Below are 57,671 nucleotides of genomic sequence, written 5' to 3' on the forward strand. Positions count from 1 at the left end.
CAACCAAAGCCGGAATGATAAAGAAGAAAACAATGAACAGGGTGAAGAATGGAAATCTTCCACCGCCATCACCAGTTCTTCCGCTTGCTACATCATCTGAAGTATATTCACCAGAAGCCAGTTTGAAAATAACCGTAGTGGCATCGTCCAAGCCTTTATAGAAATTACCTTCCTTAAAACGTGGATTCATGTAATCCTCTCGAATGGTATAGGTTGCAGCATCGGTAATGGAACCCTCCATACCGTAACCCGTTACGATGGCCGCTTTTCTATCATTAATGGATACAACTATAAAGATCCCATTATCTTTATTCGCTTGGCCAACACCCCATTTTTCGGCTGTTTGCTGTGCGAAATCTACTACCTCATATCCATCAAGTGATTCTACAATAAGAATTGACACTTGGGTCGAAGTAGTATCCTCATAATTCAACAGTTTTTGCTCAAGCGTATTCGCTTCAGCAGGCGATAAGGTTGTGCCTGTAAAGTCATTCACCAATCGCTTTTGGCTAGGCTTTTCTGGAATTCCCTGCGCAAAAGCAAGTGCTTGGCTGAAGATTAAGGCTATGGTAAGTAAGTATCGCATATTAGTTTTTTCCGAATGAGATGTCGTCTGACAGTTCGTTTTTGTCGTCCTTTTGGTAAGGGAAATACTCTTTTAGCTTTTCTCCCGCACAGAGGATTCCTTCTACCAAACCTGTAGTAAGATTCCCGTTTTTGAAATGGGCCAACATTTTATCCTTGGTGGTATCCCAAAAATCATCACCCACTTTTTGGTTAATGCCGGCATCACCAATAATGGCAAAGCGGTGATCTTTCACCGCCATGTAAATCAATACGCCATTTCTAGCATCCGTTTTATGCATTTCCAATTTGGAAAACATTTGTGATGCCCTATCGAGTACATTCTCTGTTTTACAGTGGTTTTCCAAATGTACCCGAACCTCTCCGCTGGTGTTCAATTCAGCTTCCTGAATTGCTGCTTTGATTCGTTTTTTCTGGTCGCTACTGAATAAATCCTCGGCCATTAGTCAAAAGTTACTTCTGGTGCTACATCAGACCCTGGGTTCGCTTCAAAGTATCCTTTATTCTCAAAACCGAACATACCCGCAATGATGTTTTTAGGGAAGGTTTTGATAAAGGTATTGTATCCTTGAACCGCAGTGTTGAAATTTCTTCTTTCTACAGAAATTCTATTTTCTGTGCCTTCCAACTGAACTTGAAGTTGGCTAAACTGTGTGCTGGCCTTTAAGTCAGGGTAGCGTTCTACAGTCACCAAAAGTCTGCTCAAAGCTGAACTCACGCCTTGTTGTGCTTGCTCAAATTGGGCAATAGCATCAGGGCTTAAGTTTTCTGGGTTGATACTTACCGAAGTAGCTTTGGCCCTCGCTTCAATAACACCTGTTAAGGTTTCTTGCTCAAAATCGGCATAGCCTTTTACAGTGTTTACTAAGTTGGGGATAAGGTCCGATCTTCTTTGGTATTGGTTTTCAACTTGCGCCCAAGCACCACTGATGCTTTCTTCGCGTTGAACCATTCCGTTGTAAGATCCTTTAAAAGTAGAGTAACCGATGATAACCACAAGGGCAACCACGATTAAAACAATCCATTTCGTTTTCATAATTTTTAGTGCTTTAGATTAAAGTACGTTCTTAGGCCTACAAGATATATGCTAACTTTGTTTTCGGACAATATGGCTGATAAACGTAACTAAATGGACAATGAATCTTTCAGGCGACACGCCCACAGCCTTGTGGACTGGATGGCCGATTACCTACAAAACGTAGAAGAATATCCTGTTTTACCAGATGTAAAGCCGGGCGATATAAAAAAGCAGTTTCCAAAACTCCCTCCTGAGCAGTCGGAGCAGTTTGAGGCCATTTTTGCCGATTTCAAGCAACAAATTGTGCCAGGAATGACCCACTGGGAGAGCCCCAACTTTATGGCTTACTTCCCTGGCAATAAAAGTATGCCTTCCATTTTAGGCGAAATGCTCACTGCTACTTTGGGTGCGCAATGCATGATTTGGCTTACCTCGCCAGCGGCAGCCGAGCTAGAAGAACAAATGATGGAGTGGATGAAAGAAATGCTGGCCTTGCCAAAGCATTTTACGGGTGTAATTCAAGATACCGCTTCTACTGCCACGCTTTGCGCCATACTAACTGCGCGCGAAAAATCTTCAGGTTATAAAGTGAATGAAGAGGGTTTCTCTGGAACGGAGAAATATATAGTGTACGCCTCAAACCAAATCCATTCTTCCATTGATAAGGCAGTCAAAATTGCAGGCATAGGCTCGAATAACCTTCGCAAAGTGAACGTAGATGAGGCCTTTGCTTTAGACCCTGCGCATTTAGAAGCGTTGATCAAGAAAGATATTGCTGAAGGAAGAAAGCCACTTTGTGTAGTATCTGCCATAGGCACCACCAGCACAACCGCCATCGACCCAATTATGGCCATTAGCAAAATTTGCCAGAAATATGATATTTGGCATCATGTAGATGCGGCTTATGCGGGCACTGCGTTAGTCTTGCCCGAAATGCGCTGGATGGCAGAGGGTGTTGAATTGGCCGATTCCTTCGTTTTCAACCCACATAAATGGATGTTCACCAATTTTGACTGCACGGCTTATTACGTCAAAGATCCACGTGCTTTAATCAACACGTTCTCCATTTCGCCCGATTACTTAAAAACTTCGGTTGACGATGAAGTGAAAAATTACCGCGATTGGGGCGTGCCTTTAGGTAGAAGATTCAGGGCACTTAAACTCTGGTTTGTGATTCGTGAAATGGGTGTTGAAGGTATTCAAGCCAAAATCAGAAAACACATTGCACTTGGTCAATGGCTGAAAGCTGAAATTGAAAAACATCCAGATTTTGAGCTTTTAGCGCCAGTTCCACTGAATACGCTTTGCTTTAGATTCGCTCCAAATATTAGCGAGGACAAACTGGATGGCTTGAATGAAGAAATAATGAATAGAGTGAATGCTACTGGAAAGCTCTTCTTTGCTCAAACCAAGTTGAACAACAAGTTTTCGCTAAGGTTGGCTTTTGGAAATACAAATCTAGAAGCCAAACACGTTGAAAACGCTTGGGCTTTAATTCAAGAAAAAGCAAAAGAGGTGTTGGCTAGTTACAACTAGCCAAAAGCATGTGATTAAGAATCAATCAAAAGATTGACTGATCAAATAAAAGAAAAGGGAGGAGGAAAAGCTTAGTGCTCTTCTTCTTTCTTCTTCTTTCCTTTAAAAATCGCATCGTGCTGGCTTAAAGCAGCAACAAAGCCAATAAGAATTACAACAATCCAAATAAAGGTGTTTGCGCCAGATGCAATTGGTGGGTCGAATAACATAGTTTCTTCTTTTATTTCGGAGGGCAAAGATAAATCAAAATGCCAATGTTAAGAAACTGTTCACGAATTTTTAACAGCCTTGTAACATTCTCTTCGTTTTTGAGATAAAAATGTAATATAAACTTAACTAAATAAAGGACCGTTCAAAGGGCTGATCGTTCTAGTTTTACGTAAGAATTGGAATCAAAATGAAAAACACACTCCGCGAAGAGCGAAAGCGAAAAAAGATAACTCAGGAACAACTGGCCGGCCTTGCGGGAGTATCTCGACAAAGCATTAACGCCATAGAGCGAGGTAAGTACACTCCTTCGACCACGCTCGCCCTTAAAATTTCTGAGATTTTCAATACTACGGTAAACCGTTTGTTCGAACTTGAACCGATGGATTACCAAGCGAAATAGTTAGACCATACTGTCTTGGGTCATTTTTTCAGAGGCCTCAGCCATTCTTAGTCGCTCTACAAACTCTCCAATTTCTCCATCCATTACTGTGGGTAAATTGTGCTGAGAATAACCAATTCGGTGATCTGTTACACGACCCTGAGGATAATTATAGGTTCTAATTTTATCAGATCTATCTGCACTTCCTACCAAAGACTTACGCTTTCCAGCTTGTTCCGCTTCCTGCTTCTTCAGCTCAATATCATACATCCGAGAACGCAAAACACTCAATGCTTTGTCGAAGTTTTTATGTTGTGAACGCCCATCTTGACACTCCACCACAATTCCAGTTGGAAGGTGTGTTAATCGAACTGCCGATTCCGTTTTGTTTACGTGCTGACCACCAGCGCCTGAAGAACGGTAAGTATCCTTTCGAACATCCTTCATATCGAGGTTGACATCGATATCTTCTACTTCAGGCAAAACTGCCACCGAAGCGGCTGAGGTATGTACTCGTCCTTGAGATTCGGTTACAGGAACTCGCTGCACACGGTGAACACCCGATTCAAATTTTAATGCTCCGTAAACATCTTCGCCCGAAACCCCGAAAGTAATTTCTTTAAAACCACCCGATGAAGCCTCGTTGATATTGATCAAATCCTTCTTCCAGCCTTTATTTTCAATATAGCGATCATACATACGGTATAAATCGCCTGCAAAAATTGCCGCTTCATCTCCACCAGCTCCTGCTCTAATTTCTACAATTACATCTTTAGAATCATCTGGATCTTTCGGGATAAGCATTACTTTCAGCTCTTCTTCAATCTCCTCTTTTCGTTCGGCCAGTTCATTAATTTCCATTTTGGCCATCTCACGAAACTCCTCGTCCTTTTCGGTTTTCAGAAGTTCTTTAGACGATTCTATATTTTCAGTCACGTTGACATATTCGTCATAGACAATCACAATCTTCTCTAGGTCCTTGTATTCCTTGTTCAGCTTAGAGTAATGCTTCATGTCTGTCATGGCATCAGGCTGTAAAAGGAGCTGACCTACTTCTTCGAATCTTGCTTTAAGTGTCTCTAGCTTGTCAATCATATTATGCGAATTAATACACAAAATTAACAAACAATTGACAAGGCTGTTAATTTTACACCCAACTGAGTAAATATTTTATTTTATGAAAAAGCTAAGCATCGTAATTCTCGCTCTTTTCGCTTTCAATTGTTCCAACCAGAAGGTGGATACCAAAAAAGCACTTCAAGATATGAAAAGCCAAGAGATTCAGATCGTTTCTGATGCTGAAATTATTGAAACCGCAATGGCCATGGGCGATAGTCTTTCCGCCACCTTAAGCTTTACGATGGACGGTGAAAAAATAATCTTAACCTCCATAGAAAATAAAATTGCTGAAGTAGTTGGCTTAGCTTTTAACAAAGAAAACACGTTAAAAGGGAAAGAAAAGGCCATTTACGAAGCCTATCAATACAACAGTCAAAACGACATTAAATCACCTGCGAACGTACAGTTTTTAGAAGACACTCACTTTGTGCTTTACACTTCTTCCATGGTGGCGGAAGGCCAAGAAGTTGGAATGTGGTTGATAAAAATTCCGAGGAAAACCATTGTCTTGGGTGTGGCCAAATAGCTTCTACTTCCCAGATAAAGCCTCATATCGAAAGCAATCTTGGGTGTGATCCATTACCAAACCGCAGGCCTGCATGTAAGCGTACATAATTGTGCTGCCGACAAATTTAAAGCCTCGCTTCTTTAAATCTTTGCTCAGCGCATCCGACTCAGGAGTAGTGGCAGGCACTTGCTTCATGCTTTCCCTAGCATTCACAATGGGCCTTCCACCCACAAAGGACCAAATGTATTTGTCGAAAGAGCCGAACTCCCTTTGTACCTCTATAAATTTCTGCGCGTTGATTATTGCCCCAGCCACCTTCATCCGGTTGCGAACAATAGCAGGATTCTGAAGCATAATTTCAACCTCGTCTGGGGCAAACTGCGCAACGGCCTCCACATTAAAATCGGCAAACAGCTGACGATACCCCTCTCGTTTCTTAAGAATGGTTGACCAACTTAAACCCGCTTGTGCGCCTTCTAGAATCAAAAATTCGAAATGGGTTTTATCGTCATGCACAGGCACGCCCCATTCCTCATCGTGGTATGTCTCATAAAGTTCGAAGGTGTTTTCGCACCAAGTGCAGCGTTTTTTCATGCTATGAAATTAAGGAATATTAATCTGAATTTAAGCTAGTTTTAATACGAGTGTTATAGGTTCGAAGAAATTTAAGATCATGACAGCACGATTCATAATTTCATCTTTCATCATGTTTCTAGTGATTTTTCCAATGAAAAGTCAAACAGTACCTAAAGAACAAGTTGAGCAACTCAAAAGATTAGGGAGAACAAATGATCATATAGAAAAAGTATACAAAGGTGAAATCATCAAATTACTCTTTGGAAAATTTGAATATGGAGGATCTTTCGATGGAGTTGTTTTTAGAACACAAAACGGGAAAGTAATCCTTGCTCGTTTATCACCCATATTTGGTACTGATATAAAGCCTTACTTGGTACTGAATGAAACTGTGGAGATGACCATCATAGGTGACGAATTATTACTGGAAGAAATGATCTATAAGGATGACTACATCAAAAAATTAGAAAAAGAATTGAAAGGCCCAATCCAAGGGTTAGGAAACATTAAGCGCTTAACTAGCTCAAATGGCACCTTTGAACTAGGTAAAATTGATAAGGAATATGTCAATGATTTATACGGCTCTCCGATGACTACAGTAATTAATGTGAATGTCCTAGACAGAAAAAAACTTGACAAGAATAAAGGAATGCTGATCTTAGAAAATGGAGACACTTTAGTTCTTGCCATTGACTCTAAGGATGATGAGCCGCTAAATTCAAAGAAAATATCTTACCTCAAATTTGAAAAAGGCGGTGAAAACGGCAGATATTATAAAGGTAAGAGCACATATAAACTTTATCATGGAGAGATTAATTCTCATGATATTTTGATTTACACTCCCTTTGCATTCAACTCTTCATTATTAGAAACCCTAAAGGTCAAACCTGTTGAGTTTGTCTCTGACGACTCTGGATTGGTTACAGGAATCGAAGCAAAGTCGAAAAAATACGGACTTCAGGTTTATTCCTTTAACTCTAAGGATGCACGCAAAATCTCTCAAAGCTTTAATGTAAAAGATGGAGATAGTTTGAATTTTCATTTCAGCGTACTTGGCAAAAACTACCATTTAAAAGCTATAGAAAGGAATGAAAATGAACTGATTTTAACCAGTCGTTTTGAAACAAGAACCGAAGAGGATTATATTCAGCAAAACGAACCTATTGAAGGAACTGTGAATAAAATATTCTATGCCAAAAAGAATGTTAAGTCCTCATTCAGGGGGCTATTAATGAACGACAGTATTTATGTTAAAGTGAACAGCTCGATGGCCATTTCAATAGCCAAATTGATAAAAGAGGGAAAGCCCGTTAAAATTGAAGGCTGGAAAAGAAAAGAACTAGATTCCGAAATCAACATGTTAGGCTATACCATTTTTATCCCTTCAAAAATCACTGTAAATGGAAAAACCTTCACTACCAAAGTAAACCTTACTCGCTCATTATGAAAATTCTCTTAATAGAAGACGAAGTTAAGCTGGGTAATTTTTTAGTAAAAGGCTTAGAAGAAGAAGGCTATTCTGTTGCGCATGAAACCAATGGAAGCGAAGCATTAGAAACGGCAGCCACCAACGATTTCGACCTGATTCTTTTAGACATTATGCTGCCTGGGCAAAGTGGTTTTGAAGTATTGAAAAACATGCGTGAATTTTCTATTCATACGCCCATCATTTTTATGAGTGCTTTAAATGAAAGTGAACACGTAATCAAGGGGCTTGATTTAGGCGCCATTGACTACATCAAAAAACCCTTCGATTTTGAAGAGTTAAAAGCCAGGGTAAGAAATGTGCAAAGGAAATTCGGCTCAACACGGGCTTCAATTCTTCAGGTAAAAGACCTTAAAGTAGATTTGATCAAGCGCGAAGTAACCCGGGCCGATCAATTAATAGAGTTAAGTAAGCGAGAGTTCTCTATCTTAGAACTGCTGTTGAGCAACACCAATCGCGTGCTCTCCAAATCAGAGATTACCCAGAAAATCTGGAACATTAATTTCGATCGAGGAAGCAATGTAGTTGAAGTGCATATGCATCAGCTCAGAAAAAAAATAGATTTTGAATTTGAGCCCAAGTTGATTGAAACCCAAGTAGGTTACGGCTATAAAATTCAAGGTGAACTCGTAAAAAGTTAAGCTTGCCGCAGATTCAGTTTTTTAAAAGTATTCGATTTAAGATTGCTGCGGCCTTCTTCGTGGTCTTTTTAGGCATTTCACTCGCGTTTAACTATTCCCTTTTCCAATCCATCCGAAACAGCCTCATCAACGCTTTTCAGAATGGCGGAAAAATTGAAGCCTTGAGTATTCTAAATGGAGTAGATGATGAGCTGACGCAAATCCCCGTTACGCAAGAAGATCAACCCATCCAACTATGGTTTGGCAACATGTTCGAAAGCCAAATGGTGTATGAGCGGCCCGATTTCCCAGAAATATTCTCTTCCGTTTTTGTGGAAATAGAACAACCTACTTCAGACGAGCGGGTTTCCCTGATGGAATTCATCAAGATTGATTCGTTTACTTATTGCATTGCCCGAAGGCCTTTGGATGAAAGCACTGGCGCGCAAATCAGTTTGGTATTGGCTAAAAACAACCAAGTCGTCTATAATGAAATTTCAGCCTTAAAGTCCAGATTGATCTTTGCCAATTTGGGTGCTGCGCTGATCGCATTTATCGCTGCCGTTTTAATTGCTCATTTTACTTTAGCGCCACTTCATAAGTTAATTGCCAAGGCCCAAAGTGTAAAGGCCTCGCCTCAAATGGATCGTTTACCAGTTTCTTCTGCCAATGACGAAATCACTCAGCTTTCGGCTACGATGAACGAAATGATTTCAAGAATTGAAACTTCCATTCGCAGTCAGAATCAGTTTTTTGCCATGGCCGCCCATGAACTGCGAACGCCTTTGGCCAATATGCAGTCGGAATTGGAGTACAGGATGGGCTCGTCTGAAAAAGAACTAAGTCAGGATATACTCACCAGCTTACGCGAAGAAGTGATTAGGCTAAAAAACATTGTCCAAGATTTTCTGCTCATGAGTCAGCTCAAATCTGAAACGTTAGTGCTACGTAAATCCGATTTCAGATTAGACGATTTGATTTATGATATGTTGGAAAGAATGCGCCCGACTTTATCCACCAAGAATTTAGACATCAAGCTTTCCATCAATGCCAACCCTGAAGAGCTTACGATAAATGCAGATAGAGAAAAGCTAGAAGGAGTATTGGTTAACCTCTTCGATAACATCCGAAAATATGGAGCAAGTAAACAGCCCGTTTCGGTTGAAATCTCTGAACAAAACGAGGTGCTTTCCTTACATATCCAAAACGGAATAGCCGAAAATATCGATTCGCTCCAGAAAGGAATGGGGCTTGGTTTACAGATTGCGAAGCAGGTGATAGAAAAGCACAACTACCAGTTTTTACTATCAAAAAGTAAAACAAACTTTACTATTGAAATAGTATTCACTCGTTAATGCACATAACTGGCGGCATTCACATCAATCGTACAGCCTGTTGCATGGTCCATTAATCCGCTGGCCATCAACGTAACCAAGGGTGCCAAATCCTTCGGCTCGGTCAATTGATTTAAAGCAATATCATTAAGGGCAAAACCCTCTCCGTATTGGTCCATAAAATCTTGCGCCATGTCGGTTCTTACAAATCCAGGCGCAATGGTAAATGCTTTGATTTCATTTTTTCCGTAAGCCCGAGATATGGAACGTGTCAGTGCCACCACTCCACCTTTCGAAGCCGCATAGGCCAAGTAATCAGAAGTGTCTCCACGAAAAGCAGCCCGTGATGAAATATTGATAATTCTTCCTCCACCATTATCCAAGAAATGCTCAATGCCCTTTTTGCACAGAAGTCCAGTTGCTCTTAGGTTCACGTCCATTGTAAACTGCCAGTCGTTTAGCCAATCTTCATCTGCTTTCACTAAGTCCGAAGAAATGGCAACTCCAGCATTGTTAATCAACACGTCTAAACCATTCATTTTTTCAATTACTTGTTTAAACAAGTTTATGGTTTCCGATACGTTTGAAAGGTCGGCCTGAAAAAGCTGACAATCGGAATTCAACTCTTTCAGAATGGACTGCGCTTGTTCTTCATTTGAATTATAGTGAACCGCCACTGCAGCGCCAGAGTCTGAAAGCTGTTTGGAAAACGCCCGGCCAATGCCCCTAGAACCACCTGTGACCAATATTACCTTGCCTTTTAATGAAATCTCCATGATTCAATCTGTTTATATCTCTTCAAATTAATTGAAAAACTCGCCTTCTTTCTTACCGTCAAAATCATTTCTTGGTGTAGAAAAGGGTGAATCATTCTATCTTAAGCACTTGCTTAGATTTTGATCACAAGCACAAAACCTTTAATATTCTACTTCGATTAAGCTAAAAACTATCTTAAGCCATGAAAATCAAATTGATTGCCTGCTCCATTGGTCTATTTTTCGGGACAACAATAGCCGCCCAAACAATGGATTTTGAAGGATATAATCCGCCATCATCACTCGTTGTTCCTGAGCATCCCTTAACGCGTTCTAAATTTCCTTTTATCGATATCCACAGTCATCAGAGACGAATGGGCCAACAGGATTTAGGTGCACTTGCGGCTGAAATGGATGGAATCAACATGGGACTCATGGTAAACCTGAGTGGCGGAAGTGGCCAATCAATTGCAGACGCTACAAAAAACATCAAGGCCAATCAACCAAAACGCTTTATTGTTTTTGCGAATGTAACCTTCGATAAGGTGGGTGAGAAAGGTTGGGGTGAAAAGGCTGCCGCGCTACTAGAGCAAGATTACAATGCCGGAGCCCGTGGTTTGAAAATATTCAAAAGCTTAGGCTTCTCAGTAAAAGATATTAATGGAAACCGCGTAGCGGTTGACGATCCAAGGCTTGATCCGATTTGGGCTAAATGTGGTGAACTGGGCATTCCAGTGCTTATCCATACCGCAGATCCAAAACAGTTTTGGGAACCCTTTGATGCTGAGAATGAAAGATGGTTGGAGTTGAAAACACACCCTGGCAGAAAGAGAGAAAACAATGATCCTGAGCCTTGGGAAACCCTAATTCAAGAACAACACAACGTTTTCAAAAAACATAAGAATACGCAATTCATTGCAGCGCACTTAGGTTGGTATGGCAACGACTTAGCCCATTTAGGAAAACTCTTGGACGAAATGCCAAATATGAATGTAGAAATCGGAGCGGTAATCGCTGAGTTGGGTCGCCAACCTCGTGCAGCAAATGCTTTCCTCACCAAATACCAAGACCGTGTGCTGTTTGGAAAAGATGCCTACAACCCAGAGGAATACGCCACCTATTTTAGAGTGCTGGAAACTCAAGATGAGTATTTTCCCTACTACAAAAAGTACCATGCCTATTGGAAAATGTACGGCCTAGGCTTGTCAGATGAAGTGCTGAAAAAGATCTATTACAAGAATGCAATTCGTTTGGTACCGGGTATTGACGCTTCTGCTTTTCCGAGATAGAAATTATTTGAAGTAGTGCTTTTCCCGATTCAGGGTTTGAATATGCTAGTACAGTCTGGAAACGTTTTTTCTACCAACAATTCAAATTACGTTTGTTGCATGGGTAGTCTGCAACATGGCGTTGAGAGAAGGGTAAGGAAGCTGATGCTTTGCATCGGCATTGCGGTGGGCTTGTTGATTATTGTTTCAGAAGCGAAGTCGCAGGAAAAGAACATTTACCTCTACGGAAGGGTAACCACGATTAATGGCGATAAATACCAAGGCGCTTTGCGCTGGGGAGGCGATGAGGCCTATTGGGTCGACCTTTTTAATGCACAAAAAACCTCAAGCGATTTTTTAAAATTCCTTTCAAAAAAAGAAATACAACAGATTTCAGATCAAGAAGGTGGAAGCTCATGGCTGGGTATTGACCTCGGTGTATTGAGCATTTGGGACGACAAATATAGCCGCACGGCTCACCAATTCGATTCCCGCTTTGGAGATATCAAAAGCATTAAACCTACGGGAAGAAGTCGGGCGCAAGTGGCGTTAAAAAATGGTGTAATCGTAGAAGTGAGTGGTAGTGGTTTTTCAGATGTAGGTGCTAGCGTGAGTGTGTACGATGAAGAATTAGGCATTGTAAAGCTGGACTGGGCGAGAATAGAAAAGGTTGAGTTTTTAGAAAGTGGTAAAAAGCTGAAATCACTCTTTGGCGAAGCCATTTATGGAAAAGTAAAAGCCGGCAGAAGAGGCGTTTTTGAAGGTACCATTCAGTGGGACCAAGGCACAAGCGAAAACAACCACAATGAGCGTTTTTTAGAAGACATTCTGAATGGCGAAGACCGTGATGGAGATAAAAATATTCCCTTTAGGTCGATTACTAAAATTGTAAAAAATCGCAATGGAGTAGATGTAACCCTAAAATCGGGAAGAGAATTCTACTTAACGGGAACGAATGATGTGAACAATGAGAATTCTGGTATTGTCATTAACGACCGAGAAATTGGGAAAATCATAGTGTCATGGCGCGATTTCGAAGAGCTGGAAATTATAGAAAGCAAGAATCAAGGGCCTTCCTATAGTGAATTCCCATCCTCCACTGGACTGAGAGCTACAGTGATTAACAGAGATGGCGAAAAAATAAGCGGTCTTATTGCCTATGACTTAGACGAGGCTTGGGAATATGAAACTTTAGATGGCCAAGATGACCGAGTGGTTTACAAAATCCCCTTCCGAAATATCAAAAACATAATTCCTAAGAACTTCAGTTACTCAATGGTCATTCTGAGAAATGGCAAAGAGCTATTACTTGGTGAAAGTCGCGATGTATCAGAAGACAATGATGGAGTGCTTATATTTACTTCGAAAGACGCCAAACCAACTTATATACGTTGGTCACAAATTGACGAAATCATCTTTGATTGAGTAAAACACATTGAAATTCAGTCGTAGTCAAATCATCCAAAATAGTATTGCCATCAGTTTGGTGGTGGGCGTTTTTGTTTTTCTCTACGCCACTTCAGCACCCCGAGAACTTTACTTGACTGCAGGGCTCGTTGTTGCGGTTTTACTATTGATTCTCCTGGCCAACCGCGCCTTAACAATTTCATTAGATAGAAAGCTTCCTTGGTTAACCCATGGTAACAAGCGCTTTTACTCTCAATTGAGCATTGGCGTGTTGGTTTCTTTAATCATTATCAACCTAAGTTATTTTCTGTTCAAGATTACCCTCACGGAAGACCCTCCCGTTGGAAGTCAAATTGCGACCATCAACGCATTATCAATTTTGATTCTGTTGCCTATCATTTCAATCAATTTTGGAATTCAGTTTTTAAAACGTTGGAAAAACGCCCAGTTGGCTTCGGAAGAATTTCAGAAAGAATCGATCAAAGCAGAGCTTAACGCTTTAAAAAATCACTTAGATCCGCATTTTCTTTTCAACAACCTCAACATTCTTTCTTCGCTGATTTCTAAAGACCAAAAGCAATCGCAGGCCTACCTTGAAAAATTTGCCGAAGTCTATCGCATTATTCTTCAAAGTAGTTCCGAAGAATTGGTGGAGTTGAAACAGGAGCTCAGTTTTGTAAGTGCTTATATGTACTTGTTAGAAATTCGGTTCGAAGACACCATTCAGCTGAGCATGGCCATAGATAAAAAAGACGAAGCTTTATACTTGCCTCCTCTCACCCTGCAAATGCTCATTGAGAATGCCATTAAGCACAATACTGTCTCGGAATTACGCCCATTAAAAATTCATGTTGAAAGTCAGAACGGCTATATCTCTATAAAAAATAACCTGCAGGAAAAGAAAGTTGAATTGCCGAACAGTGGGCAAACTGGTTTAGAAAACATTAAGCGTAGGTATTCCTACTTTACTACAAAGCCGGTTGAAGTTATTAAGAATCCAAACTCATTCATCGTGCGTGTTCCTCTCATCAATATTTCTGAAATTTAACCTTAAAAGCTAAGCGAATGAAAGTACTGATTATTGAAGACGAAAGGCTGGCATCGGAAAGGTTAATTGAACTGCTGAAAGAACTCAAACCTAAACTGGAAATCGTAGGTACCATCAGGTCAGTTGAAGCTGGTTTACTTTGGTTCGAAAATAATCAGCCTCCCAACTTCATTGTCAGCGACATCCAGTTGCTTGACGGAACGAGTTTTGAAATTTTCGAACAGCACAAACCAAAATGTAAAGTAATCTTTACAACGGCATACAATCAATATGCGATCAAAGCATTTGAAGTAAATAGTGTGGATTACTTGCTTAAACCCATTCAGCGCGAAAAGTTGGCCGCTGCGCTAGAAAAAATTGAAGAACAACCCGCCATTTCCACTTCTCCAGCCTTCGACCTTAGCCAAATCAAAGCACTGATTAACGAACAGAACAAAGAATATAAATCACGGTTCCTCACCAAAATTGGCCAGCGAATTCGTGCTATTCCTACAGAAAAAATCGCCTATTTCTATACCCACGACAAGCTTACTTATATTGTGACTTTTGAAAAGCAAAAGTACATCATCGATAACACGCTGGAAGAAGTAGATCAAATGCTAAACCCAAAACAGTTCTTCAGAGTAAACCGTAAATTTTTAGTGCATTTCGATGCCGTTAGTGACATTCACCCTTACTTCAAAGGCAGAGTAAAATTGAGCCTTAGCCCAGAAATTGATGAAGACATTGTAGTGAGTTCGGAAAAGACACCGCTCTTCAAGCACTGGTTAGACAATTAAAAATAGTACTAGCAAAACGAGAAGAACCTCTCTTCTAGAAAACCACCCCTTAGTTTTCAATAATCAATTCCAGTTCAGTAGGGTCTCCTCCCGTTTCGGTTAAAAAATAACTAGGTAGAGCCAATCCGTATTTCTTGGTAAAGTGTCATTCTGCATCTTTGATTCGTCAAAAGAATCAAACTCAAACAACACAACCATGATTAGATCAATTATTTTAAAATCTGCCCTTTTTCTCGGGCTCATTGCAGCCCCATTTCTTACGGCCAATGCACAAGATGAAGGATTCATCTACGGAAAACTTACAACCATTGATGGCAAGAGCTACACAGGTCAAATGCGCTGGGGCGATCGCGGAGAAGGCTATTGGACAGACCATTTTAATGGAAACAAGGAAGAAAACGATAATTATCGTCACCTGACGAGAGAAGAAAAAAACGATTTAAGGGACGAACAAAGAAGAAGAAATAGCAGCTGGGGTAGCTTCACAATTAGTTGGGGCAATAGCAGCTGGGAAACTACGCACGAATTCAGAACGGAATTTGGCAACATTTCCAGAATAGATATTAACAGACGTTCCGAGGTAGAGCTAACGCTTCGCAATGGGGATAGGATTTTTGTAAAAGACGGCTCAGACGATATGGGGGGAACAATCACCATTCTTGATCAAGAGTTGGGAAGCATGAAATTCAACTGGAACAGAATTGAAACCATAGAGTTTATGGATACGCCAAGCAAGCTCACCAGCAGAATTGGTGATGCGCTTTACGGAACTGTTGAATATTACGGAGGTTCAATCACTGGATTTGTTCAGTGGGACCACGATGAGCGCTTTAGCACGAACGTACTCGATGGCGATACCCGCGATGGTGACATGAAAATCGAATTCGGTAATATTAAATCCATTGAAAGAGATCGCTCTGGAAGTAATGTGGTGACCAAGTCTGGCAGAGAGCTTTATTTGAGAGGTTCGAATGATGTAGACAATTCGAATGGTGGAATTATCGTGAGTACCGATTTCGGGAGAGTAGATATTCCATGGAAAGAATTTAAGCGTGTTGAATTCACAAATGCTCCCAACTCTGGAAAAGCATATTCTGATTACGAAGTGAAGAAAATCTCAGGAACCGTAGAAACTACCAAAGGAGAAACCCTTTCAGGCGAGATCATTTTCGACCTAGATGAAGAATACAACTTCGAGATAATTCAAGGAGAGGACGATAACATTGAATACTTTATTCCAATTGAAAACATCAAATCCTTCAGCCCAAGAAATTACGATAATGCAAGAATTGTGTTGAAAAACGGAAAAGAATTAACCCTTGGTTCGGGTAGGGATGTAAGCGATGAAAATGAAGGTGTTTTGGTTTTCAATTCAAGCGGAAAGCCAACTTACGTGAAATATGAAAACATTAAACAGATTAGTTTTAACTAAGCCCAAAAGTCAGAAACATATACAGGTCAATTGGAAGGCTGCAACTACGTTGTGGCCTTTTTTTTAAAAACTAAACAACAAATAGAAGAAGAGCAAAATCCAAAGCACATCTACAAAGTGCCAGAAGTCTGTGAGCATTTTGAACCTGATTTTCTGGTAGGGATTGGTGCAGTAAATCAAGCTTTGCACCGCATCGAGCGAAACTTTATTACACTTTACCAGCAATCGAACCGCGTAAAGTAAAATGGCTAACACATGTACTACATGCAAACCCGTAATTACATAGAGATAAGCGCCAGAGCGTACTCCGCTAAAAAGAATCTGATTTTCTTGTAGTTCGCGCCAGCCTAAAAACTGAGAAGTGGCAAAAGCCAAACCCAGTAAAAAAGTAATTCCCAGCCATTTTTTCAGTTCTTCTAGCTCGTCCTTTTCATAAGCCGGAATAATTTTGGACACCGAAAAACTAGAAAGAAGCATTAGCACTGTGCTGACCACAAAAAATTTAGGGAATTCAATTTTAAGGAAATTGCTATTCTCAGGTTGGCTGGCGGTAAAAGCAACCACCAAAAAGAGGAAAAGCACTGAACTGCCAATCAAGGCAACATAGAGCATTATTTGATGCGGATGCATCTGCTCCATTTTATTAAAGGCTTCGCGCCTCAAGCCGATTCTAACTTTTTCTTTTTTCACTACAAATGCGCTAACAATAAAAGCAATTAAAGAGTTGGGTTAAATGTCGGTTAATTTATTGATTGCTTACACTGTTTTGCCACGAATGGCTTCAGAATTATTTACATTTGCCCCCTCTTTTTAGCAAAAACCTTGAAAGTAAAAGACTTCATAAAAATTTATAGGGAAGACCCTATCATTCAAACCATTGCCGAGCGAATCAAGCCCAATGAGGGAAATAGTATTCAGCTTAAGGGCTTGGTGGGTAGTTTGGACGCTGTTGTAGCAGCTGCCGTCTATCAGCACAATAAGCAAACTTCCCTTTTTGTAATGCACGACAAAGAAGAAGCTGCTTATTTTCATAACGATATGCAGAATTTGATAGGTGAAAAAGAGGTTTTGCTTTTCCCTACTTCATACAAAAGGCCTTACCAGTTTGACGAAACCGAGAATGCCAACATTCTCATGCGTGCCGAAATCCTCAACAGGATTAACCATAAAGCCTCTACAGGCGAAATCATTGTTACTTACCCAGAGGCACTAACCGAAAAGGTAATCAACAAAAAGGCCCTGGCCACCAATACCTTTTCAACCAAAGTGGGGGAAGAAATTGATGTAGAATTTTTGGCAGAACTGCTGATGACTTACGATTTCGAGAAAACGGACTTTGTATACGAAGCAGGCCAGTTTTCGGTGCGTGGTGGTATAGTAGATGTCTATTCTTACGCTCACGATTTACCTTACAGAATTGAGCTTTTTGGCAATGAAGTAGAGAGTATTAGAACTTTCGATCCGGTTTCTCAACTCAGTCAGGAAAGTGTAAAACACATTAACATCATTCCGAATATTCAAACCCGATTGTTGCAAGAAGTGAGGCAATCGTTTTTAGATTTTATTCCGAACAACACCAAAATCTGGTTTAAGGATTACCAACAAACCTTAGACACGATCGAAAAATACTTCGAAAAGGCTTCGGCTAATTTTGACGAAGTGCTTTCCGTTACTGATGCGCAAATAGTACTCAGCCCAGATGCGCTTTTCGAAACTCAAAAGTCCTTTAAAAAGGGAATCGAGAGTTTGGCCCAAATCGAATTTGGAAATCGCTTTACCAAAAAATCCGGTTTCGAATTTAGGTTTGATGCCGAAGTACAGCAATCCTTCAACAAAAATTTCGACCTCATTGCTGATAACCTTGGTGGTTGGCAAATGAAAAATTATACGCTTTTAATCTCTGCGGAATCTGACACTCAAATCGGGCGACTAGAAAAAATATTCACTGAGCTGAACCCTATCATTAAGATTCAACCCCTTAATATTGGCCTCAGACAAGGATTTATCGATAAAACACTCCAGATGCTCTGCTATACAGATCATCAGCTTTTCGATAGGTTTCACAAATACAAAAGCCGAACACAGCACAGTAAATCAAAGGCTTTAACGCTCAAAGAATTGCGCTCTTTGCACCCAGGCGATTACGTTACCCACATTGATTATGGCGTGGGGCGTTTTGCGGGAATGGAAAAAGTGGAAGTGAATGGAAACAAGCAAGAGTCCATCCGTTTGGTGTATCGCGATGACGATTTGCTCTATGTAAGTCTCCATGCTCTTCATAAAATTTCAAAATATTCTGGTAAAGAAGGCGCTCCACCAACCATGAGCAAATTGGGTTCTCCTGAATGGGAAACCAAGAAATCTAAGGTCAAGAAAAAGGTAAAAGACATTGCCAAAGACCTGATTGCACTTTATGCCAAAAGGAAAAGCGCCAGCGGTTTTGCTTTTGAGCCTGACAGTTTTATGCAGGCCGAATTGGAATCATCTTTCATTTATGAAGATACTCCAGACCAAGCCAAGGCCACCGAAGACGTTAAAGCTGATATGGAATTGGCACACCCTATGGACCGATTGGTATGTGGTGATGTAGGTTTTGGCAAAACGGAAGTGGCCATTCGCGCGGCTTTCAAGGCTTGCGCCAATGGAAAACAGGTAGCGGTTTTAGTGCCTACCACCATTTTGGCCATGCAGCACTACCGTACTTTTGCTGAAAGGCTAGAAAACTTTCCGGTTAATGTGGAATACATCAATCGATTTAAAACCAGTAAAGAAATTAAGGAAACCCTTCAACGGGTGAAAGAAGGCAAAACCGAAATCCTTATCGGCACGCACAGAATTGTGAACAAGGATGTAGAGTTTAAAGATCTTGGGCTTCTTATTATTGATGAAGAGCAAAAATTTGGAGTGCGGGTTAAAGACAAACTCAAGGAATTTAAACTGGATGTAGATGTGCTTACCCTGACTGCTACACCAATTCCAAGAACCTTGCACTTTTCGTTAATGGGTGCGAGGGATTTGAGCGTAATCGCTACGCCTCCTCCCAACCGACAGCCTGTAACCACAGAAATACACACTTTTGACGAAACCATAATTCGCGATGCCATCAGTTTTGAGCTGAGGCGTGGTGGTCAAGTTTTCTTTGTGCACAACCGAATCAAAGACATTGTTCAGGTAGGAAATATTATCCTGAAGTTGGTGCCCGATGCCCGAATTGGCGTGGCACACGGCCAAATGGAAGGAAGTGTGCTTGAAAAACGCATGATGAAGTTTATCGAGGGCGAATACGATGTGTTGATTTCTACCAACATCATTGAATCTGGACTTGATATTCCGAATGCAAATACCATTATCATTAATCACGCACATATGTTTGGGCTTTCGGATTTGCACCAAATGCGTGGACGAGTGGGGCGCTCTAACCGAAAAGCCTTCTGTTACTTATTAACACCTCCGTCTATCGGACTTAGTTCCGATTCCAGAAAACGTTTGAGCGCTTTGGAAGAGTTCTCTGATTTAGGCGATGGCTTTAAAGTGGCCATGCGCGATTTAGATATCCGCGGAGCAGGTAATTTATTAGGAGCCGAACAAACAGGTTTCATCACCGATTTAGGTTTTGAGATGTACCATAAAATTCTGGACGAAGCTGTTCAAGAATTGAAGGAAACCGAATTTAAAGACCTCTTCTACAAGGATTTGGTCAAAGAAGCAGCCGAAGCGGTAAAGGTGGATACTTCGATCGAAACAGATTTAGAAATTCTAATTCCAGAGACTTACGTTTCAAATATTTCCGAACGACTTGGGCTTTATTCTAAAATCGATAACATCAAGAATGAAGAAGGCTTAGCCAAATTCACAACCAGTATAAAAGACCGCTTTGGACCTATCCCTGTGCCTGTTTTGGATTTGATGGAAACGGTGAGGCTTCGTTGGTTGGCTGAAAACCTAGGTTTTGAAAAAGTGGTAATCAAAAACGAGTCGATGAAATGCTACTTCTTACCATCTGACAATGAGCGCTATTTCCAATCACCTGCCTTCGGAAAAGTAATTGCCTATGTTCAATCGCATCCAAAAAGCTGCCACATGAAAGAACATAAAACTCGCTTGATTTTACGAATTGATGAGGTGCTTTCTATTGGGAAAGCAATTGAGGTTTTACAAAACATGACTGCATAACCTGAAAAGGAAAAGCGCTCCAAAATTGAATTTTGGAGCGCTTTTTTCTAATTTCAGCTTAAAATTAGAAGCTCATAATATCTTTAAACTTAAGGGTTTGTCTACGTGAAACATCAATTTCTTCGCCACCCTTCATATAGATTCTTAAGCTACCGCTGAACCAAGGTTCAATTCTTTCAATCCACTTTAGATTGATGATCTGTTGGCGATTTGCCCTAAAGAACGTTTTATCGTCTAATCTCGATTCCAGATAATTCAAAGTACGTGTAATCATGGGTTTCGATTTATCGAAATACACCGTGGTGTAGTTTCCGCTTACTTCGAAAAGGCGAATATCTGCCAACTGAACAAACCAGCATTTTTCTCCATCCTTTACAAAAACCTGATCGTGAATAGTGAGTTTATCACTTCCATTTTCTTGATCACGTTCTTTTTTCTCTACCTTTTCAATCACCTTAGAAATGGCCCCAGCCAAACGGTCTTTCTGAACCGGTTTTACCAAATAATCCAGCGCATTGTATTCAAAAGCCTTTAGTGCGTATTCGTCATAAGCCGTTGAAAAGATTACTTCTGGAACGATTTCAAGCTCTTCAAGCAAATCAAAGCCTGTTTTACCTGGCATTTGAATGTCCAAGAAAATTAGGTCGGGCTTTAATTCAGCAATTTTTTCGATTGCTTCATCCACACTCGCAGCCTCGCCCACAATTTGAACATTGTCAAATTCTTTGAGCAGCCTTTTCAGCTCGTTTCTGGCAAGTCTTGAATCGTCTATTACTAAAGTTTTCATATGGCTTAATTTTGAGGTTTTTAATTAATTGGGATTTTGACCGTAGCACAGACCATGTGCTCATTCATATTCTCTATACTTAATGAGGCTTTGTCTCCATAAAGCAACCGAAGCCTTTCACGTGCATTTCCTATTCCAATTCCTTTTCTTTTTGAACCATTTGGCCCTTTTAGTTGCCCCGTATTCTTTACAAAGATATTTAAGAAGCTATCTGTCTTTTTTGACTCCACTATTATTTCCCCTCCTTGTATTAAGTTATTAATGCAGTGCTTAATGGCGTTTTCCACCAAGGTTTGAATAATCATGGGCGGAACAACAAAATCTTTGCTTTCACTATCAATCAGAAATTGATACCTAAGTCGGTCTTCTAACTGAATGGACTCAAGGTTTAAATAGTGAGCAACCACCTCCATTTCCTTCTCGAGACTCACTTTTTCGTAATGATCGAATTGAATGGAAAACCTCAAAAGATCTGACAGGTGAGTGATTGAGTCTCTGGCCTTTTCGGCATCTTCTACCACCAAAGACCGAATATTGTTGAGGCTATTGAATATAAAGTGCGGGTTGATCTGAGATTTCAATGCACTGAGTTCAGCATCTTTTACCGTAGCCTGAAGCTTCCATTTTTCAATTTCCACTTCCCTATTTTTTTGTAGAAACTGGTAGGCAAAATAAATCGATGACCAACTGACGAAGTAAACCGAATAGCTTCCAATAAAACTCATGGCCATGATGATCAATGTGCTAGGCGTAAATATACCACGATTCACTTCTCTTAATTTTTCAAGGGTGGCTTCATCAACCCCCTCCATTTTAGAAAGCCCGGTAAAATGATCCATCAAGTTGGGGTCTAGCTTAATCAATAGCATAACAGAGCTAATGGCTACTAAAAAGGTAAGAATGGCCAAGAGTGCACCTTGAAGAATACTACTGAAAAAAACCCTAGGAATAAGCTTGACAATTTTTAAGTCCTTCCACTTTCTCTTTTTCGCATAAAGCCTGTACAAATGGCTAATAAGAATAGCGCAAAGAACACTTACCAATGAAGATATGACAGAGGCCCAGAAAGGCAAGATAAAAGCAATCGCCAGAAAGCTGGTAATGTGGAGTCCGCCCCAACCCCCAATTTGGAGCATCCAATACAGCTGATTCTTTTTCATAACCTAAAGCAAATACATTTATTCAACACCTCTTTCATCAATTTACTGAAAGGTTTAATAGTCGGATTAACCATAAAATAAGCCCGATCAGAAAACAAATGACTCAATAGTAACCCTATCTCAAGTTAAAAAATGATTAACACCATAGCTCTTTTCTATCCCTTACTTTTCTTAATGCATAGATTTTGATGATCGATTTTAAAATATGTGCTTGAAAGTATCGTTTTTGCATAACAATGAGTGAATTACACCTTTGTTAAACATAAGGGATAAGCGTATATTAGCCCCCTTAATTCACCTAAAAGGTCTGATTAAAGCACTAACATGAAAAACACAGCTGGGTTTTTGAAGGTTTCAGTATTCATTTTACTGTCTTCCTCATTATTATCTTCTTGCTTCCTTTTTAATAAAAATAAAGGAAGAGTGAGTTCTACAACGGGTATGGCTTATGGTAACTCAAAAGACACACTCAATTTTACTCCATTTGATACAAAAAATTTACCCAACCCTCCGGGAATGGTGTTTATTCAAGGCGGTAGAACTGTTTTAGGCTCTTTTGAGGAAGATTTATTGGGCAGCAGGGACAACATAGAAAGAACCGTTACAGTAAACTCTTTCTACATGGACGAAACGGAAGTTACTAACGAAAACTGGAAGGAGTATGTTTTTTATCAATTTAATCCAATACCAATTAGCTTGGGGAGGGAGGTAAATATTGTTGACGATCCATCGAACCCATTTCTTCCTGCCACCACTTCTCACAACGGACAGACCCTTAAAGATTTAATCCCTAACGACAGTGTTTGGTCAAGCGACTTTTCTTTCAATGATGTATATAGTGAGAATTACTATAACAACCCAGGTTACAACAACCGCCCAGTTGTTGGAGTGACTTGGAGACAAGCTGTAGACTTTTGTAAGTGGAGAACTGATTTTGTTAACTACCTAACCATAAGTCAACTACCACTTGAAGATCTTCCTGATGCTTATAAATTTGAGTTTTTTAACCCAGATGGTACTCTACAAATTCTTGGTAGTAGTGGCGTTGGTCTGACAGGAGCTATAGAAGTAACCCCACAAGAGCTGGATGACCTTCAACAGGATCAAATTGCTTTTATAAATGCAAACAAAAAGCTCTTTATAGAAAGAGGTATATATCTACCTGAGTTCAGACTACCAAATGAGGCTGAATGGGAATATGCTGCAAAAGCAACCATTGGAACTCAATATTTAGATGAAAACGAAGAATACGGAAGAATTTATCCTTGGGATGGAAGAGGCGTTAGAAATCCATACCGAAAAAGAAGAGGAGAACTTTTAGCCAATTTCAAAAGAGGTAGAGGTGACTACGCAGGTATCGCAGGAAATATCAATAATGATGGTGACGTAATTCCAGCTGAGGTTGGAGGATACGAACCAAATGATTTCGGTTTATTCAACATGGGTGGCAACGTAAGTGAGTGGGTAAACGATACCTACAGACCCCTTTCTTATCAAGCGGTTGATGATTTAAATCCCGTGAGGAAGGATGGAACTGCAGATTCCGAACAACTTTATGGTTGGGATGGTGATAGAACAGATTTCAGGTCATTGATTAATGACAGAGCAAAAGTATACAAAGGAGGTTCGTGGAAAGATGTTGCCTACTGGATGTCACCGGGCACAAGAAGGTTTTTGGATCAAGATAAGGCGACTAATACTATTGGCTTTAGATGTGCCATGATTTCTATCGGTGTTGAATCTAAAAGAAGATAATAATTAAAAAGAGATTATGAAAAGGTCGTTTCCTAATTAAACGGCCTTTTCATTTATATCATCAATAAGTAGAGGCTAAGACACCAAAACTAAGTTCTTTCACTCCAGCCGCTATCAATACATTTCCGCAAGCCAACAAGGTTGCCCCAGTTGTGATTACATCATCCACTAAAAGCACACGTTTCTCTTGAACTTCAGAAGCGTTAATTACTTCAAAAATTGCTTCAACATTATCCAACCTTTCAGCTCTACTCTTTCTAGTTTGAGTTTCATTTGCAGTAACCCGCTTAAGCCCAATGTAAACATCCGTTTTCAATACCTCAGAAAGGCCGTTTGCAAAAGCTTCACTCTGGTTATAGCCTCTTTTTCTCTGTTTTGAAGGATGTAATGGAACAGGAATAATAAAGTCAAACTCAGTGGCAAAGCCACCTAGTAACAAATCGTGACCATACCACCTGCCCATCATAACTCCAACATCTTCTTTATGATTATACTTTAACTCGTGTAAAATATGCTGAACGATTCCCTTTTTCTGAAAATGTAAGTAGGCCAACATATGATTAAATGGAATTGAACCCGCCAATTTTTGGTAAATATGTGGAACCTCTTGCTTATAGTTATTTGTTTTCGGCAACTCGTACTGACAAGTGGGGCAGATATGCTTCATCCCATTGGGCAATGGCCCTTTGCACCCAATACATATATTTGGGAAAAAGAGCGCGACAAAGTCGTTTAAGATTAAGCTTATCTTGCTGGGCATTCGCGAAACGAAACTATATTTGACGAAAATATTAAGGTAATGACTATTGTAGAAGAATTCAATGATTATCGAGCCAAGATGAACGGAAAAATCTTGGAAGAGAACAATACCGTGTTGAAAAGATTATTCAATCTTGACACTAATGCCTTTGCACCTGGTGCATTGGACGGAAAAGTGAAAGAACTTATTGGGCTTTCAAGTTCAATGGTATTAAGGTGTGACGATTGCATTAAGTATCATTTAGGAAAATGTCATGAGTTGGGAGTTACCACCCAAGAAGTATTCGAAGTATTTTCAATCGCTAACTTGATTGGGGGAACCATTGTAATTCCTCACCTTAGAAGGGCCGTAGAATTCTGGGAAGAGCTTAATAAGTAATGTATAAAAAGGATTTAGAACTTCAGAGAAACTGGGTAAAGTTGCTTACCCACTTAGAGCAACTTTTAGGAAAAAGACCCAAAGACCTTAATGGGGTTCTATTTCTTATTGGGGTACAAGAATTAGGCAACGGAAAACAGAATTTCACTAAGGAAGAAAAGCAAGACTTAATGCACATTGCCATTTGCAAGGTATTGAGTCTCTCTGGCTTTTATGAACTCGAGGGAATTGATGCTGAAGGTTGGCCGCATTGGAAAAAAGCGGAAACCGCTCTTCCTCACTTCGACCTGATGGACCAAGAAAAGCTTCTCAAAATACATGTAATTGAATATTTTGAGACGGAATTAAAAATTGAGTTATGAAGATTATCAGTTACAACGTAAACGGAATTAGGGCTGCCATGAAGAAAGACTTTGTGGGCTGGCTAAAAGCTGAAAACCCTGATATTCTCTGTTTACAAGAACTTAAAGCACTACCTGAACAAGTCGAAACTTCTGAATTTGAGGACTTGGGTTATCATTTATATTGGGAGGCTGCTCAAAAAAAAGGGTACAGCGGTGTAGCAATTTTCAGTAAAGTCAAGCCGCTTCACGTGGAACATGGTTGCGGAAACCCTTTATATGATTTTGAAGGAAGAGTGATCAGAGCTGATTATGAGGATTTTTCCATAATGAGTGTTTACATGCCGAGCGGAACCAGTGGTGATATTCGTCAAGATTTTAAATATGAATGGCTCGATTTCTTCTTTGAGTATGCCAATTCGCTGAGAAAAATCATTCCTAACTTAATTATCAGCGGAGATTATAACATTGCTCACAAGGCAATTGACATTCATAACCCTGTCTCAAATAAGAATTCTTCTGGCTTTTTACCTGAAGAAAGGGAGTGGTTCACAAAGTATATGGATGCTGGGTTTATTGACTCCTTCCGTGTTTTTAACCAAAATCCAGACAAATATTCATGGTGGAGCTACAGGGCCAACTCAAGGGCGAATAACAAAGGTTGGAGGATAGATTATCACATGACTACTGAAGAAATGAAAGAGCGATTGGTAGGTGCTTCTATCTTGAACGATGCCATCCATTCCGATCACTGCCCGATACTCCTAGAAATTCGATGATTTAAATCGTATATTTCTCCTTTAGTCAATTGTTTTACAATCAAATACGGCTCGTTCACGTATTAATGTTTACAAGTTTAAATTCAGGAGATGGGTTCTAACCAATTACTAAAGCAGCAGATTCAGGCATATAAGAAAAAGTTCTACACTAACCGGTTGATCAAAGGCACTATTCTCTTTTTAGCCTTTTTCCTCAGCCTTTTTATTGTAGCCAATGCTTTTGAGTTTTCTGTACGCCTAAGTGGTGGTGGTAGAGCAATTCTTTTCTTTTCATTTGTCTTTGGAAGTCTATTGGCTTTCGTCTGGTTTATTGGAAAAAACCTATTCCATTTAAGAAATGCGCAGCAACACCTTTCAAACGAAGAGGCCTCTAAACAAATTGGAGCTCATTTTCCGGCAATTTCAGACAAGCTTTTAAATATAATTCAGTTAGAAAAGCTCAATACAGCTCAAAATGAGTTATTGCTGGCCAGCATAGAGCAAAAAAGTAACGAAGTTGGTAAAATTTCATTTGTCAACGCCATTGATTATAAAGGCAACCGAAAATACCTTCGTTATATAATCGGACCAGGTGCAATTATTGTTGTTCTGCTTCTCTTTATTCCACAGTTTCTTACAGAGAGCTCAACTAGAATTATCAACTACAATACTGAGTTTCTTCCAGAGGCTCCCTTTTCATTTTCAATCAAAAACCTCAATTTTCAAGCGTTTAAAGGTGAAAACTTCACATTAGAAGTAAACACCGAAGGAAGATCAACCCCTCAAAACCTTTATGTTTGGGCCAATAACCGAAAGGTAAAAGCCAATAAAACGGGTCCCGATAACTTTGAATATACCTTCACAAGAATTCAAGCAGGCACCAAGTTTTCTTTGGAAGCAGAAAGTATTACTTCTCCTGAATATGAAATCGAAGTCGTTTCTCGACCCTCACTCTCATTATTCAAACTTGAACTCGACTTTCCAAAATATTTGAAACGTGAGAAAGAAGTATTAGAAAACTCTGGAAACGTTTCCATTCCTGAAGGCACTAAAGTGACATGGAAATTCAATACCGATAATACCGATGAGGTGAAGCTTAATTTCCCAGAACTAAATGTATTCGGAAAAGCAAAAAAAAACTCAAATGGCGCTTTTACCTACGAACAAACGATCAACAAGTCGAGCCGTTATTCCATTCAACTTAAAAACGAATATAGCCTTAACCGCGACTCACTGGTTTTTGCTCTGGAGTCTGTGAAAGACCGTTATCCAGAAATTACCTTAGATCAATATCAAGACACCGTCTTATTTAAGTCTTTGGTTCTCGGTGGAAATATTACCGATGATCATGGATTTTCTCGACTCTCTCTATTCTACCAATATCAGAATGAGCAAAGCTTCGAAGAACTTCCCTTAGAGCTTAATAGGGACTTGAGCAGCCAGAGTTATTATAAGATTTTCAAACTCGATTCAGCAAAAATCACGGCTGGTGCAGAAATCAAATATTACGTACAAGTTTCTGATAATGATGGAGTTAATGGTTCTAAATCTATGAAAACCAGCACTTATTCTTTCAAAATACCTTCTAAGGAAGAGATTGAAAAAGAAATAGATCGTTCCTCTGAAAAGGTTCAAAACGACATTGACAAAACCTTAAAAGAAGCTCAGGAATTAAATGAGAAGTTAGGTGAGGTAGATGAACGCCTGAAGACAAAGAAAGAATTGGATTGGCAAGATGAAAAGCTGATGCAAGATATTCTTAAGCAGAAAGAGCAACTGGCAGAAAAGTTAGAGGAGTTAAAGAAGGAAAATCAGCTCAATAACATGAAGAAAGAGCAATTCTCTCCTCAGAACGATAAGATTCAGGAAAAAATGAATCAGCTCCAAGAGTTGATGAATAACATTCTAGATGATGAAACAAAAAAACTCTATGATGAATTGAGAAAGCTGCTGGAAGATCAAGGGGAGATTTCTGAGTTCAGAGATAAAATAGAGGAGATGAAAAATAAAGGAGGTGATCTTGAAAAGGAATTGGAAAGAACCCTAGAGCTGTTCAAAAAGCTCCAGTTCGACATGAAGCTCGAGGAGAGCATCAAGGAATTAGAAGAAGGAATAAAAGACCAAGAGCAGCTTATTGAAGATACTCAGAATGAAGAGGTAAATACGGATTCACTCAGTCAAAAACAAGCGCAGGAAAAAGAAGACCTAGAAAAGCTTCAAGAGAAAATGGACAAGTTGGAGGAGTTAAATCAGGAACGAAAAACTCCAGATGACCTGCCTAGCGACATAAAAGAGCAATTCGAAGAAATAAAAGAAGAGCAAGAAAAAGCAAAAGAAGAGCTACAAAAAGACGCTAAGCAAGAGAATAGCGAAGAGAAATCTGAAGGAGAGCAGGAAGAAGAAAACGAGAAGAGCGAAGAGGAACAACAAAAGGGTAAACCTTCACAGCAAAGACAAAACGCAACCAAAGCTCAGCAAAAAGCGGCTGAGAAAATGAAGGAGATGAAAAAGGACCTTGAGTCTATGCAAGGCGGTATGGAAATGGAACAACAGCAGGAAAATCTAGAGTTCTTAAAAGAACTAGTAGACAACCTTGTGACGCTTTCATTCAATCAGGAAGACCTTATGAATTCTTTCCGTGAAATACGCGAGAGCGACCCTCGTTTCATTGATCTCACGCAGAAACAGCTCAAGCTTAAAGACGACTCTAAGATTGTTCAGGATAGCCTAATTTCGCTTTCTCAAAGAGTTTTCCAAATCTCATCCTTTGTAATGAGGGAAGTAAGTGAAATGAACCGCCAAATGGATGGCGCATTAGACGAGTTGAAAGAAAAGAGAATAAATCAAGCCACTGGTAAACAGCAGTTTACGATGACTTCTATCAATAATTTGGCCTTGTTATTAGATGATATCGTTCAGCAAATGCAAAACCAAATGGCCAGCTCATCTAATAAAGGCAATAAAAAAAATAAGCCAATGCCTGGTGGCTTAAGTGAACTTCAAAAACAACTCAGTGAACAAATAAGCGAGTTAAAACAAAGCGGAAAATCAGGAAGACAACTTTCTGAGCAATTAGCGAAACTAGCAGCCGAACAGCAACGTTTGAGAAATGCCCTTGAAAATTTTGAAACCGGAGTTGATGGAGATAATTTAGGCGAGAAAATTGATAAGCTGATCGACCAAATGGAAAAGAATGAGGAAGATCTTATCAATAAAAACCTGACGGAGGAAACAGTAGAAAGACAGCAAGAAATTCTTACTCGCTTGTTAGAAGCTGAAAACGCCATGAACGAAAGGGGTGAAGATGAAGAACGAAAGGCGCAAACTGCATCGGACTATGACATCTCGGTTCCTGAATCTATAAACGAATACCTTAAGGCTAAGGAAAAGGAAATAGAATTATTAAAAACTATCCCTGCAATCCTTAACCCATACTATAAGCAGGAGACGAACAAGTACTTCAAAAAAATAAAGCAGAAGAATTAATTCTCTACATGAACACTATTAGCATTGAAATTCCATCTCTCGTTGAGAACATTCGTATTGTCGAAAGTTTTATAGACAACGCTAAAGACAAATATCAGTTAGACGATGATCTCTACGGAAACATCATGATAGCCGTTCTTGAATCGGTGAACAATGCCATTATTCATGGTAATAAGTTAGAGAAAAGTAAGTTCGTACAGCTCTCCATGATTCTAGAAGAAACTTCGGTGACTTTTTTGATCAAAGATGAGGGTAATGGCTTCGTTATCAATGACTTACCTGATCCAACATCGCCTGAAAATCTCACAAAACCAGGGGGGAGGGGTATCTTCTTAATGAAGCATTTGGCTGATGAAGTTTCCTTTAAAGACAATGGCCAAGAAGTTAAACTTACCTTCTACCTCAATTAATGGATAAGATTAACTTCTTCTCTGAAGACATAAACTTTAGCCTAACACAGGAAGAAAAGACTAGTCTTTGGCTTGAACGTATTGCAGAATCAGAAAATACATTAATCGAAGAAATCAGTTACATCTTCTGCACAGACGATTATCTTCTAAAAATCAATCAAGAATATCTAGATCACGACTATTACACAGACATTATCACCTTCGATAATCGTGATAGCCCAGAAGACCCAATAGAGTCCGATATTTTCGTTTCTATTGACAGAGTGACTGAAAACGCTTCAGACCAAAATGTCTCATTCGAACATGAACTTAAAAGGGTCCTTGCTCATGGCTTACTTCACCTTATTGGCTACAACGACAAGACGGAAGAAGAGCAGCTGCTCATGAGAGAAAAAGAAGAAGCTTATCTATCTTTGTAAATCAATTAGTAAATCAACTGTTCCACGTGAAACATAAAGGGTGTTCAACCAGAACTGTTCCACGTGAAACATCAAGTAGAAAAATCATATGTTCAATCAATACGATGTCATAGTTGTTGGTGCCGGTCACGCTGGATGCGAAGCTGCAAATGCTGCCGCGACTATGGGTTCAAAGGTTCTGTTAGTAACCATGAACATGAATACCATAGCCCAAATGTCATGTAACCCAGCAATGGGAGGTGTGGCCAAAGGTCAAATCGTTAGGGAAATTGATGCGCTTGGAGGCATGTCGGGAATTGTTACCGATAAATCCATGATCCAATTCAGGATGCTCAACAAGTCAAAAGGCCCAGCCATGTGGAGTCCGCGTACTCAAAGTGACCGAATGAGGTTTGCTGAAGAGTGGCGATTGGCACTAGAGAGTAATCCTAATGTTGATTTTTGGCAAGAAATGGTCACTGGCATTATTGTCGAAAACAATACTGCAGTGGGTATTACCACGGGAATGGGGATAGAAATTAGATCAAAATCTGTAATCCTTACCAATGGTACTTTCCTAAATGGCCTGATTCATATTGGAGAAAAGCAGTTTGGTGGCGGAAGAACAGGAGAAGGAGCATCCAAAGGAATCACCGAACAACTCGTTCAGCTTGGCTTTGAGTCCGGGAGAATGAAGACAGGAACTCCTCCCAGAGTAGATGGTAGATCTTTAGACTATTCAAAAATGGAAGAACAGAAGGGGGATGAAGTGCCCGGAAAGTTCTCTTTTTCGCCATCAACAACTCCATTGGCACAACAAAGAAGTTGCTACATTACCTATACGAACCCGGAAGTACACGCAATATTAGAGACTGGTTTCGACAGGTCACCAATGTTCAATGGTAGAATTCAAGGTTTAGGCCCACGCTATTGTCCATCTATTGAAGACAAAATCAATCGTTTTGCTGAGAGAACGAGGCATCAGGTTTTTGTTGAGCCTGAAGGTTGGGATACCGTTGAGATCTATGTCAATGGATTTTCAACATCTCTTCCTGAAGACGTACAGTTCAAAGCTATTCGTAAAATAGCTGGTTTCGAAAATGCTAAAATGTTCAGGCCAGGTTATGCCATCGAATATGATTATTTCCCCCCAACTCAGTTGAGCACAACACTCGAAACCAACCTTATTCAGAATCTATATTTCGCTGGCCAAATTAATGGAACCACTGGATATGAGGAAGCGGCCTGTCAAGGGTTAATGGCAGGAATCAATGCGCACAATAAAACACACGATAAAGAGCCTTTTGTTTTAGGAAGGTCGGAAGCATATATCGGAGTATTGATTGATGACTTAATCAACAAAGGCACTGACGAACCTTATAGAATGTTCACGTCTAGAGCTGAATACAGAATACTATTACGGCAAGATAATGCTGACATTCGTCTCACTGCAAAAGGTCATAAGCTAGGTTTGGCTTCGGACGAAAGACTCAAAATTGTAGAAGAGAAAAAGAAGTCTGTGTCGAAGTTATTGAACGATATTAGACAAAAGAAGATTGATCCTGATAAGGCCAATCCTGCACTTACTGCACTTGGGACTGCAACAATAGAGCACCGAACCAATTATGCAAAACTGTTAAAGCGACCTCAAATAAACATCTACGACCTGCCTGCCTTTGATGAAGAAATGGCTGACTACTTAGCAAAGTATGATCCTGAGATTCTAGAGCAAGTTGATATTCTTATCAAATATGAAGACTACATAGACAAAGAGGAAAAGCTCGCAGACAAGATCAGTAGCTTGGAAAATCATGCTATTCAGAATGACTTTGATTTTGATTCCATCAGCGCTCTATCTGCAGAAGCACGTGAGAAGTTCAAAAAAATAAAGCCATCTACCATCGGTCAAGCTTCCAGAATTAGTGGTGTTTCTCCAGCAGATATTTCAGTACTTATGGTATACATGGCGCAATAAAGAATGGAGAACTTAGAACAATGTCCACTTTGCGGCAATTCTCATTTTGAACATCATTCAACAGTCAGTGATCACTTTTTAAGTCATGAAGTATTCGAACTGATGGAGTGTTCTTCATGCCATTTGGTCTTTACTAATCCACGACCAATGCATACAGCAATTGGCCCTTATTATAAGTCAACCGATTATATATCTCATTCGAATAAAATAAAAAGCATCTCCAGTATTCTATACAAGCTGGTGCGGTCATATACGCTTCGTAAAAAATATAGACTCATTCAATCCTTAATTGGCCAGACCTCAGAGATACATCATTTGGACTATGGTTCCGGCACCGGCCATTTCATAGATTATACTACAAAGAGGGGATGGGTTTCTAAAGGGTACGAACCGGACCAAAATGCATTAGAGCATAATAATAAATCAATTCAAAAATTAATTCTACATAATTTAGAATCAATTCAACTTAATACTTACGATGTAATCACATTATTTCATGTTTTAGAGCACGTACATGATCTCAATTCGGTACTAGCCTTACTCACCAAGCAACTCAAACCAAAGGGAATCTTATTACTCGCCCTTCCCAACCACAAATCCTTTGATGCTGAACATTACCAGCAGCATTGGGCAGGTTATGATGTACCCAGACATCTATACCATTTCGATCGAAACTCCGTGAAACACTTAGCACAAGAACATGGCCTAAAAATTGATAAAATCGAACCAATGGTATTCGATTCCTTTTACGTAAGTATGCTTTCAGAAAAATATGCGGGTAATTCTATGACACTAGTTCGTGGATTATTGAATGGATTCAAATCTAACCGGAAAGCAACAAGCAATGGCGAATACAGTAGCTTAATTTATATTCTCAGAAAATGACCAGAATACAGACCCTTTTCATTCTCATACTATTATCACTATTGGGTTGTGCTCGCGTGTCATCACCAACTGGTGGACCGGAAGATAAAGACCCACCTGTACTAATAAATTCTAGTCCAAAAGATGGTCAAACGCTATTCAATGAAAAGACCATTACCCTTGTATTTGATGAAGCTGTAACCACTAAATCCATTGATAATAATCTGATTATAACACCTTCCATTGAAGGCAATTTCAAAACTCGAATTAAGCGTAATACTGTTTATCTCCTATTCGATAGTACTTGGAGAGAGAACACAACTTATTCCTTCAACTTCGGAAATACTATTCAGGACCTTAACGAAGGAAATGTTCCATCCAATCTTTACCTCAGCTTTTCTACAGGAGCAACTATTGATTCCTTAACCCTTTCAGGAAAAATAACAAACCTCTATACTGCAGAACCTGTGAAGGAAGCGTTGGTTTCATTATATCCTTCGTCTGATACATTGAACATAACTTCTGGCGCAGCGCTATACTTGACAAAAACAGATACCGCTGGTAACTATAAATTTCAAAATCTTCCCACGGGAAATTTCTTTGTTTATGCTGCTTTAGATAAAAACAACAACTCAAAAGCAGATACTGATAAAGAGTTATATGGCTTTTTGAAAGATACAGTTAAGCTCAACGAAAACACTTCGCAGCTTTCATTCTCACTACAGCGACTCAATGCCCTTCCTTTATCAATAAAGACAAACCGTCATTTCGGAAAATATTACGATATCACTTTCAACAAACCCATCACATCTTATCAATTGGAATCTCATAATGATACTCCTTTGGTTCATCATCTCTATGCTCCTGATAAGATCAGAATTTATAATACCAAAGCCACCTACGGTGATTCAACAAAAGTTGTAGTACACGCAAATGATTCCATCAACAGTAATTTAAAGCAAAACATAAAAGTCTACTTTAATGAGTCTGATTTAGATGGAGATAAACTCAACCAAGAAATTACTCCATCTTCATCATACGTTACAAATAATTTTGAATTGAAAGCAACTTTCAACAAACCCATTGCTACTTATCAAGCTGAAAAAGTCATTTTACAAAAGGACAGTCTAAATAAGTTTTCTTTACCCGATTCAATCCTCACATGGAACAGTTCCAAAACAGAAATTTCATGGTCACTAAATGCGAGCAATTTCATTAAACCTGGAGAACAGTTCAAAGCCATCTTCGAATCAGGAGCATTCATTAGCATTGAATCGGATACATCATCAGTTATTCAAAAAACATTTCAAGTAGCCAAATCTGAAGACTCTGGTATTATAGAAGGAACCATCGCAACTGATGCTCCCAACTTTATACTTCAGTTATTAAACAATCAAGGAAAAGTAATTCGTGAGCTGTACAATATCAAAAAGTACACCTTCAACAACCTTGATGCTGGTAATTATAAAGTAAGAATGATAGTAGATACTAACAACAATAAAAGGCTAGATGTCGGAAATATCCTGACAAGAACATCTTCAGAAACAATTATTTTCTACACAGATCCATCTTCGAAAAGCAAAAATATAAGCGTTAAAAAGAACTGGGAAATAGGCGATATTAATATTTCACACACTGTGAATAACAACTATTAACTGTGAATAAGAAAGAGGGTAGAGACACTACCATCCACACTCATCCACATTCCTCCCTAACAACATCAGGCCAAGTGGATAAAACCTCAACCTTTCACGTAATTTTCAAAACCTCATCCACATTTTAAAAGTCATTAATCATTATCCACAAAATGACGGACTTTTTATTCAAATTTCTTAAGTACTTATTAATCAATATATTGAAAGTTAATAAGATGTTTATAACCTTAAATAAGTATACAAGTTGTTCACAGATCTAAATACAAAATGTGAGTAATGAAGTTATACACATATCCACAGTCTTAATAGAGAGTAATTATCTTTAATCAATTAACTATCTTTAATTACTACCGTGTTGAAAATGTTGACAACTATGAGGAAAACAGCTCTTTTACTTTTTATGATACTCATGAGTACTATTGCTTTTTCGCAAGTCGATGCGATAGCACTTGCCAATGAATACTATGAACAAGGAGAATTTGAGAAAGCACTTAAGGAATATAAAAGATTAGCGAAGGACAACTCAAATATTTCTCGAATACATGAAAATTACCTGAAGTTACTTCTAAGTGAAGAAGAATTTAATGAAGCTGAAAAATATCTAAAGGGTACGATTAAGGATAACCCAGATAACTTCTTCTATAAAGTTGACTTAGGTATGTTGTACAAAAGTCAAAAGGACGAAGAGAAAGCTGAGAAGGTATTCAATGATATAATTGCCGAACAGGCGAAAGACGCTGGAGAAAACAATAAAACGAATGGCATAAGGTTTTTAGCACAGGTGTTCTTCGAGAAGAACTTAAGGCAAAAAGCACTGGAAACTTATCAAGAAGGAAGAAAGGCAATGAACCGTCCCGATATGTTTTCATTAGAACTTGCGAATGCTTACCAACTGATGAACCAAAAGCAAGAGATGGTTTTGGAATACCTCGTTTTTTCAAAATCTCAGCCGCAAAACCTCAGCTATGTTAAAAACTCATTTCAAAGAGCGCTTACCGAACCAGAAGATTTAGATACACTTGAGACTACGCTCTATGATTTCATTCAGAAAGACGCGGGTAACCCCATCTACAACGATCTATTGGTATGGACACACCTACAACAGAAAAATTTTTCCGCTGCCTTACGGCAGGCTAGAGCGCTTGATAGAAGACTTCAGAACAATGCCGAGAACATTATTAACGTTGGTCTCATCGCTTTTAGAAATCAAGAATATAAAACTGCGCAAAAGGCCTTCGATTATGTTTTGAATGAGTTTCCAGAGAGCCCCAGTCGGAGTTTAGCATCACGTTATGTTCTATTGGCGGATGAAGAGGTGGTAAAAGAAACTTATCCGGTAGATACTACAGCTATTAAAAGTCTGATTGTTAAATATCAGGACTATAAAGAAAGCTTGCGTGATGTCTTTAATATCATTGACGCCAATCGAAGGGTTGCTCATCTGTATGCCTTTTACTTAAATGAAATTCCGAAAGCCATTGAAATTCTTACGGAAAATGTGAACCAACCGGTTGGTAAGCACAGAGTAATTGCTGAGTCTAAAATGGACTTGGCAGATATATATCTGCTCAATGAAGAACCCTGGGAATCTATTTTGCTTTATGCTCAGGTAGAAAGAATGTTTAAAGACGAACCGTTGGGATATGAAGCTAAATTGAAGAGCGCGAAGCTTTCTTACTTCAAAGGTGAGTTTGAGCTTGCCCAAAGTCACTTGGATATTCTGAAGCTCGCCACATCAAGAGAAATTGCTAATGACGCTTTGAACTTGAGTATTCTAATTAAGAACAATACAGTTTTTGATTCAACCGATGTGGTAATGCAAGAGTACGCAAATATTGAACTTCAGCTTTTTCAGAATCAAAAAAATGAAGCCATAGCAGCATTGAATCAAATGATTGTAAAATATCCGAACCACTCCATTATTGATGAAGTCTATTTTTTAATGGCTAAAACAGAAAGAGAACTTGGTCATTTTGATAAAGCCTTAACGGCATTGGGCGTAATAAATGAGGGGCATTATTATGAAATTTTGGGCGATGACGCCTTATTTCTCACAGGTATTATTTTGGAAGATGATTTAAAAGACAATGAAAAGGCAATGGAGGTTTACCTTCAGCTTCTCGAAAAATTCAAGGGAAGTATCTTTGTTTCAGAAGCCAGAAAAAGACTCAGAGAACTACGAGGAGACTTTGGTTAATTTTTACTGCTCCCGCATTTTATTATCTTGATGAACATTAGCCAACTATTATGAAGACAGCAACCCGACTTTTTGAACTGCTACCACTACAGTTAGAACAATATAACCTTGATGTTTGCCTTGCCGATAAAAAGGAGGGTAAATGGAGAAAGTACTCAACCCTAGAGGTCATAGAAAAATCTACTCAGCTTTCTTTTGGGCTGATGAGCAAGGGAATTCAAGTAGGAGAAAAAGTAGCTATAATAAGTGAAAACAGAACTGAATGGAACTTTGCAGATATAGCCATTCAGCAAATTGGAGCCATCAGTGTTCCGATGTACCCAACCATTTCTGAAGACGATTATGCTTTTATCTTTGAGCATTCTGAAAGTAAACTCGTTTTTGTTTCTACCGAAGAAATATATCAAAAGGCGAAAAATGGAGCGGCAAAAGCAAACTTGGATTTAGACATCTATATTTTTGATGAATCTACAGTTACGGAGCACTGGTCCACCCTTCTGACTTCAGGTTCTGAAGAACAAAAGGAAGAAATGGAAAAAAGGAAGGCTCAAGTAAATGAGTTCGACCTTGTCACCATTATTTACACCTCAGGTACAACTGGCCGGCCAAAAGGTGTAATGCTTAATCATAAGAACATTATTTCAAATGCCACAGCGGTTTCCGAAAGGGCAGAATATAACAATGGCCATGACAGGGTGCTTAGCTTTTTGCCATTGTGCCACATTTTTGAACGCACCGCAATTTACTTCTACTTTCAGCTTGGCCTGTCTATTCATTATGCTGAAAGCCTAGAGACCATAAGTGATAATTTACAAGAAATTAAGCCTCACGGATTCAACACTGTTCCTAGGCTCATCGAAAAAATTTATGACAAGATCATAGCCAAAGGTTTTGCCCTTTCGGGAATTAAGAAGCAGCTGTTCTTTTGGGCTGTAAACTTGGGTCTTAAATATAACCCAGATCAGGCAATGGGTTTTGTGTATGACCTTCAGTTGAAAATTGCTCGAAAGCTCATTTTCAGTAAATGGCAGGCTGCACTAGGCGGAAATGTACGTCACATTATTGTCGGGGCCTCTGCAATTCAGCCACGCCTCAAGAGGGTATTTTGGGCAGCAGATATTAAAATACTAGAAGGATATGGACTAACCGAAACATCGCCTGGTATCAGTATTGGTATGCCAGACCCAACTCAAGCCAAACTGGATTATGTTGGCCCGCTTCTTACCGGTGTCCAGGTCAAAATTGCCGATGACGGAGAAATTTTGGTGAAAGGGCCTAACGTAATGATGGGTTACTATAAAGACCAAGAGAAAACAGATGAGGTAATTGTAGATGGATGGTTCCATACTGGAGATATTGGCGAATTGACCGATGAGAATTTTTTAAGAATTACCGATCGAAAAAAGGAAATGTTTAAAACTTCTGGGGGCAAATACATTGCCCCTCAGGTAATGGAAAATAAGCTTAAAGAATCGGTTCTGATAGAACAAGTAATGGTTATTGGCGAAAACAGGAAATTTCCAGCGGCCCTTATCGTTCCGAACTTAGAAGCAGTTGGAGGTTGGGCAGATCGTCATGGCTTAAATAGAACCGACCCTGATTTGCTCAAGAATGTCCAGATAATGAATAAGTTTCAAGCAGAAGTAGACGCTACAAATCAGAGTTTTGGCAATTGGGAACAGGTAAAAAAGTTTGAAATACTGAATGACCAATGGGGGATAGCTTCAGGGGAACTCACGCCAACATTAAAACTTAAAAGAAGAATTATAAAAGAAAAATATGCCGATCTAATAGAGAAGATTTACGCAGTGTAATACCTTCGCTCAATGGCAAAATCATTTAATAATTTACGGGTAGGTAAGAAGTTTAAGCTCATTAATTTTTCAGAAACATTTGAGTTTGAAGTAATCGAAATAAAAGCAAATGAAGACTGCCTTCTTAAAGACCTCAACTCTTTAGATACGTATCATCTTTTTGATCTTATACGTTACGGAAAAGGAGAAGATTTTGACCTTATCGACTTGTAAAGGAGATTCTCTATTTAAAAGAAGAGACAAAATTTTTCAAAAAAATAGTATGCATGCATAACAAATTTTCTTTAACTTCGTAACCCTTACAGGATTATGAAGAGAGAAGAAACCATAGACCACAACGTAAAAATGCTTTGGCATGCGATCTACCGCATGTATAACCAGCAGGCAGTAAAACACGACATTACCACTTCTATCGGTTTTGTACTTCTTATTATTAATAGTAAAGAAGGAACTCCAGCTACAAAAATTGCCCCTTTAATGGGATTAGAATCACGAAGCCTTACTCGCATGCTCAAAAGCATGGAAGAAAAGGGCTTTATATATCGTGAGAAAGACCCTAATGATGGTCGTTCGGTTAGAATATTTCTTACTGAACTTGGAAAACAGAAGAGAGAGATATCCCGTGCCACGGTTTTGGAGTTTAATACTACCGCTAACGAGTTAATAGAAAAAGAAAAGCTAGACACCTTTTTCGAAGTAATAGAACAGATAAATAATCTTATAGATAAAAAATCAATCTTTTAGAACACATGAACAGATCGATTAGAAAAGTTGCGGTATTAGGTTCAGGAGTGATGGGCTCACGTATAGCTTGCCATTTTGCTAATATCGGAGTAGAAGTATTGTTATTGGATATGGTACCAAGGGATTTACCCGAAGAACAAAAATCCAATAAGGCGGCCAGAAACAAACTGGTAAATGATGCATTGACCACAGCCTTAAAATCTAAGCCATCTCCAATTTATGACTTGAGTTTTTCAAATAGAATTTCCACTGGAAACTTTGAAGACGACATGTCTAAAGTTTCTGAAGTGGATTGGATTATTGAAGTGGTAGTGGAAAGACTTGATATTAAGAAGATCATCTTCGATCAAGTTGAAAAGCATAGAAAACCAGGAACACTTATTACATCGAATACATCTGGTATTCCTATGCATTTGATGTGCGAAGGTAGAAGCGAAGATTTCCAGAAGCATTTCTGTGGCTCTCACTTCTTCAACCCCCCAAGGTATTTACGTTTGCTGGAAATCATTCCTGGGCCTAAAACAGACCCAGCGATCATTGATTTCTTAATGCATTATGGAGACCTTTTCTTAGGAAAGGAAACCGTGCTTTGTAAAGATACCCCAGCGTTTATTGCCAACAGAATTGGTATTTATGCTATTATGTCTGCTATGCACACCATTGAAGAAATGGGGCTTACTGTAGGTGAGGTGGATAGAATGACTGGGCCAATTATTGGTCGTGCTAAATCTGCTACTTTCCGTACCATGGACGTTGTTGGACTTGATACTACGGTTAATGTTGCCAACAATTTGCATAAGGGCTTACAGAATGACGAGGCCAGAGAGAAGTTTATTCTTCCAGGTATTGTTGAAGAAGTGCATAAGCGAGGTTGGTTTGGCGACAAGTCTAAGCAAGGCTATTTCAAGAAAACGAAAGACGCCAATGGTAAGACAGAAATTCTTGAGCTTGATTTAAAAACCTACGAATACGGTGAACGAACAAGGGCGAATTTCAAAGCGCTTGAAGCTGTTAAGGAAGAAGAAAATTTAAAAGCCAGAATTAAAACACTCGTCAACTTTGATGACAAAGCAGGTGAGTTCTATAGAACTACATTCTACGATACCTTCAAATACGTTTCGTTCAGAATTCCAGAAATTTCAGACGAACTCTACAGAATAGACCAAGCAGTTTGTGCTGGTTTTGGATGGGAGCTCGGTCCTTACGAAACATGGGATTTACTAGGCGTAAAAGCTACAGTTGATAAAATGGAAGCCATGGGCTTTAAGCCTGCGGCTTGGGTGTATGAAATGCTTGAAGTAGGAAACGATGCTTTTTATAAAATTGAAAAAGGAATAAAGCACTATTACGATATTCCTTCAAAATCATATAAAGTAATTCCGGGCTTAGATGAGTTGATCATCTTAGAAAATATTCGCGAAACCAATAAGGTTTGGGGCAATCCTGGTGCATCAGTTTTTGATATCGGAGATGGTGTGCTTTGCTTAGAGTTCCATACCAAAATGAATTCAATGGGCGCTGAGGTCATTGAAGGAATTCAAACTGCCATTTCTATGGCAGAGAAAGATTATAAGGGTTTGGTTATTGGAAACGAAGGACCAAATTTCTCAGCAGGAGCAAACTTAGCTATGCTGTTTATGTATGCTGGTGATCAGGATTATGACGAGATCAATTTGATGATTGCTCAATTCCAGAATACAATGAGGCTGGCCAAATTCTCATCAATACCAGTAGTGGCTGCACCGGCAGGACTTGCGTTGGGTGGAGGTTGTGAGTTGTCGTTGCATTGCGATGCTATTCAAGCCCATGCTGAAACCTACATTGGTTTGGTTGAAGTGGGTGTTGGCCTTATCCCTGGTGGAGGAGGAACGAAGGAACTTGCTTTAAGAGCTGCAGATTCTTACGTAGCGGGTGATCCAGAATTGAACCGACTTCAAGAGGCGTTTATGAATATTGCGACTGCTAAGGTTGCTACTTCGGCAGAGGAAGCCAGAGGAATGAATATTCTTCGACCGACTGACGGCATCACAATGAACAGAAAACGATTGATTTCTGACGCTAAGAAAAAAGTGCTTGAATTGCACGAAGCGGGCTATACCCAGCCAGTGGAGAGAAAAGATGTCAAGGTACAAGGCGTAACAGGCTTGGCGTTATTTGAAGCGGGAATTAATGGAATGCTTTTTGGAAATTATATTTCTGAGCACGATGCTAAAATTGCTAGAAAAGTAGGTTACGTAATGTGTGGTGGAGACTTAACTGCTCCACAAGAAGTATCAGAACAATACCTTCTTGATTTAGAGCGCGAGGCTTTCTTGGCACTTACGGCCGAGCCAAAAACCTTAGAGCGAATTCACAGCATTCTTTTCAAAGGAAAACCGCTTAGAAACTAGAGGTTAGACTCTAGATGATAGACACAAGACAAAACAGTAGGTGCATAATTTTAAAGAATTGAAGATTTGGCAGAAGGCAAGGATACTTGTTAAGCAAGTATATGTTGTTTCAAATGAGCTTCCAGATTCTGAGAGATTCAACTTAATTTCTCAAATGCGAAGCGCTTCGGTTTCAATAATGTCATGCATTGCCGAAGGATCTGGAAGAGGTTCTGATCAAGATTTTGCGAGATTTTTAGATATGTCTTTAGGGTCATGTCACGAATTAGAAAGTTTGCTTTTTGTTGCTTTGGACATGGATTACATTGATCAAATTAAGCATGAAAATCTGACCTCTAGTCTTTCAGAGATTCAAAAAATGATTGTAGCATTTATTAAAAAATTAAGGAACCACTAGTCTGACGTCTAACGTCTGACTACTAAAATCTAAAAATATGGACGCATATATAGTTGCAGGATATAGAACAGCCGTAGGACGTGGTAAGCGCAGTGTGCTTAAAAGCGTACGTTCTGATGACATGGCTGCTGAAGTAATTAAACACTTGGTTGGTCAGGTGGCCAACTTTGATCCGACAAGAGTAGATGACCTTATTGTAGGTAACGCTGTGCCAGAGGCTGAACAAGGCATGCAAATGGGAAGAATGATTTCTCTATTGTCATTACCTATTGGAGTCCCTGGTGTTACCGTTAACCGTTATTGTGGGTCTGGTTTGGAAGCCATTGCTTTGGCTTCTTCTAGAATTCATGCAGGTACCGCAGATTGTATTATCGCTGGAGGAACTGAATCTATGAGTCAAGTACCAGTTATGGGTTATAAAACTGCCCTTAACTATAAGCTGGCCACAGAACATAAAGATTACTACTTAAGCATGGGCCTAACAGCTGAGCAAGTAGGAAAGGAATATAATATCACCAGAGAAGAGTCTGATCAATTTGCTTTTGAGTCACATCAAAAGGCTGTGAAAGCGCAAGCTGATGGCAAATTCGATGACGAAATTGTTCCGATTAAGGTGACGGAGAAATTCGTTGACGCTAGCGGAAAAATGGCTGAAAAAACTTACACTGTAGATAAGGATGAAGGCCCAAGAGGAGACACTTCAATGGAAATATTGGCGGGCTTAAGGCCGGTATTTGCTCATGGTGGTCAAGTAACGGCTGGTAACTCTTCTCCAGTTTCAGATGGAGCATCATTCGTGATGGTTATGTCTGAGAAAATGGTAAAAGAACTAGGCTTAGAGCCTATCGCTCGGATGGTTACTTATACCGCTGTGGGTGTTCACCCAAGAATTATGGGAATAGGCCCAGTAGATGCAGTGCCGAAAGCATTAAAGCAAGCTGGTTTGAAACAGTCGGATCTTGATTTGATCGAATTGAACGAAGCATTTGGAGCACAGTCTTTGGCAGTAATCAAAGCGCTAGACTTTGACCGCTCTATTCTGAATGTTAATGGTGGAGCAATTGCTTTAGGACATCCACTTGGATGTTCAGGAGCAAAACTTTCGGTTCAACTCTTCAACGAGATGAGAAGAAGAGGCAACTCTAAATACGGAATGGTAACGGCCTGTGTAGGCGGTGGCCAAGGCGTAGCAGGTATTTATGAATTTTTGAAATAGGTTGTAAACATAATAAGGCAATGTCAAGCGAAAACGTAACCAATAAAGCATCAATTAAGGGCGGTGAATTTCTAGTAAGGGAAACTCCTGCTCAGGAAGTTTTTATTCCTGAAGAATTTAGCGAAGAGCAAAAAATGATGGCGCAGGCCTGTAGCGATTTCATCGAAACAGAAATTACGCCTAATGCTGATCGTATAGACAGTATGAAAGAGCCAGATTTGGTTCCTAAAATATTTAAGAAGGCCGGTGAATTAGGCCTTTTGGGCATCACCGTACCAGAGCAATATGGAGGCTTAGGAATGAGCTTCAATACAAGTATGCTGATGGCCGATGTAATTGGTGCAGCAGGATCGTTCTCTACAACCTATGGTGCACATACTGGAATCGGAACCTTGCCCATTCTTTATTATGGAACTGAAGCGCAGAAAGAAAAGTATTTACCGAAACTATCCACTGGCGAATGGGCTGCTTGTTATTGCTTGACAGAGCCTGATGCTGGGTCTGATGCCAATTCAGGAAAGACAAAGGCTGTTCTATCCGCGGATGGAAAGCACTATAATGTTACGGGTCAGAAAATGTGGATCTCGAATGCAGGTTTCGCGGACTTGTTTATTGTATTCGCTAAGATTGAAGACGATAAGAATTTGACTGCCTTTATTGTTGAGAAAACCTTCGGTGGCATCACAATGAATGAGGAAGAGAAGAAGCTTGGTATTAAAGGTTCTTCAACTCGCCAGGTATTCTTTAACGATTGCCCAGTTCCTGTGGAAAACATGCTTTCTAATAGAGGGAATGGTTTCAAAATCGCGGTGAATATATTGAACATTGGTCGTGTGAAATTGGGAGCAGGTGTTTTGGGAGGTTGCAGAACTGTAATTTCTCATGCTACTCAATATGCCAACGAACGTAAGCAATTCGGTGTGTCGATTTCAAGCTTTGGTGCTATCAAAAGCAAATTGGCCGAGATGGCCACTAAGACCTACGTGACGGAGTCTTTAGACTACCGAGCAGGTCAGAACATCGAAGATAAAATTAACGACCTGATCGCAGGCGGAATGGACGATGCCAAAGCCAAGCTTAAGGGTGTTGAACAATTCGCCATCGAGTGTGCCATTGCAAAAATTCACAGTTCTGAAGTATTGGATTATGTAGTGGATCAAGGCGTTCAAGTATATGGAGGTATGGGCTATTCTGCCGAAGCTCCGATGGAAAGAGCTTATAGAGATGCGCGTATTGCCAGAATTTATGAAGGGACCAACGAAATCAACCGTATGTTGATGATTGGAATGCTTTTAAAACGCGCAATGAAAGGTGAACTGAACATGTTCGAACCAGCAATGGTGGTTTCTAAAGAACTTGTTTCTGTCCCTTCATTTACTACTATCGATAAATCAGTGTTGTTCAATGCTGAAAAAGAAGTGGTGAAAAACCTTAAGAAAGTTTTCCTTATGGTAGGCGGAAAAGCTGCTATGGCGTTGCAAGATAAGATTGAAGACGAACAAGAGGTAATGATGAACCTTGCCGATATCTTAATAGAGATTTATGCAGTAGAATCATCCATGCTAAGAACAGAGAAGTTGGTTAGCCAAAGAGGTGAGGAAGCTTGCAAGGATTACATTGCCATGACACAGATTTACATGGCTCAAGCTATCGATAAAGTGAATGCAGCAGCCAAAGAGGCTATAGCATCCTTTACCAAAGGTGATGAGCAGAAAGTGATGTTAATGGGCTTGAAGCGCTTTACAAAAATGGATTTAGTAAATACTAAGGAGCTTAGAAGACAAGTAGCAGACACGATGATTGCTAAGGGAAAATTCCCTTATTATTTCGCATAACAATCAAATAGACTGATAAAGAAAAAGGGAACCTCATTTGAGGTTCCCTTTTTCGTTTGAATTGATGTTTTAAAACTTAAGCTGTAATGGCAATCTCTTCGCCAAGCTTGTTGTTTATGGTATAAGTTGAAAGACTTAAAGAACTGTCTTTTTCAATTTTTACCCAAGTGTGATATTTCTTGTACCACTCCCACCTTTTAGAGAATATTCCCCTAGTGAAATAAGCATGTAAAAAAGGATGCACTAATAGCGTAATTCCCTTTTCGTTTTGGGTACCAAGAATGTAATCGATATTCTTTTCAATTGTATCTGAAACAAGTATTGTCGCAGCTACTTTTCCCGTTCCTCCACATGTTGGGCAGTTTTCGCGGGTAGTAATGTTCATTTCTGGCCTTACACGCTGACGTGTAATTTGCATTAAGCCAAATTTGGTGATGGGTAGAACTGTGTTTTTAGCACGGTCATCCTCCATAATGTCACGCATTACAGTGTAAAGCTGCTTTTTGTTTTCAGCCTTACGCATATCGATAAAGTCGATCACGATAATACCACCCATATCGCGCAGCCTTAATTGGCGTGCTACTTCTCTTGCTGCTTCAATATTAACAGCAAGTGCGGTGCTTTCTTGATCTTCTCCTGCATTCGATTTATTACCACTATTCACGTCAATAACGTGAAGTGCTTCGGTATGCTCAATAATTAGATAGCCACCTTTAGGCAAGCTTACAGTTTTACCAAAAAGCGATTTGAATTGCTTTTCAATTCCAAAAGCTTCAAATATTTTGGCTTTTCCTGTATAAAGCTTTGCTATCTTTTCTTTGTCGGGAGCGATTTTCTGAATGTAGGACTTAATCTCATTATAGATTTCCTTATCATCCGTACTTACACTGTCAAAAGATTCGTTGAGGATATCGCGGAGTAAGGATGAAGCCCTACTCATTTCTCCGATGACCTTATCTTTAGGCTTGGCTTTGTGAAGCTTTTTAATGCCTTCAATCCAAGTTTCTTCGAGGTTTCGGAGATCTTTATCTAACTCGGCCACATCTTTTCCTTTCGCAACTGTGCGAACGATGACACCAAATTTTTCGGGTTTGATCGATGAAATCAATCTCATCAATCTTTTTCTCTCATCTCCATCAGTTATTTTCTTAGAAATATTGATAGAATCGGAGAAAGGCACTAAAACCATATAGCGCCCAGCTATAGACAACTCGCAAGAGAGTCGTGGCCCTTTTGTTGAAATAGGTTCTTTTACAACCTGAACAAGTATTTGCTGACCTCTTGTCAGCACTTGACCCATTTTGCCAAGCTTGTTAATGTCTGGCTCACCTTTGAATTTACTCAGGTTACCGTTGACATCATTGGCCGATTGGGCCATTCTGGTGTATTTGTTTAGTGATTTTATTTGCGGACCAAGGTCAAGATAATGCAGAAAAGCATCTTTCTCGTACCCTATATCTATAAAAGCCGCGTTCAATCCTTGGACAATCTTTTTTACGGTGCCCAAGTACATATCACCTACCTTAAACTGGTTGTCATCATGATCATGATGAAACTCAACCAGGTTTTTATCTTTCAGAAGGGCTATACGACATCCATCTTGAGTCGAATTAATTACTAATTCGTTGCTCAATTTGAAAAAAGTTAAATGTTAATAATTAAACTAGTGATGCGTATAAGCACAAAACTAAGAAGTACTACTTCTTAGTTTTGTGTCTGTTTTTTCTAAGTCTTTTCTTTCTCTTGTGAGTTGAAATCTTATGTCTTTTTCTCTTTTTACCGCAAGGCATAATTCTAATGTTTTAATGAAATAATGTTTTACTTAATCCTTTGCAGATACTCATCAACAGCCGTTTGCACAACTGGATCAGCATCCATGTTTTTTACTTTTTGAAATTGGGCTTTTGCTTTGTCGCTCTTCCCTGTTTCAAAATAGCATACCGCTAAAAGATAATTACCATCTAAGCTATTCGGATGGTAACCCACTAATGCTTCGAACCTTTCTACTGCTTTATCAAACTGATTTGATTGCATGGAAAGGCGACCCATGTTCAAAAGGGCCTTTTCGTTCTTTTCGTCTGTTTCGAGGATTTCTCTTAGCATTAAAATTCCCTGCATCGGGTTAGAACTCGCAATATAGGTCATCGCTAAATTGTTTTTAACATCCAGATTATCTGGTGTTTGCTCTAAAACCTTAGCATACATTTCACGGGTCTTACTGCCAAGTCTTTCTACTTTGTTTGGTTCTATAGCGAAAGAAAAAGCCTCGAAATAGGCGTCTCCAGCCTTCTGCCAGAGTGTAATCGTTTTAAATTCTTCTGCGAAAGATTCAGCATAATAAGCTGCGCTATCAAATTGGTTGATGGTTTGAAATATGTCCATCAATGAATCCAATGCTACTTCGTCTTTCTTAATGTTTGAATCAGAAACCAGTTTATCCTTCCAGAAATCAATTTTTGGTTGAATTTCTTCAGGGATCTCAGAGCTGTGATCTATCACCACTCCGCCTGGTTTACTTTCGTCTACAAATTCTAAAGCTTCATTTTCCTTATTGTCTACTACGGAGGTAGGTAGCATGTATAATAATACAACAGCTACAATTCCAACACTCAGAAGTATAATTTGATTCTTTTTCATAATAGCCAATCAGGCTAAAGCTTACTTGTTTGCAATCTTTACTTTATCGCTCACCTTTACTTGCTCTACAAAAACCTTTGAAGGCTTAAAGCTTGGAACAAAGTGCTCATCAATTACGATGGCAGTGTTTTTAGAGATATTTCTAGCAATCTTTTTTGCTCTTTTCTTATTCACAAAGCTGCCGAATCCTCTCACGTAGATATTTTCACCTTCGGCCATTGAATCCTTTACTACTGTAAAAAGAGTTTCCACCGTAGTAGTAACATCAGATCGATCTATTCCTGTCTTCTCTGCTATTTGGTTAATAACATCTGCTTTCGTCACCGCTGTTAAATTTTAGATTTATAAATATTGTGTAAAAAACTAATTCCCAGTTATTTTGGCCTGCAAAATTACGAGTTCATTTCTAATTTAAAAAACAAACCCTCAAATTTTAACCAATACCTTGCAGGGGCATTAATTTGGCACAAGATAGCACTATGTTAGACAGTAAAGTGTTTGCAAATCAGTTAATTAACTGGTATGAAGAAAATAAAAGAGACCTGCCGTGGAGGAAAACCAAGGACCCTTACCCAATTTGGCTCTCAGAGATTATCCTTCAGCAGACAAGAGTTGCGCAAGGTTTGCCCTACTATGAGCGGTTTATTGAGCAGTTTCCCACCATTTATGAATTGGCCAATGCTTCCGAAACCGAAGTACTGCGCTTATGGCAGGGCTTAGGCTATTATTCAAGAGCAAGAAATCTTCATGCCTGTGCTAAAATGGTGGTAAATGATTTTGGTGGCGAGTTTCCGTCTGAGTTTGATGAACTACTGAAACTCAAAGGAATAGGACGATATACCGCTGCCGCTATTTCCTCATCTGCTTTTAATCAACCCAATGCCGTTGTAGATGGCAATGTATATAGAGTACTGAGCAGGGTTTTTGGAATGGAAGAAGATATTTCGAGTACACAAGGCCCTAAAGTTTTCGAAATTAGGGCGAATGAGCTGTTAGATAAGGAAAGACCAAATCAATACAATCAGGCCATTATGGAATTTGGGGCCATTCAATGTTCTCCAAAGTCTCCGGCTTGCGGAGTTTGCCCTTTCAAAGACGACTGTTTTGCCTTCAACCATAATAAAATTGAAGTGCTTCCGGTTAAAACAAAGAAGACCAAGGTTAGAAAAAGATACTTTACCTATCTGGCCTTTCATTCGGAACGAGAGTTTTGGATGAAGGAAAGAGGAAAGGGTGATGTTTGGCAAGGTCTCTTTGATTTTTATTTGATGGAAGACAGTAAACCTATAAATTTAGAGGAGGTTCTTTCAACCCTTCAAAAACTAGGTTTGACGGACTCAATAATCGGAGAAGAATCAAAATTATACGAACATGTTTTGACGCATCAACGTATTTTCGCCAACTTCGTGAAAATTGAACTTGAAACAGAGGATGAGGCTAGATTAATGACCCTTTATCCAGAAATAAAAAAATACTCTTTAGAACACATAAACAACCTTCCAAAGCCTGTTTTGATAATCAAATACTTGGAAGATCAATGTTTTTAATTAAATTGTTCTATAGAACCAAAAAATAAATATTATGGCAGGAGTAAACAAAGTAATTCTAGTAGGCAATTTGGGTAAAGATCCAGAGGTACGTCACTTAGAAAATGGAAGAGCCGTAGCAAATTTTTCTTTGGCTACGAGCGAAACTTACAAAAACAAGCAAGGCGAGCGAGTGACCACAACTGAGTGGCACAATATTGTACTTTGGAGCCCGGTGGCAGAAATTGCAGAGAAATATTTAAAGAAGGGAAACCAAGTGTATATTGAAGGTAAACTGACGACCCGTTCTTGGGATGATCAGGATGGAAATAAGAGATATACTACCGAAGTTGTTGGAAACAATTTGACAATGCTAGGTACTAAGTCTGACAACGAAGGTGGCGGAGGAAACTCTTCTTATTCACCTAGTTCGGAGAAATCTAGTGAAGTGTCGAGCATTCCTGAGGATGACTCAGATGATTTGCCGTTTTAATTAGTTAAAAAAAGAATATTGGAATCAGCAACTGACGATCCCTATCCTAGTTTGGCCCTTCTGGCCTTAACTCAAGATGTTTCCACTCCATACCTTGTGGTCAATGGAGTGGTTTTTATTTTTTTGGTTATACTTTCTGCGCTTGTATCTGGCTCTGAGGTGGCGTTTTTCTCCCTTAACGAAGATCAAATCGATGAATGTAAAAACGACAATACTCCAGCGAACAGATTAATTATTCAATTAATGGAAAGGCCGCGCCACTTATTGGCCACCATTCTGATCATGAATAATTTGGTGAACATCGCCATTGTTACCCTTACCACTTTTGTGACTTGGGAAATCATAGGTGAAAAAACTAGTGAAGGAACCATTGTTGTGGCTCTAACCGCTGTAGTCACTTTTGTGATTCTCTTTTTCGGAGAGGTGCTTCCTAAGAATTTCGCCACACAGAATAACCTTAGGTTTTCGAGAGCAACTGCCCGAATGCTATTCTTTTTCGAAGGCATAGTAAAGCCAGTGGCCTATGTACTGATAAAATTCACGCAGTTAATTGAAAGCCGTGTGAAGAAAAAAGGGCATAATATTACGGTAGATGAACTGAATCAGGCGCTTGAAATGACTACGGGCGATGATACTACCGATGAGGAAAAGGGGATTCTAAAAGGAATTGTGAACTTCAGTACGCTCACGGTTCGTCAGGTAATGAAATCAAGAATGGACATTACGGCTGTGGATATCGAAGTTGATTTTCACGAGCTGATGGACAAAATCAATAAGAGTGGCTTCTCTCGAATTCCTGTGTACAACGAGACCATCGATAAAATTGATGGCGTTTTATACATCAAAGATTTGCTTTCGCATGTTGACAAGGAGGATGATTTTAAATGGCAAGAGCTGATGAGGCCGGGCTTCTTTGTTCCTGAGAATAAAAAGGTGGACAGTCTGCTGAAAAACTTCCAAGACAAAAGGGTGCATATGGCCATTGTGGTGGATGAATACGGAGGTACTTCCGGACTGATTACCATGGAAGATATTATTGAGGAAATTGTGGGCGAAATCAACGATGAGTTCGATGATGACGATATTGCCTTCAACAAACTAGATAATAACACCTACATTTTTGAGGGAAAAACTTCCCTAAATGATTTCTGTAAAATCATGGAAATCGACCAGTATTACTTTGATCAGGTGAAGGGAGAAAGTGAATCGCTTGGCGGGCTTTTACTCGAATTGCACAGCAAGCTGCCTAGGGCTGGAGAAAAAATTAAGTTTGAGAAGTTCCTTTTCACAATAGTTGCGGTGGACGTTCGTAGGATTAAGAGGGTCAGAGTTTTAATCAACCGTAAAGTGTCAGTTTGAGAAATTCGATTCAGAAATTACTGCTGGTTTCTTTTGTGTTAATCATTGGGCTTTCGGCCTGTGAGCAAACTTATTTGCCTAAACCAAAAGCCTACAATCGAATCGATTTACCGGAGTCTGCTTATCAGGTTTTACCCGATACGTTCCCTTATCATTTCTTCTATTCTCAATATGCGGAGTTGTCGCGCGATACCTTTCCAAAATCAGGTAGGTATTACATCAACCTATTTTACCCAGATTACGATGCCGTGATTCAAATCACTTACAAGGATTTGAAAAAGCCTGAGAATAATGTGGAAGAACTGCTTACCGAAGCTTTTGACCTCACCATGAAGCACAATCCTAAAGCTTATTCTATCCGGGAAAGCATTATTCCAATGCGAAACAACCAAGTAGCAAGTATAGCCGAGCTGGCAGGAGAAGTACCCAGCCAGTTTCAGTTTTTCACTACCGACAGCACAACTCACTTTTTTAGAGGAGCACTTTACTTTAACACGGCCAATAAAAACGATTCTCTAAGGCCAATTATTGATTTTATTAAGAAGGATGCAATTGAAATGTTGAACTCTTTAGAATGGAAATATTAAATTGTTTCCGTGGCATCCTTTTTCGAAACCCGCATAGAATTTATTAAGGGCGTTGGCCCGCAAAAAGCAGCACTGATTGGTGCCGAAATCGGCCTGTTCACCTATGGCGATCTCATCCAACATTACCCTTTCCGCTACGAAGACCGCACCAAGTTTTACCCTATTGAAGAAGTGCATGGCGATTTACCCTTCGTTCAAGTCAAGGGTAAAATCAGAAGAATTGAAACGGTGGGCGAAATGCGGAAAAAGCGTCTCGTTGCCCACTTTGAGGACGGAACCGGTACCCTAGAACTGGTTTGGTTTAAGGGAATTCAGTTTGTAGCGAAGAAAATACAGCTGGGGGTGGAATACGTGGTCTTCGGTAAACCCGCTCTTTTTGGAAGAAAGATTAGTATTGCCCATCCCGAATTGGAAGTGCTGACCACGCAAAACGAAAAGGCTTCATTCCTTCAGCCAGTCTATCATACGTCTGAAAAAATGAAGGCCAAATACTTGGACAGCAAAGCCATTTCTAAAATGGTGCGTCAGGTAATGGTTTTGTCTGAACCGCATATCAACGAAACGCTTCCTCAAAGTTTAGTGACCCAGTATGGAATGATTGAAAAGAAGCTGGCGCTTTGGCACATTCATTTTCCGGGCAATGAAGAATTATTGAAGAAAGCCCAATTCAGGCTAAAATTCGAGGAGCTGTTTTTTATTCAGCTGCGCTTGCTTAAGTTAAAACTCACCCGAACAGAAAAATACCGAGGAGCCGTGTTTAGCGACTCCAGCTTACTCACCGATTTCTACAAAAACCATTTACCATTTGACTTAACGAATGCCCAAAAGCGGGTAATCAAAGAAATTTACTTCGACATGAAGTCGGGGAAGCAGATGAACCGTTTGCTGCAAGGCGATGTAGGAAGTGGAAAAACCATTGTGGCCTTTATATGCATGCTTTTGGCGGTGGGCTCTGGTGCGCAAGCCAGTATCATGGCACCTACCGAAATTCTGGCGGACCAACATTATCAGGGTTTAAAACCCTTTGCCGATGCGCTGGGCATTGGCATTGCAAAACTGACAGGTTCCAGCAAAAAGAGCGAGCGCAAAGTGATTCACGCTGGCTTGCTTGATGGCGGCATTAGCATTTTGGTGGGCACGCATGCTTTGCTCGAAGATGTGGTTCAATTCAAGAATTTGGGCTTGGCCATTATTGACGAACAGCACCGTTTTGGCGTAGCACAAAGGGCGAAGTTATGGGGCAAGAACGAACGTTTCCATCCGCATGTGTTGGTAATGACTGCGACACCTATTCCACGTACTTTGGCCATGACGCTGTATGGCGACCTAGAGGTTTCTATTATTGATGAAATGCCTGCGGGCAGAAAGCCCATTAAAACCTTGCACGAATACGATGCAAAACGACTTCAGGTGTTTGGTTTTATGAAGCAAGAAATCAAAAAAGGCCGTCAGATTTATGTGGTTTATCCGCTCATTGAAGAATCTTCCAAGCTCGATTTGAAGGATTTGGACGATGGCTATGAATCCATTCGCAGGGCTTTCCCCGACCAGCACATTAGTATTGTGCATGGCAAAATGAAACCGCAGGACAAAGACTTTGAAATGCAGCGTTTTATTAAGCACGAAACCCAAATTATGGTGGCCACCACGGTGATCGAAGTAGGGGTAAATGTGCCGAATGCTTCGGTAATGGTGATTGAAAATGCCGAACGCTTTGGTTTGGCGCAATTGCATCAGTTGAGGGGCCGTGTAGGGCGTGGGGCAGAGCAATCTTATTGTATTCTGATGACGGAGTACAAGCTGAGCAAAGAAGCCCGCATGCGACTGGAAACCATGGTGCGCACCAACAATGGTTTTGAGATTGCCGATGTAGATCTCCAGCTCCGTGGCCCAGGCGATATTACCGGAACCCAACAAAGTGGCGTGCTCGATTTACTGATAGCCGACATCGCCAAAGATGGTCAAATTCTCCAGGCTGCCAGAAATGCCGCCAGCGATATTCTTGAAGCCGACCCCAAGCTAGAAAAAGAAGAAAACCGCAATATCCTCCGCCATATCAAGTCGCTTAGAAAAGCCGTAGTGAATTGGGGAAGGATTTCGTAATCTTTGCCATTATGAAATATTATCTTTTTATCAATAAATTTATATATTTAGGAGAAGAGTCGCGCATCTATCATCATATTCTATAAAGCCTTTACTATTTGTTTGAACAATGAACAATATACCGTAATAACTTACCAATGGCTATAAACCCAAAGGAAGGGAAGCTTCTTTATCATCTTACCGCACTGGATAATTTACCTTCAATTATTGAAAATGGGCTAAAACCAAGAGCTCAGTTAAAAAAATTTACTGATGTTGCTGATCCTGAGATAATTGTTCATCGGAGTGATTTCAATTTAAACAGTAGTGTCCCGTTTCATTTCTATGCGCCTACTCCTTTCTCGGGGTCTGTTCAAAAAGCGTGGCCTAAAGAACAGTTTGTTTATCTCACAATTGAAAGAAAATTGGCTTTGAAAAATAATTTTGGAGTTATTCCAAGACACCCATTAAGCTTTAAGTCTGATCCACTCCCTTATAACAAGGGGATAGATACAATCGATTGGGAGCTTATGGGTAAACGGGATTATCTTGATCATGATTGTAAAGAGGTGTGCATGGCTGAATGTCTGACTCATGAACCAATACTATTTGAATTTATTCGTTTTATTTATGTCAAGAATGAACCAGATAGAATCTTGGTGAATGATTTTATGAAAAAGGCAACAAAAACGCACTCAGGTTTTTCTATCTTTATTAATCCAAACATGTTTGTAAAATGATACAGTTTCAAACAGGTAATATTTTAAAAGCTACTTCTCAGGCGTTAGTGAACACAGTAAACTGTGAAGGCTATATGGGTAAAGGGATTGCTTATCAATTTAAACTTGAGTACCCAAAAAACAATATGCTTTATGAGCAAGCCTGTAGGAGTGGACAAATGAGGATAGGCAAAGTACTTCCGGTGAGAGAGGATAGTGATAAGATAATTATAAACTTTCCGACAAAAGATAAGTGGCGTCAAAAATCAAAATATTACTTTATTGAAGAAGGGCTTAAGGACTTGAAAAGCGTTGTCCAAGACTGGAAAATTAAGTCTATTGCAATTCCTCCATTAGGTTGTGGTAACGGAGGTTTAGACTGGGCAAAAGTAAAGGAAATGTTAATTCAGGAGTTAGAAGGTTTTGCTTTAGACAAAGAAATAATAATCTATGAACCTTCAAATATCATTCAAAAATTAAAAGTAAAAACACCTCCTAAGCTAAATACATCACACTTAGTTCTGATGAGTTTGAAAAATAGCCTTACGAGATTCAATAAAACTAGACTTCAAAAATCAGCATTTCTAATCAATTATTTATCTGGGCAGCATTACTTTCAGTTTGAAGCTCATCACTTCGGTCCTTACGCTCATTCTCTTGAAATTCTTAGTAAGCAAATAAAGGAATATCAAGATTACTATAATTTCGATACTATTAAGGCTTATGATCATGCCAAAAGCGTTTTAATTAGTGACTCTACAATCCAAAAGGAGAAATTTTTAGAGCCTTTCTTGAAAGAAGCAACTAGAATTACAAATTCCATTTCATCCGATAAAGAGTTAGAGCTTATATCAAGTCTACTATATTTGATTGAAATAGATGACCTAATAACAAAGGCTGAATTGGTTGAAAAATTTAAAAGCTGGTCACAAAGAAAGGCAGAATCATTCACTTTAGAAGAGATTCATGATGGGTTAAAAAAAACGCTTTCCCTGGGCCTTATTCAGGATGAGCTCTATGGGATATCAAAAAGCACCAAAGACTCCCTAAGTCATATTAGTCTTAAATACTCTTAGCTAGAAGTTTTCACCAACAAGCTGATGAGGCCTTTTTAAAGCAATACATTCTCACTAGCAATATTCCCCCTTAACCAATAACCAACCCCTCATAACCACACACCCTCCTACAATCTCCACAAATAACTGGCTTTAAAGAAGAAGCCGCTGTTGGTGCGGAGGTAGCGGTCGTCTGGTCTATAGTTGACGCCATCCCAACGGGTTTGCTCATGGATAGAACCGTAACCGAGGTGCACTACTGTGCCTGGAATGTAGGTAAAGGAGGCCAAGAAATTAGGCGCCACAACTTTCGATAAACTGTTGTACTGCACAATGGTTCGGAAGAAGAGGTATTGGTTCATTTGGTAAATGACCTTTCCTCTTAAAATATGGATGTCGTAATACTTGTCATCGGTTTCTTCATTGTAAAGCGAGTTGAAGCTGTGGTTAAACTCTGCATTGAATTTGTCGGACAATTGAAGGTTGAGGCTGTTGCTGATTCGCTTGCCGTAGCCTTGGGCAGGCGTGCTATAATAAATGCCTTTGTCCCAACCATAGCTGGTTCTAAAGTAAATTCTTTTTGTCATTTGAGAGTTAGCCGAGAACGTTACTCCTCCATCATCGAAGCGTTGGGCTTCATAAATTTCCGTGGAGAAGTCTACAGAAGCTGAGAAACGGGTATTTCTCGGTAAAGTGGCAGCCAATGAAAAATAGACTGAGCTTTCATACATTCCGCTGGGTTTGTCCTTGGTTAGTGAAGTGTATAAACTCGGATCGATACGCTTTACTATTCCTTGCTTTGGATAAATTTTCGGGTTGGCATTGAAGGTCCACTTACGAATGGCGGTTCGGGTGATGTAACCTACATCTGAGCGGAAACCGTCACCGATATCCATAAAGCTTAAGCTTCCTGAGAAGTTTCGGGTGCTTCGTTCAAAGGCAAAAGAAGCAGTTCCTTTGTTTTCGATGGCGCCATCGGCAGTTTCTCTGGTTAACGAGTTTAAAATATGGGCACCGAAGAGGTTCGATTGTTTGATTCTAACTTGTCCGTCTACACCATAAACGGCATTGAAACCATCGTTTCGTTTTCTTCCAGTTCCAATAAATCCGAGGTAGCTGTCTTGCGAAAAAGAACGCATATATCGGAGCACACCCACATCAGCAGTTTTGTCTTCTGCATAATCAGCCAAACTCTCACTGGCGCGGTCTACAGCATAAATGGTGGAGAAAATGTTTCGTGGCCCCAGTTTACCCGTCAGTTTTGTAGCGGCAATTGGCGAAACAATAGAGCGTGTATTAACCACTGACCGAACGGGCCCAAACATACTGTTTCCAGCAAAATTGAAGTTTTCATTTCCCTCTAAAAAGAAAGGCCTGCGTTCAGGGTAATTCACGGGAAAACGCTGATTCACTTCTACCTGAGAAGCATCGGCTTCCACCTGACTGAAATCTGGGTTGATGGTGGCATCGAGTACGAGTTCGGAGGTGATGCCATATTTTAGCGTAAGGCTCGGTTCAAAATTATTCTCTTTAACATATGCTCCGTTCTGATGACTTTGGCTTTGGGCATAAGTAATGGCAGGTAGCACTTCGAGTAAAACCGATTTCTTCACTCCAGTATAACTCATAGGTAAAGTTTGGGTAAGGAAACTCATGCCTT

Annotated in this window: 52 protein-coding genes (2 of these 52 only partly in view); 37 read left to right on the plus strand and 15 right to left on the minus strand. The window is 39.7% G+C overall.

Annotated elements, in window-relative coordinates; genetic code table 11:
* The 3 genes in view from AWN68_RS02240 to AWN68_RS02250 are tightly spaced (at most 1 nt apart) and all read right to left on the minus strand, a layout consistent with a single transcriptional unit that may run on beyond the window.
* Positions 1–586 carry the 5' portion of a TPM domain-containing protein gene (locus tag AWN68_RS02240; protein WP_068410836.1) on the minus strand. 215 nt of this gene lie to the left of the window's left edge, so only the first 586 of its 801 coding nucleotides appear in the window; its start codon is at positions 584–586; its stop codon lies off the left edge, out of view.
* 1 nt (position 587) lies between these two features.
* Entirely contained in the window at positions 588–1,028 is a 441-nt protein-coding gene (locus AWN68_RS02245) for a TPM domain-containing protein (RefSeq protein WP_068410838.1), read from the minus strand.
* Positions 1,028–1,621, minus strand: coding sequence for a LemA family protein (locus tag AWN68_RS02250; RefSeq protein WP_068410841.1), 594 nt, complete (start codon positions 1,619–1,621; stop codon positions 1,028–1,030). Before AWN68_RS02250 ends, AWN68_RS02245 begins: the two co-directional genes overlap by 1 nt.
* Positions 1,622–1,714: 93 nt before the next feature.
* Here AWN68_RS02250 and AWN68_RS02255 point away from each other — a divergent pair, with 93 nt between their 5' ends.
* Positions 1,715–3,139, plus strand: coding sequence for a pyridoxal phosphate-dependent decarboxylase family protein (locus tag AWN68_RS02255; RefSeq protein WP_068410845.1), 1,425 nt, complete (start codon positions 1,715–1,717; stop codon positions 3,137–3,139).
* 71 nt (positions 3,140–3,210) lie between these two features.
* Here AWN68_RS02255 and AWN68_RS18935 read toward each other — a convergent pair whose 3' ends face one another.
* Positions 3,211–3,348, minus strand: coding sequence for a hypothetical protein (locus AWN68_RS18935; RefSeq protein ID WP_157716040.1), 138 nt, complete (start codon positions 3,346–3,348; stop codon positions 3,211–3,213).
* Positions 3,349–3,536: 188 nt separating this feature from the next.
* Between AWN68_RS18935 and AWN68_RS02260 the strand changes: the two genes are divergently transcribed.
* Positions 3,537–3,749, plus strand: coding sequence for a helix-turn-helix transcriptional regulator (locus tag AWN68_RS02260; protein ID WP_068410847.1), 213 nt, complete (start codon positions 3,537–3,539; stop codon positions 3,747–3,749).
* Here the strand turns inward: AWN68_RS02260 and prfA are convergent, their stop codons facing one another.
* The gene (gene prfA, locus AWN68_RS02265; RefSeq protein ID WP_068410851.1) at positions 3,750–4,823 is read right to left on the minus strand and encodes a peptide chain release factor 1; all 1,074 of its coding nucleotides are present in this window, start codon (positions 4,821–4,823) and stop codon (positions 3,750–3,752) included.
* Between the two features lie 82 nt (positions 4,824–4,905).
* Here prfA and AWN68_RS02270 point away from each other — a divergent pair, with 82 nt between their 5' ends.
* Positions 4,906–5,373, plus strand: coding sequence for a hypothetical protein (locus AWN68_RS02270; protein ID WP_068410854.1), 468 nt, complete (start codon positions 4,906–4,908; stop codon positions 5,371–5,373).
* A 3-nt stretch (positions 5,374–5,376) separates the two neighbouring features.
* Here AWN68_RS02270 and AWN68_RS02275 read toward each other — a convergent pair whose 3' ends face one another.
* Entirely contained in the window at positions 5,377–5,949 is a 573-nt protein-coding gene (locus AWN68_RS02275) for a DNA-3-methyladenine glycosylase I (RefSeq protein ID WP_068410857.1), read from the minus strand.
* A 79-nt stretch (positions 5,950–6,028) separates the two neighbouring features.
* Here AWN68_RS02275 and AWN68_RS02280 point away from each other — a divergent pair, with 79 nt between their 5' ends.
* From AWN68_RS02280 to AWN68_RS02290, 3 genes are read left to right on the plus strand one after another with little or no spacing between them, the layout of a single operon-like run.
* Positions 6,029–7,378, plus strand: a complete 1,350-nt coding sequence (locus AWN68_RS02280) for a hypothetical protein (protein WP_068410860.1) — start codon at positions 6,029–6,031, stop codon at positions 7,376–7,378.
* Positions 7,375–8,058, plus strand: a complete 684-nt coding sequence (locus tag AWN68_RS02285; RefSeq protein WP_068410863.1) for a response regulator transcription factor — start codon at positions 7,375–7,377, stop codon at positions 8,056–8,058. Before AWN68_RS02280 ends, AWN68_RS02285 begins: the two co-directional genes overlap by 4 nt.
* Before the next feature lie 2 nt (positions 8,059–8,060).
* Positions 8,061–9,392, plus strand: coding sequence for a sensor histidine kinase (locus AWN68_RS02290; protein WP_068410866.1), 1,332 nt, complete (start codon positions 8,061–8,063; stop codon positions 9,390–9,392).
* Here AWN68_RS02290 and AWN68_RS02295 read toward each other — a convergent pair.
* The gene (locus tag AWN68_RS02295) at positions 9,389–10,147 is read right to left on the minus strand and encodes an SDR family NAD(P)-dependent oxidoreductase (RefSeq protein WP_068410868.1); all 759 of its coding nucleotides are present in this window, start codon (positions 10,145–10,147) and stop codon (positions 9,389–9,391) included. The two genes, AWN68_RS02290 and AWN68_RS02295, sit on opposite strands and share 4 nt — an antisense overlap.
* Positions 10,148–10,329: 182 nt before the next feature.
* On the opposite strand from AWN68_RS02295, the gene AWN68_RS02300 reads away from it, so the two are divergent.
* From AWN68_RS02300 to AWN68_RS02320, 5 genes are all read left to right on the plus strand, one after another.
* Entirely contained in the window at positions 10,330–11,415 is a 1,086-nt protein-coding gene (locus AWN68_RS02300; RefSeq protein ID WP_068410870.1) for an amidohydrolase family protein, read from the plus strand.
* Positions 11,416–11,514: 99 nt separating this feature from the next.
* Complete coding sequence (locus AWN68_RS02305; RefSeq protein ID WP_068410872.1) at positions 11,515–12,819, plus strand: hypothetical protein; 1,305 nt, start codon at positions 11,515–11,517, stop codon at positions 12,817–12,819.
* 10 nt (positions 12,820–12,829) lie between these two features.
* Complete coding sequence (locus AWN68_RS02310; protein WP_068410875.1) at positions 12,830–13,849, plus strand: sensor histidine kinase; 1,020 nt, start codon at positions 12,830–12,832, stop codon at positions 13,847–13,849.
* A 17-nt stretch (positions 13,850–13,866) separates the two neighbouring features.
* Entirely contained in the window at positions 13,867–14,628 is a 762-nt protein-coding gene (locus tag AWN68_RS02315) for a LytR/AlgR family response regulator transcription factor (RefSeq protein WP_068410878.1), read from the plus strand.
* A 196-nt stretch (positions 14,629–14,824) separates the two neighbouring features.
* Entirely contained in the window at positions 14,825–16,060 is a 1,236-nt protein-coding gene (locus AWN68_RS02320; RefSeq protein ID WP_068410881.1) for a hypothetical protein, read from the plus strand.
* A 63-nt stretch (positions 16,061–16,123) separates the two neighbouring features.
* Here the strand turns inward: AWN68_RS02320 and AWN68_RS02325 are convergent, their stop codons facing one another.
* Positions 16,124–16,750 (minus strand): cytochrome c oxidase subunit 3, encoded by a 627-nt coding sequence (locus AWN68_RS02325; protein WP_068410884.1) that lies wholly within the window; start codon positions 16,748–16,750, stop codon positions 16,124–16,126.
* Between the two features lie 132 nt (positions 16,751–16,882).
* Here AWN68_RS02325 and mfd point away from each other — a divergent pair, with 132 nt between their 5' ends.
* On the plus strand, positions 16,883–20,233 hold the full coding sequence (gene mfd, locus AWN68_RS02330) for a transcription-repair coupling factor (RefSeq protein WP_068410887.1): 3,351 nt from the start codon (positions 16,883–16,885) through the stop codon (positions 20,231–20,233).
* A gap of 64 nt (positions 20,234–20,297) precedes the next feature.
* Here the strand turns inward: mfd and AWN68_RS02335 are convergent, their stop codons facing one another.
* Positions 20,298–21,020: a LytR/AlgR family response regulator transcription factor gene (locus tag AWN68_RS02335; protein ID WP_068410890.1), complete on the minus strand. Its 723-nt coding sequence runs from the start codon at positions 21,018–21,020 to the stop codon at positions 20,298–20,300.
* A gap of 20 nt (positions 21,021–21,040) precedes the next feature.
* The gene (locus AWN68_RS02340) at positions 21,041–22,180 is read right to left on the minus strand and encodes a sensor histidine kinase (protein WP_068410892.1); all 1,140 of its coding nucleotides are present in this window, start codon (positions 22,178–22,180) and stop codon (positions 21,041–21,043) included.
* A 324-nt stretch (positions 22,181–22,504) separates the two neighbouring features.
* Between AWN68_RS02340 and AWN68_RS02345 the strand changes: the two genes are divergently transcribed.
* The gene (locus AWN68_RS02345; RefSeq protein ID WP_068410895.1) at positions 22,505–23,935 is read left to right on the plus strand and encodes an SUMF1/EgtB/PvdO family nonheme iron enzyme; all 1,431 of its coding nucleotides are present in this window, start codon (positions 22,505–22,507) and stop codon (positions 23,933–23,935) included.
* 61 nt (positions 23,936–23,996) lie between these two features.
* Here the strand turns inward: AWN68_RS02345 and AWN68_RS02350 are convergent, their stop codons facing one another.
* Entirely contained in the window at positions 23,997–24,695 is a 699-nt protein-coding gene (locus AWN68_RS02350) for a ComF family protein (protein ID WP_068410898.1), read from the minus strand.
* Positions 24,696–24,734: 39 nt separating this feature from the next.
* On the opposite strand from AWN68_RS02350, the gene AWN68_RS02355 reads away from it, so the two are divergent.
* The 17 genes from AWN68_RS02355 (at position 24,735) to AWN68_RS02435 (ending at position 45,553) form a co-directional block, all read left to right on the plus strand.
* On the plus strand, positions 24,735–25,073 hold the full coding sequence (locus tag AWN68_RS02355) for a carboxymuconolactone decarboxylase family protein (protein WP_068410901.1): 339 nt from the start codon (positions 24,735–24,737) through the stop codon (positions 25,071–25,073).
* Complete coding sequence (locus AWN68_RS02360; RefSeq protein WP_068410904.1) at positions 25,073–25,435, plus strand: hypothetical protein; 363 nt, start codon at positions 25,073–25,075, stop codon at positions 25,433–25,435. The genes AWN68_RS02355 and AWN68_RS02360 overlap by 1 nt, the downstream gene beginning before the upstream one ends.
* Positions 25,432–26,193, plus strand: coding sequence for an exodeoxyribonuclease III (locus AWN68_RS02365; RefSeq protein ID WP_068410907.1), 762 nt, complete (start codon positions 25,432–25,434; stop codon positions 26,191–26,193). Before AWN68_RS02360 ends, AWN68_RS02365 begins: the two co-directional genes overlap by 4 nt.
* A gap of 90 nt (positions 26,194–26,283) precedes the next feature.
* Positions 26,284–29,658, plus strand: a complete 3,375-nt coding sequence (locus AWN68_RS02370) for a DUF4175 family protein (protein WP_068410910.1) — start codon at positions 26,284–26,286, stop codon at positions 29,656–29,658.
* Positions 29,659–29,666: 8 nt separating this feature from the next.
* Positions 29,667–30,068 (plus strand): ATP-binding protein, encoded by a 402-nt coding sequence (locus AWN68_RS02375; RefSeq protein WP_068410913.1) that lies wholly within the window; start codon positions 29,667–29,669, stop codon positions 30,066–30,068.
* A complete protein-coding gene (ybeY, locus tag AWN68_RS02380) occupies positions 30,068–30,487 on the plus strand; it encodes an rRNA maturation RNase YbeY (RefSeq protein WP_068410917.1) in 420 nt (139 codons plus the stop codon). The genes AWN68_RS02375 and ybeY overlap by 1 nt, the downstream gene beginning before the upstream one ends.
* A gap of 88 nt (positions 30,488–30,575) precedes the next feature.
* Positions 30,576–32,441 (plus strand): tRNA uridine-5-carboxymethylaminomethyl(34) synthesis enzyme MnmG, encoded by a 1,866-nt coding sequence (gene mnmG / locus AWN68_RS02385; protein ID WP_068410920.1) that lies wholly within the window; start codon positions 30,576–30,578, stop codon positions 32,439–32,441.
* A gap of 147 nt (positions 32,442–32,588) precedes the next feature.
* Positions 32,589–33,326: a class I SAM-dependent methyltransferase gene (locus AWN68_RS02390; protein WP_068410922.1), complete on the plus strand. Its 738-nt coding sequence runs from the start codon at positions 32,589–32,591 to the stop codon at positions 33,324–33,326.
* Positions 33,323–34,960 (plus strand): Ig-like domain-containing protein, encoded by a 1,638-nt coding sequence (locus AWN68_RS02395; RefSeq protein WP_068410924.1) that lies wholly within the window; start codon positions 33,323–33,325, stop codon positions 34,958–34,960. Before AWN68_RS02390 ends, AWN68_RS02395 begins: the two co-directional genes overlap by 4 nt.
* Before the next feature lie 373 nt (positions 34,961–35,333).
* Positions 35,334–37,157 carry a tetratricopeptide repeat protein gene (locus AWN68_RS02400; RefSeq protein WP_068410926.1) on the plus strand — a complete coding sequence of 608 codons (1,824 nt, stop codon included), beginning with the start codon at positions 35,334–35,336 and terminating at the stop codon, positions 37,155–37,157.
* A gap of 50 nt (positions 37,158–37,207) precedes the next feature.
* Positions 37,208–38,971 carry an AMP-dependent synthetase/ligase gene (locus AWN68_RS02405; RefSeq protein WP_068410928.1) on the plus strand — a complete coding sequence of 588 codons (1,764 nt, stop codon included), beginning with the start codon at positions 37,208–37,210 and terminating at the stop codon, positions 38,969–38,971.
* Positions 38,972–38,983: 12 nt separating this feature from the next.
* Positions 38,984–39,184, plus strand: coding sequence for a hypothetical protein (locus tag AWN68_RS02410; protein ID WP_068410931.1), 201 nt, complete (start codon positions 38,984–38,986; stop codon positions 39,182–39,184).
* Positions 39,185–39,280: 96 nt separating this feature from the next.
* A complete protein-coding gene (locus tag AWN68_RS02415) occupies positions 39,281–39,715 on the plus strand; it encodes a MarR family winged helix-turn-helix transcriptional regulator (protein ID WP_068410934.1) in 435 nt (144 codons plus the stop codon).
* A gap of 5 nt (positions 39,716–39,720) precedes the next feature.
* Positions 39,721–42,105 (plus strand): 3-hydroxyacyl-CoA dehydrogenase/enoyl-CoA hydratase family protein, encoded by a 2,385-nt coding sequence (locus AWN68_RS02420; RefSeq protein ID WP_068410937.1) that lies wholly within the window; start codon positions 39,721–39,723, stop codon positions 42,103–42,105.
* Positions 42,106–42,145: 40 nt separating this feature from the next.
* Entirely contained in the window at positions 42,146–42,502 is a 357-nt protein-coding gene (locus tag AWN68_RS02425) for a four helix bundle protein (protein ID WP_084362730.1), read from the plus strand.
* 37 nt (positions 42,503–42,539) lie between these two features.
* Entirely contained in the window at positions 42,540–43,718 is a 1,179-nt protein-coding gene (locus tag AWN68_RS02430; RefSeq protein ID WP_068410942.1) for a thiolase family protein, read from the plus strand.
* 20 nt (positions 43,719–43,738) lie between these two features.
* The gene (locus tag AWN68_RS02435) at positions 43,739–45,553 is read left to right on the plus strand and encodes an acyl-CoA dehydrogenase family protein (RefSeq protein WP_068410945.1); all 1,815 of its coding nucleotides are present in this window, start codon (positions 43,739–43,741) and stop codon (positions 45,551–45,553) included.
* A 76-nt stretch (positions 45,554–45,629) separates the two neighbouring features.
* Here AWN68_RS02435 and AWN68_RS02440 read toward each other — a convergent pair whose 3' ends face one another.
* From AWN68_RS02440 to AWN68_RS02450, 3 genes are all read right to left on the minus strand, one after another.
* A complete protein-coding gene (locus tag AWN68_RS02440; RefSeq protein ID WP_068410948.1) occupies positions 45,630–47,186 on the minus strand; it encodes an Rne/Rng family ribonuclease in 1,557 nt (518 codons plus the stop codon).
* Positions 47,187–47,371: 185 nt separating this feature from the next.
* Positions 47,372–48,190 (minus strand): tetratricopeptide repeat protein, encoded by an 819-nt coding sequence (locus AWN68_RS02445; RefSeq protein WP_068410951.1) that lies wholly within the window; start codon positions 48,188–48,190, stop codon positions 47,372–47,374.
* Positions 48,191–48,211: 21 nt separating this feature from the next.
* Positions 48,212–48,514, minus strand: coding sequence for an HU family DNA-binding protein (locus AWN68_RS02450; RefSeq protein ID WP_053221676.1), 303 nt, complete (start codon positions 48,512–48,514; stop codon positions 48,212–48,214).
* 155 nt (positions 48,515–48,669) lie between these two features.
* Between AWN68_RS02450 and mutY the strand changes: the two genes are divergently transcribed.
* The 7 genes from mutY (at position 48,670) to darG (ending at position 56,032) form a co-directional block, all read left to right on the plus strand.
* Positions 48,670–49,737, plus strand: a complete 1,068-nt coding sequence (gene mutY / locus AWN68_RS02455) for an A/G-specific adenine glycosylase (RefSeq protein ID WP_068410953.1) — start codon at positions 48,670–48,672, stop codon at positions 49,735–49,737.
* 34 nt (positions 49,738–49,771) lie between these two features.
* The gene (locus tag AWN68_RS02460) at positions 49,772–50,209 is read left to right on the plus strand and encodes a single-stranded DNA-binding protein (protein ID WP_068410956.1); all 438 of its coding nucleotides are present in this window, start codon (positions 49,772–49,774) and stop codon (positions 50,207–50,209) included.
* Between the two features lie 18 nt (positions 50,210–50,227).
* Positions 50,228–51,568 carry a gliding motility-associated protein GldE gene (gene gldE / locus AWN68_RS02465; protein WP_068410959.1) on the plus strand — a complete coding sequence of 447 codons (1,341 nt, stop codon included), beginning with the start codon at positions 50,228–50,230 and terminating at the stop codon, positions 51,566–51,568.
* Positions 51,565–52,155, plus strand: a complete 591-nt coding sequence (gene gldD, locus AWN68_RS02470; RefSeq protein ID WP_245657922.1) for a gliding motility lipoprotein GldD — start codon at positions 51,565–51,567, stop codon at positions 52,153–52,155. The genes gldE and gldD overlap by 4 nt, the downstream gene beginning before the upstream one ends.
* A gap of 9 nt (positions 52,156–52,164) precedes the next feature.
* Positions 52,165–54,258 carry an ATP-dependent DNA helicase RecG gene (recG, locus tag AWN68_RS02475; RefSeq protein ID WP_068410962.1) on the plus strand — a complete coding sequence of 698 codons (2,094 nt, stop codon included), beginning with the start codon at positions 52,165–52,167 and terminating at the stop codon, positions 54,256–54,258.
* A 137-nt stretch (positions 54,259–54,395) separates the two neighbouring features.
* Positions 54,396–54,977 carry a DarT ssDNA thymidine ADP-ribosyltransferase family protein gene (locus tag AWN68_RS02480; RefSeq protein WP_068410965.1) on the plus strand — a complete coding sequence of 194 codons (582 nt, stop codon included), beginning with the start codon at positions 54,396–54,398 and terminating at the stop codon, positions 54,975–54,977.
* Entirely contained in the window at positions 54,974–56,032 is a 1,059-nt protein-coding gene (gene darG, locus AWN68_RS02485; RefSeq protein WP_068410968.1) for a type II toxin-antitoxin system antitoxin DNA ADP-ribosyl glycohydrolase DarG, read from the plus strand. Before AWN68_RS02480 ends, darG begins: the two co-directional genes overlap by 4 nt.
* A gap of 107 nt (positions 56,033–56,139) precedes the next feature.
* On the opposite strand, the gene AWN68_RS02490 is transcribed toward darG, so the two are convergent.
* A protein-coding gene (locus tag AWN68_RS02490; protein WP_068410971.1) for a DUF5916 domain-containing protein crosses the window boundary here: on the minus strand, positions 56,140–57,671 show its 3' portion. Its footprint extends 619 nt past the window's final position; the window shows 1,532 of its 2,151 coding nt (coding positions 620–2,151); its start codon lies beyond the right edge, outside the window — the gene reads right to left on this strand; it ends in the stop codon at positions 56,140–56,142.

This window comes from Roseivirga echinicomitans, assembly GCF_001592935.1.
Classification (GTDB): domain Bacteria; phylum Bacteroidota; class Bacteroidia; order Cytophagales; family Cyclobacteriaceae; genus Roseivirga; species Roseivirga echinicomitans.

What these genes read in the sequence shown, in the direction of transcription:
- AWN68_RS02245 (WP_068410838.1), bottom strand. Translation starts at nt 1,028, where the DNA reads ATGGCCGAGGATTTATTCAGTAGCGACCAGAAAAAACGAATCAAAGCA.
- AWN68_RS02250 (WP_068410841.1), bottom strand. Translation starts at nt 1,621, where the DNA reads ATGAAAACGAAATGGATTGTTTTAATCGTGGTTGCCCTTGTGGTTATC.
- AWN68_RS02255 (WP_068410845.1), top strand. Translation starts at nt 1,715, where the DNA reads ATGGACAATGAATCTTTCAGGCGACACGCCCACAGCCTTGTGGACTGG.
- AWN68_RS18935 (WP_157716040.1), bottom strand. Translation starts at nt 3,348, where the DNA reads ATGTTATTCGACCCACCAATTGCATCTGGCGCAAACACCTTTATTTGG.
- AWN68_RS02260 (WP_068410847.1), top strand. Translation starts at nt 3,537, where the DNA reads ATGAAAAACACACTCCGCGAAGAGCGAAAGCGAAAAAAGATAACTCAG.
- prfA (WP_068410851.1), bottom strand. Translation starts at nt 4,823, where the DNA reads ATGATTGACAAGCTAGAGACACTTAAAGCAAGATTCGAAGAAGTAGGT.
- AWN68_RS02270 (WP_068410854.1), top strand. Translation starts at nt 4,906, where the DNA reads ATGAAAAAGCTAAGCATCGTAATTCTCGCTCTTTTCGCTTTCAATTGT.
- AWN68_RS02275 (WP_068410857.1), bottom strand. Translation starts at nt 5,949, where the DNA reads ATGAAAAAACGCTGCACTTGGTGCGAAAACACCTTCGAACTTTATGAG.
- AWN68_RS02280 (WP_068410860.1), top strand. Translation starts at nt 6,029, where the DNA reads ATGACAGCACGATTCATAATTTCATCTTTCATCATGTTTCTAGTGATT.
- AWN68_RS02285 (WP_068410863.1), top strand. Translation starts at nt 7,375, where the DNA reads ATGAAAATTCTCTTAATAGAAGACGAAGTTAAGCTGGGTAATTTTTTA.
- AWN68_RS02295 (WP_068410868.1), bottom strand. Translation starts at nt 10,147, where the DNA reads ATGGAGATTTCATTAAAAGGCAAGGTAATATTGGTCACAGGTGGTTCT.
- AWN68_RS02300 (WP_068410870.1), top strand. Translation starts at nt 10,330, where the DNA reads ATGAAAATCAAATTGATTGCCTGCTCCATTGGTCTATTTTTCGGGACA.
- AWN68_RS02305 (WP_068410872.1), top strand. Translation starts at nt 11,515, where the DNA reads ATGGGTAGTCTGCAACATGGCGTTGAGAGAAGGGTAAGGAAGCTGATG.
- AWN68_RS02315 (WP_068410878.1), top strand. Translation starts at nt 13,867, where the DNA reads ATGAAAGTACTGATTATTGAAGACGAAAGGCTGGCATCGGAAAGGTTA.
- AWN68_RS02320 (WP_068410881.1), top strand. Translation starts at nt 14,825, where the DNA reads ATGATTAGATCAATTATTTTAAAATCTGCCCTTTTTCTCGGGCTCATT.
- AWN68_RS02335 (WP_068410890.1), bottom strand. Translation starts at nt 21,020, where the DNA reads ATGAAAACTTTAGTAATAGACGATTCAAGACTTGCCAGAAACGAGCTG.
- AWN68_RS02340 (WP_068410892.1), bottom strand. Translation starts at nt 22,180, where the DNA reads ATGAAAAAGAATCAGCTGTATTGGATGCTCCAAATTGGGGGTTGGGGC.
- AWN68_RS02345 (WP_068410895.1), top strand. Translation starts at nt 22,505, where the DNA reads ATGAAAAACACAGCTGGGTTTTTGAAGGTTTCAGTATTCATTTTACTG.
- AWN68_RS02350 (WP_068410898.1), bottom strand. Translation starts at nt 24,695, where the DNA reads ATGCCCAGCAAGATAAGCTTAATCTTAAACGACTTTGTCGCGCTCTTT.
- AWN68_RS02355 (WP_068410901.1), top strand. Translation starts at nt 24,735, where the DNA reads ATGACTATTGTAGAAGAATTCAATGATTATCGAGCCAAGATGAACGGA.
- AWN68_RS02360 (WP_068410904.1), top strand. Translation starts at nt 25,073, where the DNA reads ATGTATAAAAAGGATTTAGAACTTCAGAGAAACTGGGTAAAGTTGCTT.
- AWN68_RS02365 (WP_068410907.1), top strand. Translation starts at nt 25,432, where the DNA reads ATGAAGATTATCAGTTACAACGTAAACGGAATTAGGGCTGCCATGAAG.
- AWN68_RS02370 (WP_068410910.1), top strand. Translation starts at nt 26,284, where the DNA reads ATGGGTTCTAACCAATTACTAAAGCAGCAGATTCAGGCATATAAGAAA.
- AWN68_RS02375 (WP_068410913.1), top strand. Translation starts at nt 29,667, where the DNA reads ATGAACACTATTAGCATTGAAATTCCATCTCTCGTTGAGAACATTCGT.
- ybeY (WP_068410917.1), top strand. Translation starts at nt 30,068, where the DNA reads ATGGATAAGATTAACTTCTTCTCTGAAGACATAAACTTTAGCCTAACA.
- mnmG (WP_068410920.1), top strand. Translation starts at nt 30,576, where the DNA reads ATGTTCAATCAATACGATGTCATAGTTGTTGGTGCCGGTCACGCTGGA.
- AWN68_RS02390 (WP_068410922.1), top strand. Translation starts at nt 32,589, where the DNA reads ATGCATACAGCAATTGGCCCTTATTATAAGTCAACCGATTATATATCT.
- AWN68_RS02395 (WP_068410924.1), top strand. Translation starts at nt 33,323, where the DNA reads ATGACCAGAATACAGACCCTTTTCATTCTCATACTATTATCACTATTG.
- AWN68_RS02400 (WP_068410926.1), top strand. Translation starts at nt 35,334, where the DNA reads ATGAGGAAAACAGCTCTTTTACTTTTTATGATACTCATGAGTACTATT.
- AWN68_RS02405 (WP_068410928.1), top strand. Translation starts at nt 37,208, where the DNA reads ATGAAGACAGCAACCCGACTTTTTGAACTGCTACCACTACAGTTAGAA.
- AWN68_RS02410 (WP_068410931.1), top strand. Translation starts at nt 38,984, where the DNA reads ATGGCAAAATCATTTAATAATTTACGGGTAGGTAAGAAGTTTAAGCTC.
- AWN68_RS02415 (WP_068410934.1), top strand. Translation starts at nt 39,281, where the DNA reads ATGAAGAGAGAAGAAACCATAGACCACAACGTAAAAATGCTTTGGCAT.
- AWN68_RS02420 (WP_068410937.1), top strand. Translation starts at nt 39,721, where the DNA reads ATGAACAGATCGATTAGAAAAGTTGCGGTATTAGGTTCAGGAGTGATG.
- AWN68_RS02430 (WP_068410942.1), top strand. Translation starts at nt 42,540, where the DNA reads ATGGACGCATATATAGTTGCAGGATATAGAACAGCCGTAGGACGTGGT.
- AWN68_RS02435 (WP_068410945.1), top strand. Translation starts at nt 43,739, where the DNA reads ATGTCAAGCGAAAACGTAACCAATAAAGCATCAATTAAGGGCGGTGAA.
- AWN68_RS02445 (WP_068410951.1), bottom strand. Translation starts at nt 48,190, where the DNA reads ATGAAAAAGAATCAAATTATACTTCTGAGTGTTGGAATTGTAGCTGTT.
- mutY (WP_068410953.1), top strand. Translation starts at nt 48,670, where the DNA reads ATGTTAGACAGTAAAGTGTTTGCAAATCAGTTAATTAACTGGTATGAA.
- AWN68_RS02460 (WP_068410956.1), top strand. Translation starts at nt 49,772, where the DNA reads ATGGCAGGAGTAAACAAAGTAATTCTAGTAGGCAATTTGGGTAAAGAT.
- AWN68_RS02480 (WP_068410965.1), top strand. Translation starts at nt 54,396, where the DNA reads ATGGCTATAAACCCAAAGGAAGGGAAGCTTCTTTATCATCTTACCGCA.
- darG (WP_068410968.1), top strand. Translation starts at nt 54,974, where the DNA reads ATGATACAGTTTCAAACAGGTAATATTTTAAAAGCTACTTCTCAGGCG.